Source organism: Novosphingobium sp. TCA1 (genome assembly GCF_009811895.1).
GTDB lineage: Bacteria > Pseudomonadota > Alphaproteobacteria > Sphingomonadales > Sphingomonadaceae > Novosphingobium > Novosphingobium panipatense_A.
In genome coordinates this window covers 230,686-288,356 of the sequence record NZ_BLJH01000004.1, presented here as the reverse complement: position 1 = coordinate 288,356, position 57,671 = coordinate 230,686, and the positions used below count along the sequence as shown (strand labels likewise).

Sequence of the window (57,671 nt, the reverse complement as noted above, 5' to 3'; positions counted from 1 at the left end):
GGAGTGTGCCCGGCATCTTCCAGGGCTTCCCACGAGCACTCCAGGAAATGCCGGTGCTGCGGATCCATGATCGCGGCATCGCGCTGGCTGAGGCCGAACAGCGCCGCGTCGAAACACTCCATGTCCGCCAGCGGCGCACCGCGCCTGACATAGCGAGGATTGCGCAGGAGTGCGGGACTTACACCGGCGGCAAGGAGTTCCTCGTCCGTGTAAGTCTCGAGCCCTTCCCGGCCCTCCCGAAGCAGGTCCCAGAACGCGTCGGGGCCGCGACCACCGGCGAACCGGCAGGCCATGCCGATGATGGCGATGGAAGCAGCGTCCGGCGCATCGCCGCGATCCTCGAAGGATCCGAAATCCTGGTCCATGGCTCAGGTCCTCGCTACTGTTCGCACGGCGCCCCGCCGCAGTAGCGCCGCCCGGCGCGCCATGGCCCGGTCCTGCCCCTCGCGCGCCGCCGATGCTTCGCCTCCCTCGCCGGACAAGTGCGCTGCCAGGGCCGCTATGGTCGGAAACCGGAAGATGTCGGTCAGCGCCACCGGGCGCGAGGCAGCCGTGGCAAGGCGGCGGTGAACCTGAATGGCCAGTAGCGAATGACCGCCGATGTCGAAAAAGTTCTCGTCCCGGCCGACATGACCGATTTTCAGGAGATCGCACCAGATCTCGCCGATCTGGGCTTCCACCGGCGTCGTCGGAATTGCCACCGGATCGGCGGAACCGTTGTCGCGGGCGGCAGCAGGGTTAGGCAGGGCCTTGCGGTCGATCTTGCCGTTGGGGGTACGCGGCAGGGCATCGAGCACGACCAGACTGCCCGGCACCATGAATTCCGGCAGGCTTTGCCGCAGATGCTCCCGCAGGGCCTCGGGCGAAGGGCCCGGGTTCGCTGTCGTCGCCGCGTAACCGACAAGCCTGGTCACAGCCCCCTCGCTGCGGGCGACAACCACGGCTTCTGCAACGTCCTCATGCGCCGTCAGTGCCGCCTCGATTTCGCCGAGTTCGATCCGGTAGCCACGGATCTTCACCTGATGGTCGAGCCGCCCGAGAAACTCCAGCGTGCCGTCGTCTCGCTGTCGCGCCAGGTCTCCCGTGCGATAGGCGCGCTCTCCGTTCAGGAACGGGTGCTGCACGAAGCGTTCGGCGGTAAGTTCGGGGCGCTCGTGATATCCCCTCACCACGCCTGCGCCGCCGATCACCAGCTCGCCCGGCGCACCGGGCCTTACCGGCTCCAACCTGCGATCGAGAATGTAGATCTGCTGACGCGCGAGCGGGCGGCCGAGCGGGGGAACCCTGTCGTCGCCGGAAAGGCAGTGGACGGCAGACCACACGGTGGTTTCGGTCGGACCGTACATGTTCATCACCGTGCCGCGCACCAGCCTCTGCATCTCCTGCGCGAGATGCGGCGGGAAGGCCTCTCCACCCACCATCAGGCGCTTCAGGCCAGCGAGCGCCGCGTGGGCAGCCGGATCACCCGCAAGCGCCTGAAGCAGCGACGGGGTGCATTGCAGGTGGGTCACGCCATGGCGCTCCATCAGCCGGTACAGCGGATACTCCGCATCATCCTCGGCCGCGCGGTCCTGCGCCAGCGCGCGAAGGCGGTCGATCGCGGGCAGATGGGCCAGTACCGTTTCGGGATTGACGCCGAAGTCGATCAGGCAGCCGATCTCGTCGACCCCGAGGTCCCCGAGACGCCGGATCAGCGCGAGATTGTCCTGCGGCGTGCCGAACAGTCCGCTTGTCTCGAAATAGCGCTCAAAAGCATGTTCGAGCAGGGCTTCGGTCTCCGCTTCGCTGAGACTGCCCAGATCGACCTGACCTGTCGCCTCTACCCCGCCGGGACGCCTGAAAGCGGGAAACGACCAGGCATGCTCCTGCAGCAGCGCCGTGGCCGTGCGCAGATACTCTATCAGCGGCCCGCGGACGATCTCGCGAACCCGTGCCTCGTCATCGCCCAGGAAAGTGTGGAGCATGAGGGTTGCATGGCCCTCTCCCGCATGCCCCGCCTCGCGCCAGGCCCGGCGGTAGGCGGCCAGCTTTTCCGCCACCTCCTCGATCGACTGGCCCAAGAGGTGCGTCAGCACGAATGCGCCCGCTCTCCCTGCCTCGATGAAAGTGCCGACATTTCCGGCCGAGGTGATCCAGCAGGGCAGTTCGGGCTGAACCGGCCGCGGATACGTGAGCACTTCCACGTCCTGCCCGAGGGGGCCGGGAAAACGGCGCGGTTCGCCCCGCCACAAGGCGCGGACATCTTCCATGCACGTCCTCAGCGTGCCGGAACGATCCGCGAAGGCGGCGGGATTGAGCACGAAGTCGTTCGGTTGCCAGCCCGAGGCAAAGGCTATGCCGACCCGCCCCCCGGAGATATTGTCCACGAGGGCCCATTCCTCCGCGATCCGCAGCGGGTGATGAAGCGTGCCGACGACGCTACCGGCACGAATGGCTACGCGCGAGGTCACGGCAGCCAGCGCGGCGGAGGCTACGGAAGGGTTGGGATAAGGCCCGCCGAAGGCATGAAAATGCCGCTCGGGGGTCCAAACGGCCTCGAACCCGTGACTGTCGGCAAAGCGCGCACCTTCCACCAGCAGCCGATAGTTTTCGGCGGCGCTCCCGGCGCTCGAACTGGCGAAATAGAACAGGCTGAAACCGGTGTGCCGCGCGGGCACATCCGAAACGTCCCCCCTCACCTGCCGTTCGCTCGCGATGACGACATGGTATCCGTTCATCAGCGGCCAGAGCAGTTCCAGCACCGAGATGTCGAAACTGAGGCTGGTGACGGCCAGCCAGACACCCTCCGGCTCCAGATGGGCATCCATGCCATGGAAGAAGTTCGTCAGGTTACGATGCTCGACGACGACACCCTTGGGCAGGCCAGTCGAACCCGAGGTATAGATCATGTAGGCCAGATTGGCGCCTTGCGCGCCGCCATCGAAAGGATCCGCGCCGAGGTCTGCGCATTCGCGCCTGATATCCTCGATGCAGAGCACTTCCGCCTCACCGTCCGGCAGGCCGCCGCGAAGGTCTTCCTCGCTCAGGATAAGGCGCATCCCGGAATCGCTTGCCATGTGCGCGATGCGGTCCTCGGGATAGGCCGGGTCCAGCGGCACATAGCCGCCGCCCGCCTTATGCACCGCGACCAGGCATGCGAGCATCTCTACGGAGCGGGCCAGATGGAGGCCGACCAGCACTTCCGGCCCGACACCGCGCTTCGCCAGCAGGCGCGCTATCCGGTTGGACAGGGCATCGAGCTGCGCATAAGTCAGCGAGATACCCCGCGCGGTGACGGCGACGAGGTCCGGCGTGCGGATCGCCTGCTCCGCGAACAGGCGGTGCCAGACCTCTGCCTTGGGAGAAGATCCGCCGGTCCTGTTCCAGTCTTCGATCACGCGCCCTCGTTCGCTTTGCGAAAGCAGCGGAAGTCTGGCGATGGGACAGGCAGGGTCGGCGCTTGCTGCCGCCTTGAACACATCGAAGGCGGTCAGGAGATCGGCTGCTTCGTTTTCCGGCAGCCGGGCCGCGTCATAAGTCCATCGGCACGTTCCACGCTCGGGACAGATGGCGATATCGAGCACGGTTTCGCCCGAGGGCACTCGCGCGCTCTCCCCTCCCGAGATACGCCCCGAGAAACGCAAAGTCACGGGATGCTCCACACCCGTTTTTCCGCGCAGTTCCGGGCTGCGGGCGAAGAGATCGGCGCAATAGCCCACGCGGCGATGCAGACCGTCGATCTCCCGTTCGATCTCCGCGATCAGGTGCGACAAGGGCTGATCGAAATCCACCGCCACCTTCAGGGGAAGCTCGCCCGCGAACCACGATGTGACACCTTCGAAGCGCTCGTCCATGGCGGTATCGGCATAGCCGATCTCGATGAGATCCCGGTCGGCGACGCGGGCCAGCCAGGCGATGATCGTCGCGAGCGTCTGAGCAGCATTGCCCGGCTCGATAACGGTGTCCACCCGCATCCATCGCCCCGCCTCGGCAGGCGCCGGGCGGAAAGCAGGGAGTTGCAGGCTGTCGCGCTGGCGCAACCGCCCGCGCCACCATGGCTCATGGCGTCCGGCCAAGGCGTCGAGCTGGTGAAGGCGGGTGCGTTGCACTGCATCGAGTGACGCGAGCCTGCTTTCGGCCAGATCCGTCAGCGGAGTGCCGTCAAGCGCGGCAAGGCGATCGAGCCGCAAGTCCCAGCTGCCCGTGGCCACAACCGGCGCGCCCTTGGTAGCGATCAGGGTGCCCGGCTGCGCACCGGAGCGCGTGCCCAGCACGGTGGCCTGCTGAACCAGCACGAGCCGGTCCGACATGATCGCCTTGGGCAGCCCCATCGGATTGGCATATGGGCCATAGTCCAGCGCCGATACGAGCCGTACGATTTCCTCGGCGGGCTTGCTCCAGTCGATCGTGCCCGCAGCCTCGGGACGGTGCTCCCGGCCGAACATGCGCAGCGGGGCGTGCGGCTGCGGCACCGCTGCCGAGACCACGCCCTCAAGATCATCCACTATCCCCGCGAACTTGCGCAACGCCGCTTCGAAGCAGCGGGTGTTGAGCGAAAAGGCGCTCTCGCCCTCACCCAGTTCGATCGCCTCGGCAGCAAGCACCGCGCCCTGATCGACGGCCCCCGTCATCAGGTGCCAGGTGATGCCGTGCTGCCGCTCGCCTTCCAGAAGCGCCCAGACCGGCGTGTTGAGACCGCCCCGCGCGGGAAGCGGTCCGTCATGAAAATTGATCGCGCCGCGCACGGCGAGAGACAGCACGTCCTCGGGCAGGATGGACAAGTTGGAAATGCTGAAGATCCAGTCGAGCGGTCCGGTCACCGCAGGCAAATCGCGCGCGCTGGCGAGCAGCGGGATGCGGCTCCGTCTCGCCCAGTCCGCAGCCGGTGAAGTGGCCTCGGCAACGACGGCAACGATATCATGCCCCTTGGCGCGCAGCAGGTTGCCGCACTCGGCCAGAAGCGTTTCATTGCCTATCAGGACCGATCGATATCCGGTGCCTGAATGCCCTTCGCCGGTGTCCGACAGATTAGCGGTTCTTCCGGCTACGTTGGGATAGAATGTCCCACCCATGGATATTCTCCTCAGACACGGACGGTAACCAATCGTCCTGATCGAGGCCATTTCGTCAACTCGGTCCAGAAATTCATGGTATGGGTACAGGCATGCGGAATATTTATTCTGGCTTTACTTGTATTCTATAAGACGAGATTCGCACCGGGTGATCCTGCTGCGATATCTCGACCACCAATATTGCATTTGCCCTTGGCAATGCGGCAATTTCCCCAGCGTCAGGAAGCTCGCGGCCAGGGCGCCGCTGCGCATGAAGATGCGGCTCCAGAGCAGCGGCCAGAGCAGCCACATCGGCGGCAAGGCCCAGAGCACATTGCTGGTCACCTCTCGGCGCAGTCGCGCATCCCCCTGCCCGCGCAGGGCGAAGGCTTCCGCCGTGGCATAGCCGCTGCGCCGATTGCGCTGCCACCACTGCGAGAACCGCGTCATCGCCGCGTCGTGGATCGTCATTTCCGCATCGACCCGCAGGATCTGCCAATCCTGCCTGCGGATGCGATGGCACAAGTCGGGCTCCTCGCCCGCGATCAGGTCTTCCCGGAATCCGCCTGCGCTGCGGAAGGGTGCGATACGGAACAGGGCATCGCCGCCGCAGGTGTCCCGGAGACCTGTCGGCGTGTTCCACTCCCGATCGCAGAGCCGGTTATAGGGACTGGCGCCCGGATATCGCTCTCGCCTTCGCCCGCAGACTGCTGCCAGTCGGTCATCCGAACGGATCGCGGCCAGAGCGCGTTCGAGCCACCCCGGCACGAGTTCGCAGTCGCCATCGATAAAGTGAATGAATTCCAGATCGGGATGGTTCGCGGTGAGCCATGCGAAACCGGCATTGCGCGCCCGTGCCGCCGTGAACGGCCGAGCGGGATCGAGTTCCACAACCGCCAGCCCGCGCCCCTCGGCCACCGACACGCTGCCGTCGGCCGATCCCGAATCGACATAGACGGCCCGCGACACCTGCCGCAGCACGCTGTCTATGGCCAGGGTGAGCCGGGCACCCTCGTTGCGGCCGATGATGACGAAGCCGACGGTGTTCATGGATCACGCTCCGTTCGCAGCCACGCCCGCTGGCGCCGCGTCACGAACTGGACGAGCAGCGGCACCTTCCAGAGCACGTAGCCGGGGATCTGCACCAGACTGCCCAGCGGCAGGATCGCGCGCGCATGGCGCTGCCACGTCGCCAGCAGGGCAAAGCCAAGGCCCAGCGAACTCGCCAGCAGGACGCAAAGGGGCAGCCCCGCGCCGTCCACAAGCGCGGCAAGAACGATCGCCGCTGCCAATGCCATCGCGAGCAATACGGTCGGCGGCACCAGCAGGTCGAGCGCCACCATGGCAAGCCCCGCGCACCTTTGCCGCCAGGCGGTCGCAAGCAGTCTGGGAACGTAGCGGGTCATGGTCTGCAACATGCCGTGTTCCCAGCGGCGACGCTGGCCTGCCGTTCCCTGTCGCGAACTTGCCGTGCCGACGAACCGCGCATTCTCGGCAAAGATCACGGATCGGCCCGCCAGCAGCAGGTCCAGCCCCATGTCCAGATCCTCGACGAGCGACGCGGTAGCCCAGTGCATTCCAGCGAACATGGTCGGAGGGAAGGCCATGCCCGATCCCTGAAGCAGCGCGGCACCCGCGAGCCGGTCGAGCGCAACCTGCCGCACGAGGTTCTTCACCAGAAAGGCGAAGCACGACACGCCCACGACGGCATCGGCGTGCCTGGGCGGTTCCAGAAGATAGGCCCCCTGCACGGCCGCCTGTCGCATTTCGGCAAGGGCGGCTATCGTCGGCAAGGCGGCCGGGCCGGGTACGCAGTCCGCATCGAGCACTATCACCACGCGCGCATCCCAACCGGAGCGCCGCAAGGCGAGGAACTCCCGCCCGAATTCCAGGGCGCAGCCTTTGCCGCGCCGCTCCGCGTCCCGCCGTTCTATGACGGTGGCGCCAAGCTCTCGTGCGATTTCCGCCGTCGCGTCGGTGCAATTGTCGGCGACGACGACGAGTTCATCGCAAGGCCGCAATTGCTGCAGCACCGCTGCGATTACCGGCGCGATCCCGCGCGCCTCGTCATGAGCCGGCATGAGTACGACATAGGGCGGCGCAGCCGGCACGGTCGCTGGCCTCACGGTTCTTCGCAGGGCAACCAGACATTCGGCGGCGAGCACGATCGCGGGGATCGAAGTCCCCAAGACCATCGTCCAGACAAGTGCTTGGAGCATCACGGCGCGGGCGTTGCAGGTGTCGCCTGCAACGCTGCTTCCAGGGGCTCGCGCTGGCGGCGCTGGAGGATCGGGGGCAACCAGTCGGCCTTCAGGTTGTGCAGGCGCACCCTCCAGTCCGCCTTATCGCCGGTGCCGGGTCTGGCGCGAAAATCGGTGGTGCGCTCGATCGCAGGCAAGTTCGTACCGACCGCCGTGTAGTAGTAGGTGGCAATCGAACGACGCGACCGCCCGGCGGGGCAGGCCAGCGGATCGGGATGGCCGTGATAGGTGTCGCGGTCGGTGCTGAAGATCACGGCGCGGCCGAATTCCGGCTGAATGGTGCGGCAGGCACGGGTCATGCCGCGATCCCACAGTTCGAGCGCGCCGCCGTAATCGGTGGACCAGTCCTCGTTGAGGTAGATCAGGAGATTGAGCCTCCGTTCCACCTTCATCTTCCCGTGATGCGGGAAATCGGCGTGGATGCCCAGATGCCCGCCGCGCCGCGTTTCGTGCAGCCCCGCACCGGCATGATAGGGGTCCGCGATCAGGCCCCGGATCCCCGTGAGCTGGGACAGGAATGTCAGGAATGCACGCGAGTTCAGCTCGGCAAACAGCATGCGGGTAACGGGGCCGCTGCACTGGTCGGGCCTGAACTGGAATTTCAGCCGTTCCTGATCGCGGTCGAAGTAGTCATGACCGCTGCTCTCGGGAAATTCCTCCAGAACCTTGCGCAGCACGTCGCGGTCCAGGAACGCGTCGAACATGATGTGCGGGAAAGGCTGGTTCTCACGATAGCGCGCGGAATGCTCGGCTCCGGCTGCCTTGCAGGCCTCGTGGTCGAAGCATTTGTAGCCGCCGAGGTCCGTCAGTTCGAGCAACGCCATTGCACCCCTTTCCGCACGCTTGCGCACCGGCAGGTCGAGTCCGTTTCCGCCGCCTCCTGGTGGCCCGACGATAACGCAGCACCACCGCGGCGCGGCAGGCAGGAAACTCCCTTGGAAGTTCTCATGATCGACTCCCCCGGGAGCGGTTCGGTAGATTCCCACGAAACTCGGGAAGACCCCGAGCGGGAGGTAGTGACGGGAGATCTTGGCGTGCATATCGGTCTCTGCTCCCCCCACTGGCCGCCTTCGAGAGGCGCCAACGGCATCGTCAGCTACGTCGCCGCGTTACGCGATCACTTCATCGCGCGCGGACACGAGGTCTCGGTGATCTCGCAGGAACGGCTCTACCTGAGCGACGGCAGCGCGGTCTCGCTGTCCCCTCGCGGCACCGCTAAGGTCATGGCGCTGGCCGGGGACAGGCTGGCACGTCTGCGGGGCGACGCGAGCGGAGGCTTGCCGGAGGTCGGCCGGAACGTGGCACGCCAGATCGCGGCGGCGCACCGTATCCGCGCCTTCGATCTGGTCGAAATGGAAGAGAGCTTCGGCTGGTCCGAACTCGCCGCAAGCGCCATCCCGGCGCCGGTCGTGACCCGCCTTCACGGCCCCCAGGTCCTGAAACCCGCCCGCCATCTGACGGACGCGGAACTAGGCCGCGAACGGGAACGATGCCAGGCGGAAGCCCGCGCCATCCGCAGCGCCGCCATGGTGACCGCCCCGACCCATGCGATCATGACGGCGGTTTGCCAGAGCTACGGCCGCGATCCTGCAAGAGCTTCGGCGGTCATCGCCAACCCCATCCGCAGAGGCCATGACGGCGCCCGCTGGAGCCTTGACGCGGCAGAGCCGGGACATATCCTCATGGTCGGCAGGTTCGATTTCTGGAAGGGCGGCGATACCATGCTGCTGGCTTTCGAACGCCTCCTCGATCTGCGACCCGATGTGCAATTGACGATGGTCGGGCCTGACGAGGGACTGGAAACCGCGCCGGGCGAACGACAGGGTTTCGAAGCATTCGCCGCAAGCCGCCTCTCGCCGCGAACAAGGGCCAGAATATCCTTTCGGGGATTGCTGAAACCTGCGGAAATCCTGCCGCTGCGCATGAAGGCCATGGCCACGGTGGTAAGCTCCCGCTGGGAGAATTTTCCTTACATCCTGCTGGAGGCGATGGCTTGCGGATGTCCGCTCGTGTCGACCGACTGGCCGGGCGCGGACGAGATCGTGATCGACGGCCGCTCCGGCCTTCTCACACCCGTGGCGGAGCCGGAAAGATTGGCTCGGGCTCTCGACCGATTGCTGGAACATCCGCAGCAGGCGGCGGCAATGGGCGCTGCTGCCAGCCAGCGCTGTGCGGCGGAGTTCTCGCTGGATATCGTGGGAGACAAGCTGCTCGCCTGTTATGAGACCGTGATCCGCGACAAGCAGCGGATAGCCGCCTGATGAACGAGCGGACTGCCGGTGGGGCATGGCCGGGATCCTCGGCAAGGCACGGGTTCTGGCTAAGGCTCCGCGATTTCGCCGCACGCGACACCAATGTGGTGATCGTGTCGGTGATCCTGAACAACCTGCTGCGCGCGATCTCGGGGATGGTGCTGACCCGGCTGCTCGTGCCGGAGGTTTTCGGCATTTCCGGGGTGATCGCATCCGTCCAGTTCACGGTCGCCCTCGCCACCGACCTCGGCTTTCAGGCATTCGTGGTGCGGCAGGAGAACGGGGACGAAAGGCGCTTCCTCGATACCGTCTGGACCGTTGCCCTGATCCGCTCGCTCCTGCTGGCGCTGACGCTGGCCATACTGGCCGTGCCGCTGGCCCAGGCTTTCGGCAAGCCCGGGCTGGCGCCGCTGATCGCGGCTTCGGGGCTGACCTTCCTGGTCGAAGGCCTGAGTTCCACCAGCCTGCTCACCGCCTTGCGGCAACGCCTGATCCTGCGGCTTTCCGCGCTGGAACTCATTGCCCTGGTCGTGCAGATCGCCACAAGCGCCGCGCTGGCCTGGGCCTGGGGGAACTACTGGGCGATCCTTGGCGGCATTCTGGCGGGCAGCGCGCTCAAGGCCGCTCTCAGCTATGGCCTGTTCGACAACGCGCGCCGCCGGTTCCGGCTCGACCGCCCGACCCTCAAGGCCTTGTGGGCATTTTCACGCTACGTCACGGGGTCCAGCCTGATTTTCCTGCTGATCTCGCAAGTCGACAAGTTCGTGCTGGCCAAGCTGATGCCGCTCGACCAGTTCGGCTTCTATATTCTGGCAGGAAACCTTGCCTCCGCGCCGCTCAGCTTTGCGGCGAACTATGCAAGCCGGGTGCTCTATCCCGCCTATGCCCAGCTCTGGCGGGACGGCGTGAAGGACCTGCGCGACCAATTCTACGGCAAGCGCAGGCTGCCGGGCCTGCTCTATGGCTGCGCCACCGGCGGCATCATCGGCAGTGCGCCGCTCATTGTCGGCATCCTGTACGATCCTCGCTATGCCGCAGCCTCGGGCTATCTGCAGATCCTTTGCATCTCCTCGCTTCTCGCCCTGCCCTCCAACGCGGCCAACGAGGCGCTGACGGCCACGGGACGGATCAGCGCGACGCTGGAGGCGAGCGTGGTCAAGCTGATCTGGCTGACGGTTGCGGGAATTTCAGGATATCTCGTCTGGGGCCAGTTCGGGCTGGTCCTTGCCGTCGGCCTGATGGAAGCACCCGCGCTCGGCATGAAATGGCTGCGCATGCACCTCGTCGGGCTGCTCGACTTACGCGAGGAGCTGCTCTTCCTGGCGGTCGGACTGGCCGGTGCCCTCTGCGGCCGGATCGTTTCCGGTGTGCTCAGTCCTCTGTTGGGCTAACGCGTCCGCGTTCGTCCTGGCGAGGATCGCGGCGCTGAACCCGAACAATCCCAAGGTAAGGAACGCGGGCCGACCGCCGAAAGAGGTGAAGAACAGCATCTCGCTCAGCATCGCCAGCGTTCCGAACACGAATGCGGCGGGCGCCATTCCGGGTGTTCCCCGCAGGACGCGCCGCCGCTTCCACAGCGCCGTCAGGGGATCGACAATATTGCCGATGAATATCGCAAGGCCAGCCGCCCCGCCGATCAGGCCGATCCACAAGTAGGTATTGACGAAATCGATGATCCCCTCGCCCTGGCGCAGATCCTCCATCAGGATGTTGAGGCTCGGCATGGAATGGCCGAACAGGGGACTCATCCAGAATACCTCCTTGCCCTTCTCGAACAGATCCCGCCGATAAGTCGTGGTCTCGTTGGCGCCGCCGTCCGACAGGCCGAGGGCTTCGGCAAAGCCGGGCGAGAGCCTGGCCGTCACGAAGACCACGCAAAGCATCGTCCCGATCACGGCCGCATTCGACATGAGCGCACGCCAGCGCCCGCGATAGATTGCCATGGCAACCGTCGCCAGGCCAAGCCCTATCCAGGCACCGCGCGATTGCGGCACCGACACGCCGATGAAGCAGATCACCAGCAGCCCGGCATGGCGCAGACCAGAACGGAAATCCTCTCGCAGGACGCTCAGCGCGGCGAAGCAGATGGCCAGCACCAGCGCCATCGAGGTCGGTTCGACGAAAGGTCCGCCCGCGCGCATGAGGCCGCCCCGCGCCTTGACGATCAACAGCATCTCCACATTGTAGTGGCCGTATAGCTCGTAGAAGATCGGCCAGCTGCGCCAGGCCTCCAGCACCAGGATCGCGGTCACCGCGATGCCGCTGCACGCCAGCCATCGCAGGGCCGTGCGCTGGCTCGCCACGTCCACGATCCCACGGCTCAGGATGTAATAAGGCAGTCCGAAATCGAGCAGGAGGTTGACCGTGGTCCGCAGGAAATTGGTGGCACTGGTTTCCCGCGAGAGCGCCATGCCCAGGAACAGGAGCAAAGCGGCTACCCATCCGTCGCTGGCTGGTCTGCGAAGCGAGCCGGCCAGATGCAAACCGGGATGATGGTAGAACAGCGCCAACGCCGCGCCCACCGCCAGCCCGTCCTGAACACCAAAGTCGAACAGCTTCAAGGCGCCCAGGGTCACCGGAACGTCGAGGGGCGGCAGGAGGAGCAGGCTGAACAGGTACAGCGGCGCGATGCGCTCGGGTCGGCCTGCCAGCAGCGGCACCCAGAGGCACATGGCCAGATGAAGCATCCTGATCGTCGGCAGCGACCATGCCAGCATCGGCATCGCGATCACGCAGAGCAGGCTGCGAGCCGCCATCTCGTCCCGATGCGTGCCCTTCAGGCAAAGGAGAAAAAGCACCGTTCCCGCGCTGCTGACGATGGAGACGTAGAGCGCCGAATGAAGACTGTGATAGGCCGCCGCCAGCACGGCGAGAATAAAGGCCGTGCCCGCGACCGACTGTACGGCATGCCGGTTCACGGGGCCTCCCGCTGGAAACGCCTTACCGCCGTCAGCTTGGGCGTTTCCTTACTCGGCTGCCCGGCATATTCTCTCAGACCCCAGGAGCCATATTCGCTGACAGGCGCGGTCGAAGCGTAGAGGACCAGCGTATCGCCGAAACGGCGGCGCCATCCCTCCAGATAGCGCGCATAGACATCGCCCATGCGCGGATCTCGCTGCAAGGCTCCGGCCAGTTCGAAGTTCGCGGTAACGAGGTGCTGCCCGCCTTCATAGGCGATGTAACGCAGGCCGTGCGCCGCCGCGATCGCGCGGTTGTCCTCGGCCATGGCCAGAGTTCGATCGACGGATTCGGGAAGCTGCGCGAAGATGAAATCGAGATCCGATCGCTCACGGCCCTCCATTTCCAGCCAGATGTAGGACGCGGTGGCAAGGGCATCTACCCAGTGGTCGGCCTGGCCATGAGCGAGCACGATGCGGGCAAGATCCGGGTTGGCATGCTGGCTGGCGCAGACCCGGACGAGAGCACCGGGCCGGTCGGCGTAGACTGCCGTCCAGATGCGCATCGCGGCGACCATCCGTTCGGCATAGCGCTCCATCCGCGCGCGCATCGGATCGCCGCCGCCCAGACCCAGCGCAAGCCCTTCCCGTTCGGCTTGTGCCGCTGCATCGAAGATATCGTTCCACACTTCGTTGCCCAGTTCGACATAGACCCGGCGTCGGGGATCGAGCCGCTCATGAACCAGCTCCGCAAAGCCCCGCAGATAGTCCGGGTCCGCATTGTAAGGCATCAGGAACCACGGGTCTGCGCCGAGTTCATTAGCCAGGTCGATCATGTCCTCTAGCGAGGCGCCTGCCGCGCCTGTCTGGGAGGCGCTGTCCGGTTTCGTGCGCGCGCTCCAGGCGATGTGCGCATTGTCGTTGGTGCGCTGCCAGTCGAGGAAACGCAGCACCTTGAAGCCGGACACGAAGGCCAGAAACTCCGGCTCGAACCGCGCCTCTCGCGGCGTATCGGCCTTGCGGCAGTCAAGATCGCGCAAGGGGTTTGCCGGATCGGTGGACAGCAGTTCGAGCCAGGCGCCGTTATCCTGTGCGCCGGTCGGAGCCAGTTCCAGTTCGAGAGAATTCCCGGCGGAGCGCACGATCCTTGCCATCCCCCCGGCGCCCAGTTCGCCAAGTCCCGCAAACGTGCAGCGGACCGCAACGGCCTGTGACGAAGCGGCGGGCAGAACCAGAGGGCGCGGCGCGGTCTGGCCCGGTTCCAGCCGGCTCACCCAGCCCCACTCGTCAAGCTGCGCTTTCGGCATCGGCGTCCACCCGTCTCCGCGCGAGGAGAACCATTCGCTCTGGAGGATCATGTTGGCGAAGACCTGCTGGCGGTTGAAGGTCTGCAGGCCGAAAAGATTCATGCCAAGCGATGTCGGCGGCACGATCTCAGGCCCGGAGACGCGCGCGGCCTCATCCGTGGCTAGCCGCACCGGCACGTAACGGCGAAGAACCTCGGGCATGACGATCGCCAGCGTCCCCATGACGACGGCGCACAGGGTCAGCGCGATCGCGAGAGGCTTCAGGAGGGTGCTCCTCCCGCTGTCCGGTGCAGCGCTCTATCGGGGAACCCCGGCGTCATCCGGCGCCAGACCTGATGGATACGAAAGATTTGCGGTCCTTCGACCAGATAGCGCCGCCAGAGCCTGCGCGGATCGGACCCTAGCCGATAGAGCCATTCCAGCGACATCTGCTGGACCATGCGCGGCGCGCGGTCCTGGTCTCCGGTCAGGAATTCCAGCCCCGCACCCACGCAAAGGCCGATCCCGCACGCGCCGCGCGTCCGGGCCAGTCGCCGCGCGATCACTTCCTGCTGCGGCGAGCCCACGGCCAGAAACACGTAACGGGCGCGCGCTTCGGCGAGGAAACGCACCGCTTTCGCGACTTCGCGTGCGTTACGGATGAAGCCCATCGGCGGATTGTAGTGGCGAACGTCGCGCAGCCCGTAACGTGCCGCAATCCGTTCCACCATGGCCTCGCTCCCGCCGAGGATCGCGATCCTGTCGTTCGGGCCGATGCCGTTCTCGAAAAGCGCGGCGGTGAGGTCGCTGCCGGTCACGACCGTCAGGTCGCGCCCCACGGCCCTGGCCATCTTCGCGAGAATCCTGCTGTCGCACAGCGTCATCCAGGCGCCGCGATAGGCAGGCCAGAGGTCCGAACGGCGGCGCTGCAGGCGCACGACATGATCGACATTGGGCGTGACGATATAGCAAAACGGTGCCGTGGGCGGCCGCGATACGATCGCCTCCAGAGCCGCTTTCATGTCGATCCGCGTGAAGCTGAGATCCAGGAACTCGGTCGCACCGGGTTCCTCCATCTGCCGCTCGGTGACGGTCTCCACCGCTACGACGGGCTCGTGAAACACGACCCTTTCGAACTGCCCCGACGTCTTGTGGAACTGATCCAGGTACATGACGGTTCTCCCCGGAAGCGATCATGCCCCAGTGCCGCCCGGCGATCTCTTGTAGCGACCGGGACCGCCAATCGGCCTGCCGAATTTTCGGACCTTCGATCCGGCATCCTCATTTCCCGCCGGACGGGCAGAGCATGCCTGCTCAATTCTCATACCCGTGAAGACTGCCCTTCGATCGAACGATTTCGAGGCTTTGCCGCGAGGGATAGAGTTCGAAGCGGACCGTCGGAAGGCGGCGGTCGGGGAGGTTTCGTGTTCTTTGTCTGCCGTTCTTCAGCGCATATCGGTCGGCTGGCGCTGGCCGCAAGCACAGTGCTTGCCCCCGTCGCGGCCAGCGCGCAGGACGTGCGCGAGGTCATGCCGGCGGCGGCCCTATCGTCCCCCAGCCGCTACACGGTGAACGCAGGAGACGAACTCGACGTGTTCGTCTGGGGCGAGGAGCGGATGCAGCGGCAGGTCCTTGTCCAGCCCGACGGCACTTTCGCCTTTCCGCTGGCAGGAACGATCAAGGCCAGCGGGCGCAATGTATCCGATATCGCGATGGAGCTTCGCGAACGCATTTCGCTCAATTACCGGGCAGCCCCGCCGGACGTCACCGTATCCCTGCGCGAGGCCACCGGCATGCGCTTCTACGTTCTCGGCAAAGTCCGCACGCCCGGCAGCTTCACCAGCGGGACCGCACCCAATATCCTGCAAGCCCTGAGCATGGCGGGCGGCACTGCCGAATTCGCCGATGTCGCGCACGCCGTCATCCTGCGCCAGACCCCGCAAGGTCAGGTCGTCGAGCCGGTCGAACTCAAGCGCCTGCTCAAGGGCGGCCGCAGCCTCGATCCCGGTGACCTCGCCAAGCCGCTGCCGACCCTGTCGAGCGGCGACGTCCTCGTCATTCCGTGACGGCACGGCTGGATGACGCCTTTCCCGCTCGCGCACTTCATGTCCTGGGTCACGCGCTCATCCTCACATCGGCGGCTTCGGGACCGGCGAGTGCGCAGAGCCGGCCGTATATCGAGATCGACATGAGCGTCTTTGCGGCACACAATCCGTTCCTGCGTCCCGGCGACGATGCCGACATTCCGGGCGGCCAGGTTATCCTCACCGCAGGCGGTGAATGGCCGCTCGATCATCGCACGAAAATCGCGTCGGAAGGCAGCCTGGCCTATCGGCGATATGTCCGCGAATACGGCGATTTCCTCACCGGGAACATCGAGGCGGCGCTGATCCATCGGCGCAGCGAATACCTTTCCTTGCGCACCGAGGCCTCTTTCGAGCGGATCCTGCCGATCGAAGCGGTTGCCTCCAGCCTTGACGGTGCGGTGGACCCGATAAGTCTTCAGGACCGCTACGATATTTCGCAGGCCCTGACCCTGCATCCCGATGCCCGTACGACGCTGGACGGCCGGCTTGGCTGGAACCGCATCATCCCGCGCAATTCGATCCTGCTGGCCACGACCACCGCCCTGTCCTTCGATTTCAGCGCAGTGAGAAGGATCGATGCCGTCACCACGATCGGCATCGCCGGTCAGCTGGCGTCGAGCCGTTCCGACACCAGCGGCGATCCGCGATCCTGGGCCTTGCGGGCGAAAGCCGCGCGTCGCTTTCCCAAGCGCTGGAGTGCCGAGCTGGAAATGGGCGTCACGCAGATTTCACGGCGCGGTCTGGATATGGGCGGCCCTGAGCTGAGCCGCGAGCGCGGCCCGGTGCAGTTCTCCGGCACTGCCAATCTCTGTCACGAACCCGGAAGGTTGCGATTCTGCACTTCCGCCGCCGTGACCTCGATCGTGAGCAGCTTCAGCGGGATCCAGCGCGAGATCTCGGCCGCGACGAGCCTCGACTGGCGCGCGAGCGAGCGGGGAAGGCTGGTGGCGGGCGGAGAATATCGGCGCTCGCCGCAAGGTGCGGGAGCAGGTTCCGGCGGGGGTGGCAGGCAAGGCGCTCTCGAGGCGCTGACCTTCACGTCTCGCTACGAACATCGGCTCGATGGGCGTTTCACGGTCTACGGCGGCCTCGAATATCAGCAAAGGACCGGGCTGGCCGACCAGAAGATGAACTCCCTGACCTTTCGCGCCGGGCTGCTCCTGCGGATGCCGCGGCCATGAACACGGCATCCACCGACCTGCGGCGCGCCGAACCGCCCGGCTTCGATCCCGACAGCATCGGCATCTATCCCCGCGAAATCCTGGCCATGCTGCGCCGCCGCTGGCGATGGATGATCGCCCCTATCGTCCTGGGACTGCTGGCTGCGGGTATCGCCGTCGCCATGCGCAAGTCGGTCTATCAGTCGGCGGCCACGCTACTGATCGATTCCCCCCAGATTCCGACCAGCCTCGTCGCTTCGCCGCTGACCGACATCGCCGACGAGCGCATCGCCAAGATCCGCCAGCAGATCGTCAGCCGCGACAGTCTGGCCGGGCTGATCCGGGCCAATGCGCTCTACCCGGACAAGCGCGAGAAGATGGATTTTCCCGGGCTCCTCGACGTCATGCGCCAGGATATCGGCGTCGATCTCGTCGGCGCGGACCAGGCGCGGGGCGGCGGCAGCACGATCGCCTTCACGCTCTCGTTCAAGTACGCCGATCCGCTGAAGGCGCAGGCGGTCACGCAGCAACTTACCCGCATGTTCCTTGCAGAAGACAAGCGTTTCCGCACCGAACAGGCGAGCGGCACAGCCTCCTTTCTGGAAAACCGGTCCGAGGAACTGCGCCGCCAGCTTCGCGACCTGGAGGACAAGCGGCGCGGCGTGGAGGCGCACTATGCAGGCGCCCTGCCCAGCAGCGTCGCCCTCAGCGCGCAGTCCAGCTCGGCCTTGCGCGCGGAAATCTCGCGAACCGATGCCGAAACCCAGGGTCTCGTCCAGCAGAACAGCCTTCTCGCCGCGCGCCAGCAGGAGATCGGCCAGGCGGCTTCTGGGGGCGGTGACGGGCTGCGACGCTCCGAGGACCGGCTTGCCCAGCTTCTGGCAGTCCATTCCGACACGTTCCCCGACGTGATCGCCGCAAGGGCCGAAGTCGAGCGCCAGAAGGCCCTGCAATCGCGGCTCCCGCCTCCCGGAGCCAACCTGATCTCGACGGAGATCGCCGCAGGTCGGCAGCGCATCGCCGTGCTCGCCCATCGCCGGGCCGAACTGGTGCAGACGATGGCCGATCTGGACCAGCGCGCCTCGCAGGCGCCTCAGGCGGCCTACGAACTCAACATGATCGAACGCGAATACGACAACATCAAGCGGCAGTACGATTCCCTGCGAGAAAAGCAGCTTGACGCGCAAGTCGCCGCCAATCTCCAGTCCGAGGACAAGGGCGAGCGCTTCACCGTCGTCGATCAGCCCAGCCTGCCGCTCCAGCCGCTCGGCGCGAAGCCGGTGATGCTTCTGGCGGCGGGGATGGCGGGTGGCGCCGTGATCGGCCTTTGCATGATATTCGGCTTCGAACTGCTCAGTGGGACCATCCATGGCCCCGACACTCTGGCAAGGACACTGAAAGTGCCCTCTTTCGGTGTAGTCCCGCTGGTCTCCGGGGAAGATCGTTTTTCGGGGAGAATGGCGAGGTTGACGGCGGCCTTGCGGGATTATCTGCCCGGTTTCCGCCATGCACCGGGGAAGGAGCTGGGTAGATGAATGCCGAACCCGGAATTCCCCCTCTGCGCCGCCAGATCGATCTGGACGCAAACCGGCAGGCTCGCCTCGACCCGGCACATCTTGCGGCCAACCGGATCTTCGGTTTCGGGCAGATGGGCGAGGACCTCTATCCGTTCTTCATGATCCGCTCGACCCTGCTCGCGCATGTGCAGAAGAGCGGCAACCGCCTGTTCGCCATCACGTCGGTGGAGGCAGGCAACGGCAAGACGCATGTTGCCGCCAACCTCGCGGCCGTGCTCAGCCGGGTAAGGCCCACCGTGCTTGTCGAACTGGACCTCAGGCGCCCTACCCTGGGCGTACGACTGGGGCTTGAGGAAGGGACGGCCGGGATCGACGATTATCTTCTGGGCGAGGCCGAATGGCGGGAAACCGCCATGCCGGTCGAAGGTTTCGACCTTGCCGTCCACCGGGTTCGGCGCGCTCATCTCGGGGCCGAACAGATGCTGGCATCGCCCAGGCTGGCCCATGCGCTGCATCAGGTCGCGGCCGAGGACAGTTCCGCAATCTGCATTGTCGATACGCCGCCTGCACTGATCGGCGACGATCTGGTCCATATCGCGCGGGTCGTCGACGGTGTTTTACTGGTCGCGCAGGAAGGACGAAGCCGCAAGAGCGGCGTGCTGGAAGTGACCGGCGCGCTGGGCGGGACGCCGATCATCGGGTCCATTCTCAACATGTCGCTGTCCCAGCCGGTGCGGCGAAACGAATATGGCTATTCGGGGCGTTATCGGGACCGCGCCGAGACCTGATTGGCGGGCCTTCTCTTGCGGGTGTGACACAACCGGCGGCCTGTGCGGCCGCCAAAACACGGGAGAGCTACCATGATCGGCCTCGGAGACAGCCGGTGGCTACGCGACCTGCCTGCGCGCACCGCATTGAAACTGTTCAACCAGCGCCCCGTCCGAACCTGGCTGGGCCATCGACATGACGATGCCCTCAGGCGTCATCGTGCCTCCCTCCCGCACCTCTCGGCCGGAGATGCGCAGATCGTCAAGGATCTTCATTCCCGCGGCATCCATGTCACGACGCTGGAGACGCTGGGCGTACCCGGCAGCGAGGCGATCCTCGCGCGGGCAACTGCCTTAGCGGAGAATTTCGCGGAAACGGCGCGTGCCCTGGCGCGGCAGGGCCGGTCTTTCATCGTCGTCCCCCCGGAAAGCATCGTGCGCCGTGCGGCGATCTTTCGCTGGGGGCTTCAGGACCGGCTGCTGGACATCGCGGAATCCTATCTCGGCCTGCCTGCCGCCTACGACGGCGTTGCCATCAACTACACCGTGGCGGACGGCCGTGCCATTTCCACGCGCAAATGGCACCGCGACTGGGAAGACCGCAGGATGCTGAAGATCGCGGTCTATCTCCATGAAGTGGACGCTGCCGGCGGCCCGTTCCAGCAGATATCCCGCGCGGATACGCTTCAGGACGATCTGAAGGGCTTCACGTATGCCCTCTCCGACGATGCCGAACTGGAACAGCGCCTCGGCCCGGGATACGAGAGGGATATCGTCAGCTGCGAAGGACCGCGCGGCACGGTGGTATTCTGCGATACCGCGCGCTGCTTCCACCGGGGCAAGCCAGCGGTCGCGCGGGATCGCGCGGCGCTGTTCTACAGCTATTTCACCAACCCGCCGCGCCATCCTTTCCTGTGCGAGCGCACCGGCCTTTCGCGCAAGGACATCGCGTGGATGGTGCGCCGCCTGCCGGAACGGCAGAACCGCGCCGCGTTGTGGCGCCGCCATCTGACCCCGCTGCTCAGACTGATCCCACCTGCAAGCCTATGAGGACAGCAAGGCGGCAAGCTGCGCCGCATTCCGGTCCGGGTCATGGCGCTCCAACACGCGTGCGCGCCCTTTCCGTCCCATGGCGGCCAGTTCTTCCGGCGGTGCATCCAGTGCGGACATCATCGCTTCGGCAAGGGCATCCGCCGAGCCTGAAGGCACGAGCCAGCCCACCTCCCCGTCGACGAGTTCCGGTACCCCGGCAATCGCAGTGGCAATGACTGGACGTTCGCAGGCCATGGCCTCCATCAGCACGACCGGCAACCCTTCGGCAAAGCTGGGCAGGATCAGCGCACGCACTTCACCCAGAGCCTCGCGGATCGCCTCGCCCGTTTGCCAACCGAGCAGACGGACGTTTTCCTGCAGACCGGCACGCGCGATCTGCCGCTCGATCGCGGCGCGATCCTCGCCGTCGCCGATCAGATCGAGCGTGACGGCGCGCTGAGCTGCCACTGTGGCCATGGCCTCGATCAATAGCGGCAATCCCTTTTGAGCGCTCAGCCGGGCGACGCAAAGAAGTCTCGGAGCCTGCACGACGGCGCAAGGGCGAGCCGCCGCTCGAACGAATTGGGGCGCCACTGCGCAGCGGACGACCCGGATGCGATGCCAATCGTCGGGCGATGCCCAGCGCATGAGTTGACCGCGCCCGAAGCTGGAAACGGCAGCGACGAAACGCGCCTCCGCAATCTTTCCGGCAAGATCCAGGCCGCGCGGATCGTCGAACTCATCCGGGCCGTGGACCGTAAAGCTGTAGGACACCGGAGCAAGGCGAGCGACAAGACGGGCCACCGCGGAAGGATTGGTGCCAAAGTGAACATGGATATGCCGGACGTCCTCTCGCTCCAGCAGCCGCACTAACAGGGCCGCCTCCGCAAAGTAGGCGAAGGCCCTGAGACCTTGCTTCCATCCCGCCATGCGCAGGGACAGCCTCAAGGTGGCGAGCGCAGCACGCGGGCGTGTGATAAGACTGGCCAGAACCGCACCGGCAAGAGCGCGGCGGCTCTCCAGAAGCGCCGTGGTGCGATCGTCCTCGCCTCGATCCTCGGCGTCCTCGAAACGCTCGCCGGAGCGGCGGATGGTGAAGCGATGAACAGCAAATCCCCGGCGCTCCAGCGCGGCGATCTCGGTCCTTATGAAGCTGTGGCTGATCTTGGGATAGACGTTGGTGAAATAGGCGATCCTGCAAGTCGCCCTTGCTTCACCCGCTGTTGCGAAATCGATCGGCAAGGCATCGGAGGCTTCGCACTGCCATCCCTGCAGAGCGAGGCTTCCACGTCCTCCCGGGTCCGCGATCTCCATCATGGCTCACACTATGCAGAACCGCCGGTCGGCGCGGCATTGCGACTTTTCCCAATGGCATTTTTGACCTGTGGACCATGGGTCCCCCATCGCCCGGATGCGCCGCCGCGCTCCATCGTGCGAACTTGAACCTGGTTTGCGGAAAGACACGATTGCGGAGATATCGCTTGCCCGAATCCAGGCCTTTACCGATGCCCGCGACGGGCAAGAGGACAATGTCCGGGATGGCGGCGCGATGACCTTCAGCCTTTCCCGTCCGGCTCCGCTTCCTTTCGCACGGACCACTGCGGCGCGCGCCTTTTCACTCCGGCCTGCGGCGGCGCTTGCTTCCCGTCTTCTGGGGCAGGCGCGGCCGGACATCGCCAAGGCAGCGGCCGAACGCTGGCAGATTGCGCCGGGAACCTCTTCGCATATCCGCCCGGCAAAAGCCTTGCCGGGCCAGCTCGAACGGATCACCGGGGCCGAGTTCGGCTCGATCGGCGAAGTCGTGCGGCACTTCAAGGGGGATTTCGAAGCCAGGCAAGGCCCCACCTTGGGCTACCGCCTCAGGAACGCCCTTCTGCACGACGGCGTACTCTACGCGGGCGGCGCCCTGCGGCACCTGCGGCGGCGAACGACCTTTTCGCCCGCCGCCCTGGTCCCGCGCGAGGAAGCGCGGATGGCGCTGTTCGAATCCTGGCTAGGCAACCGCTGGTTCGGCAACTGGCTGAGCGACGATTGCCTGACGTACAGGCTCGCGGAAAGCGCAGGCATCCCCTACGCGACCCGGCGACAGGACGGGCACATGCCGGAATACGAACGCGCGCTGGACATGCTGCCCGCGCGCGGCACCTCCGGTTTCTTTCGTGAACTGATCCTGTTCGACGACGGCGCCCATAACGAACACAAGCGCCAGCGCGCCGAAGCCATGCGACGCAGGCTCATCCGGGGGCCGATCGAGCGCCATCCCGGCGTCTTTCTCCTTCGTGGGCGCAGCGGCGATGCGCGGGTCCTGCTGAACGAACGCCGGATCGCCGAGCATCTCGCCGCGCGCCGGGGCTTCCAGGTGCTCGACCCCAGCCACGCTCCCCTGGACGAGATCGCCCGCGCCTGCGGCGGCGCCAAGGTCGTGGCGGGGGTGGAAGGCAGTCACCTCGTTCACGGGCTGGTGACGATGCCGCCGGACGGCTGCGCCCTCGTCATTCAACCGCCGCTGCGCGCGGTATCCGCACTCAAGCTGCTCACCGACCGGCAGGGACAGGGCTATGCGCTGGTCGTCGGGGAAGGAACCAACCATGCTTTCACAGCGAACATCGACGAGATCGAGCGCACGCTCGACCTTGTCTGACCGGCGAGACCGCAAGCCTGGGCAAGGTGGCTGGGCGGCCATGCGCGGCGATTATCGGCGGCATGGCGGGACGCTGCTGAGCGGGTCCTTCATTTCGCTCTGCCTCTATCGCTACGGACGATGGGGCCGCGATCTGCGTCATCCGCTGGCGCGCATGCTGGTGTCCCGGACTTACGGCTTCGCCAATGTCTTCGTGGCGAACCTGACCAAGATCTGGATCCCCCCCGGCGCGACGCTCGGCGCCGATTTCCACATCGTCAACAACGAGGGGTCGCTCTCGATCCATCCGGGATCGGTGATCGGAGACCGCCTCGGCGTCATGCACAACGTGACGATAGGCTCGAACATGCGCGAAGGGGCGCCGGTGATCGGAGATGACGTCTTCATCGGCGTGAACTCCACCGTGCTCGGCGCGATCCGCATCGGAGACAGGGTGCGTATCGCCGCCAATACGGCAGTCACTACGGACGTTCCCTCCGATTCCATCGTGGTCGGCTCACCGGCGCGAATTTACCCTCGCCTGGGGCCGCTGCGATGAGCGCCGCCACCCTGCACGAACTTTTCGCGGACAACCTGCCCGCGCGATCCGGCAAGGTCTTCCTGATCGATCCCGACCGTGAGGCAACTTACGAGCAGATGGACGCCTACAGCGCCGCGATCGCCGCGCATCTGGTATCGCGCGACGTCTCCGCGGGCGACCGGGTACTGGTGCAGGTGCGCAAGGGCATAGCCGAAGTGGCCGCCCTGCTGGGCGTCACCCGCGCCGGGGCCGTGCTCGTCGATATCAGCACGGCCTGGACTTCCGAGCAGGTGCGTTTCGTGGCCGAAGACTGCGGCGCAAGCTTGCTGATCGTCGAACCGGCGATGGCCCGCATGCTCGTTGCCGAAGGCATCGCTGCCGAGCGGATCCTGCCTGTCTCCAGCGCGAGGGGGCTGGACGATGTCCCCACTCTTTCCGACCTTCCCGCCCGGCATTTCGAGGCCGTTCCGCGTAAGACCGATGACCTCGCCGCGATCATCTATACTTCAGGTTCGACCGGCAAGCCCAAGGGCGTGATGCTGAGCCACGCCAACATCCTGCAAGGCGCGCGCTCGGTGGCCGAATACCTGCGTCTCACCGCGGACGACAGGCTGCTCAGCGTGCTGCCCTACAGCTTCGACTACGGCTTCAACCAGCTCACGACGATGCTGTTGGTGGGTGGCAGCGTGGTTCACCAGAACGTACCGATGGCCAGCGAGATCGTCCGTTCGCTCGAACGCCACGCGGTGACCGGACTTGCCGCTGTGCCGCCGCTCTGGATCCAGATCGTGCGCCTGCTGGCCTCTGCACCGACATCGCTTCCCGCCCTTCGCTACATCACCAATTCCGGCGGCAAGATACCCATGGCGACGCTGGAACAGATGGCTGGGGTCTTTCCCGGCACCGACATCTACCTGATGTACGGCCTTACCGAAGCTTTCCGGTCCACCTATCTTGCCCCAGAACGGTTCGAACGGAAGATGGGCTCGATCGGCCGCGCCATTCCCGGCGCGGAAGTCTTCGTGATCCGGCATGGCATCGGCCGCGCGGGGCCGGGAGAGCAGGGCGAACTGGTTCATCGCGGGCCGCTCGTCAGCCAGGGCTACTGGAACCGACCCGAGGCGACGGCGGAGAAGATCCGCCCCTGCCCGGAACTCTTCGACCTGATCGGCGCCGAACCCGTCGTCTACAGCGGAGACATCGTGCGCATCGACGAGGACGGCGACTTGTGGTTCGTCAGCCGCAATGATGCGCTGATCAAGACCAGCGGCTACCGCGTCAGTCCCGAGGAAGTGGAAGACCTCGTCTATCGCAGCGGCCTTGCCGCCGACGTGGTTGCCTTTGGCGTGCAGGACGAAATGCTGGGCCAGGCGGTGCAGATTGCCGTGACCCTGCTGGGAGACGCAACCTGCGAGGCCCTGCGCGCGCACTGCCGCTCGGTCATGCCGGCCTACATGGTGCCGCACTGCATCCACGTCTGGCCGCAGGCGATGCCCCGCACTGCCAGCGGGAAGCTGGCGCGGCCCGAAGTGATCCGTGAGTGCCAACCTCCCGCCGAACCTCCCGCTCCTCAGCCCTCCGCTCCCGCCTGAGAAAGTCCAGCCATGCCCCTAACGGAAGACAGCCTGATCCGCGCCATCGCCGAATTTGCTGCACTTGACGGCGAAGTGGATGCCGAAACCCCACTGTTTTCCAGCGGCGCTCTCGATTCCGTGGCGATGCTCAACCTCATCATGTACGTCGAGCGCGAAACCGGCACCGAGATCCGCGCCGAGGATGTGACGCTGGAGAACTTCGATACGGCCTCGCGCATTCTGGACTTCGCGAGAAAGCTGGCGGCGTGACGGCGGGCGACAGGGACGCCTTGCTGGAAAAAGCCGCCGAACGCTTCGGAACCCCCTGCTTCGTCTACCTCACTGCACCGATCGAGCAGCGCATCGATCTACTACGCGACAGCTTCAGCGGCGCAGTAGAGTTCAGCTACGCGGTCAAGAGCAATCCCAACCCGGCCCTGCTGGAATGGCTGTCGGGCCGGATCGAGCAACTCGATATTTCCTCGGCCGGAGAACTGCGCCTGGCTCAGGAAGCTGGGTGGGACACCGCGCTGCTGAGTTTCACCGGCCCGGGCAAGCGCGAGGTGGAGATAGATGAGGCGATCCGGGCCGGAGTGGGCCATCTCGTGATTGAATCCCTGCGCGAGGCAAGACTGGCCGACAGCATCGCGCGCAGCCTGGGCAAAGTTCAGCCCGTGCTGGTCAGGATCTCGCCTGCCAGCCTGCCCAAGGGGTTCGGCGACCAGATGTCGGGCCGTCCGACGCCTTTCGGCATCGACGTTGAAGAGGCCGACGCCGCCCTGGCCGCGATCGTCGCTCTTCCCGGCCTCCTACTTGCAGGCCTGCACAGCTATGCCGGGACCCAGTGCCTCAAGGCCGAAGCGATCACGGAAACCTATGGCCATCTGCTCGGTCTGTTCGACCGGCTCTGTTCCACGCATGACATCGTACCCGAAATGCTGGTCCTGGGTTCCGGGCTCGGCGTTGCCTACCATGAGAACGACACGCCGCTGGACCTCTCCGCCGTCTCCGCGGCCTTCCTGCCCGCACTTGCAGACCTGAAGAACCTGTCCCGCTATGCCGAGACCCGGATAGTGCTGGAACTGGGGCGATACCTGGTTTCAGAGGCAGGCTACTTCGTGACGCGCGTGATTTCCACCAAGCTATCGCGCGGACGGCATATCGCCATCTGCGACGGCGGCATGAACAACCATCTTCCCGCCTCCGGTCATTTCGGCATGGTGGTGCGCCGGAATTATCGGATGCATCGGCTCGGCCAGAGGGAAGACGACGAACTGGAGGCTGTCGATGTGGTCGGGCCGCTTTGCACGTCGATAGACCGGCTCGCGAGCGGCGTGGAACTGCCTCGCCTTGCGGAGGGCGATCTCCTCGCCGTTCACAACAGCGGCGCCTACGGCCTGACCGCCAGTCCGGTTCACTTCATCAGCCATCCTCTGCCGGAGGAAGTCATGATCGTGGCCGATACCCTGCTGCGCATTACCCGGCCGCTCGGGAAAGTCGTGAGCCGCTACGGGCATCTTGCGGGGATCGAGGAAGCGGCTCTGGTCGATGCCGGGCATCCCGCTGCGGCCAACCAGAACCTGTGATCCGGCAGGGCGCCCTTCTCCTGGGCGCCGCGATCCTGACGGCGCCCGCCGAGAAGGTTCCGCTGAACTCGGTGCCCATATCCGCTCCAGGACTGCCGGTTTCACGAGGGGGCACATCGCGCGCAGGTCTGCTTACCACGAGCAAGGCCGCCATCCCTGTGGCACTATCCCCCGCTCGCCCCTTCTACCTCGGCTCCGGCGCGGAAGACCGGGCGCGGGCGATCGATTGTCTCGCCGCTGCGGATTACTACGAGGCGGGCAGCGAAGCGGCAGGGCAGCGGGCGGTGGCGCAGGTCGTGCTCAACCGGGTCCGCCATGCCGCATTCCCCGCCACGATCTGCGGCGTCGTCTTTGCCGGAGCCGAACGCGTGACGGGATGCCAGTTCACTTTCACGTGCGACGGTTCGCTCGATCGGCGGCGGCCTTCTCTCCGGGACTGGCGGCAGGCCAGAGAGACGGCTGCGGAAATGCTGCTCGGCCGGGTCGAAGGCACGGTAGGCGAAGCGACCCACTACCACACCGACTGGGTCAGCCCGCCGTGGGACCGCGAGATGGACAAGCTCGCCGTGGTCGATACCCACCTGTTCTTTCGCTGGCGGGGAAGTATCGGTGCCTCTGCCGCCTTCAACCGGCGCTATCTCGGCGGCGAGCCCCGGATTGCCCGTCTCGCGAACCTCTCCATAGCCCATGCCGGCACAGATCCAGACGGGGATGCCTCACCAGCATTGGCGGAAAACAGCGACGCACCGAATGCGTTGGCAGCGTCGGCACCCGGTCTGTTCCTCGTCACGCTTCCGGCCCATGCTCCGACGACCTTCTTGGACATCGCCGAGCAGCGCTGTGCCGGGTTGGAAGAGTGCCGCTTCATTGGCTGGACCGACCCTTCGCGCCGCGCACAAAGCCTCCCGCTTTCGGGAAACTCGGTCGACGCCATGTCCTTCTCGTTCGTGCGCCGCCCCGGCACGCCTGACAAAGCGCTATGGAACTGCGGCGAATTTGCGATTAAACCACCGCAGCAGTGCATGATGCGAGGATCGTGATGCGGAGAGACCCACATTTCCACATCCTTGCTGGTTGATTGCAAAATATCTCCACACAGAAACACTTCGTAACATTCCCGCACAAGGAAAGACACGAAGCATGGCCAGATTCGGATCCGAAGAAATTGGAGATCCGTATACGATAAAATGGCTACGGCCCGTGATGGTGACTGCGGTCGCTTCCGAGCCGCTTGGCACTGTTCCCGCCCTCACCGAGTCCCGTCCCGGACTCAGTGTCGGGAACGCCGCCTCCCGCAGCTGGTAACGATCAACCACCGAACGCATGCCAGCCACCTGGCGGCCGTTCGGTGCAGCGATTTTACCGGCAAACCACAGGCGCCGTTTGCCAAGCCGCGCCGGAAAACCTACATCTGTGCATGAAGAGACGATGAACAACACGACAGCCCCCATCTATCGCCATCTCGACGACGGCCCGATGCCCACCCCGACGATCCTGTTGGTGGAAGACGACGGCCCCCTGCGCACGCTGACCGCCCGCGCCTTGCGCCAGAGCGGCTTCAATGTGCTCACCGCCGCCACCGGCGCGGAAATGTGGGTGACCTTGCGCGAAGGCCCGGTCAGCCTGGTCGTGCTGGACATCATGCTTCCCGGCACCAGCGGCTTCGACCTGTTCCGCCGCTTGCGCCGCGAATGCGACATTCCGGTGATCTTCATCAGCGCCCGAGGCAGCGAGGAAGACCGCGTGCTCGGCCTCGAACTGGGCGCGGACGACTATCTCGCCAAGCCTTTCAGCACCCGTGAACTCGCCGCCCGCGTCAGTGCGGTACTGCGCCGTGGCGGCAACAATCCCGCCACCGCCGAATTCAACGGAAGCGATACCGTCGCCGATGGCCGCACCCCCGAATCGATCCATTTCGAGGGCTGGAATCTCTCCATGGCGCGACGTGAACTGCGCTCTCCCACCGGCGCCATGGTCGATCTGACCGGTGCCGAATTCGACCTGCTGGCCACATTCCTGGCCTATCCCCAGCGCGTGCTGGGCCGTGAACGCCTGATCGAGCTTTCGCGCTCGCGCCTGGGCGACAGTTCCGATCGCAGCGTGGACGTGCTCGTCAGCCGCCTGCGCCGCAAGCTCCAGGCGGAAGGCGCGGAATCGCCGATCGTCACCGTTCGCGGTGTCGGCTACATGTTCAAGGCCGAGGTCACGCGCGCCTGATGAACTTGCGCCGGTTCCGTCTGTTCCGGCGCTTCGGCCTGCCCGAACGGCTGATTGCAGTCCTCCTGCTGGTCTTCGTCATCGACGTGATCTGCAACACGGTGCTGTTCGAACGTGCCAACACGTTCGAACTGCGCCGGGACGATGCCCAGCGCATTGCCGAAAACCTGGTACTGGCCAGCCGCGCCATCGAGCATGCCGATACGGATGACCGCCAGACCGTCACATCCGCGCTCAGCACTGCGCAGTTCTCGCTTCGCCTGAACGAACAGGGCAGGCGCTATCGCGGTTCTCTGGGCCTTGCCAACTTGCGCGCGCAAGTGATCGAGATGGCCCCGGAACTGGCACATAGCGATCTCGAACTGCACCTCGAATCCATTCCGCGCGAGGGCAATATCGGCGGCTCCCTGCGGCTGACCAACGGTGCGGTGCTCGATTTCAGGACCCATGCCCGGTCGGCCTGGAACCTCAGTATCGGCCGCTTCGCCAGCCTGGTCCTGCCCACCCTGCTGCTCATTTCACTGGCCTGGCTGCTTCTGCGCGCCGCGCTCAACCCGCTGCGTTCGCTGATCCGCGCCACCCGACATTTCGGCGTAGGCCCGCCCCGCCTCGTGCCTGAACGCGGCCCCGACGAAATGCGCGAACTGATCCGCGCCATGAACGAGATGCAGGAGCGCATCCACCAGTCGCTGCTCGATCGCACCCACACCATGCTGGCCATCGGCCACGACCTGAAAACGCCGCTCTCGCGGATGCGGCTGCGGCTTGACGACGGGGATATCGATCCCGTGGTCCGCGACGGCATCAATCACGACATCGACGAGATGCGGATGCTGCTCGATTCGATCCAGGCCTATGTCGATACCGGCGGCACCCAGATCCCCGCCGAGCGCATCGATCTTGCCATCATGGCGGAAACCCTTGTCGATACCGCCGCCGACCGCGGCGCCAACGCCAGTTATTCGGGGCTTTCGAGCCTGGAAATCATGGCGCGCCCGGTTTCGATCCGGCGCGCCCTCTCGAACCTGATCGAAAATGCGCTGCACTATGGCGGCAATGTCCGCGTCGGCTTGCGCCGGGACGGCGGCGCTGCGGAAATCACCGTGGATGACGACGGCCCCGGCATTCCCGAAGACCGCATCACCGATGCGCTGCAACCTTTCGTCCGGCTCGATACCGCCCGCGCCCGCGACACCGCGGGCATGGGGCTGGGCCTGCCAATCGTGCGCAAGGCGGTGCGGCTCGAAGGCGGCACGCTGGATCTGAGGAACCGGCCCGAGGGCGGCCTTCGCGCAACGATTCGCCTCCCTCTCGCAAAGAACTGAAGCACGCTGCTTCCATCGCTCTCACGGGGCGATTCATCCAAGCGCTTGTTATAGTTCGGCAATGCCCGGAAACATTTCTCGCGTGCTCGGGAAATCACCAGAAACTGCGGCCTTTTCCTGAATTGCCGTTCATCTACGCTGCATCGCAGCAACATTTCCTGACAATGGGGCACGACGGGCGACAACAGCGATCCGTAACTTTCATCGCCAAGCTCCGCGCCCGTCCCCCATCCCCTCCGGCGCGCGGAGCACCTGAAACAAGGAAAGGTGACGAGAGTGAACGAACTGATCGGACGCGTCTTCCACTTCGAGAAGACCATTTTCCCCGCCAGCAGCGAACTGTTCGGCAAATTGGCCAACGAAGGCCAGGAGCCCAAGGCCCTGATGATCTCCTGCGCGGACTCGCGTATCGTGCCGGAACAGATCATGCAGGCCCAGCCGGGCGACCTCTTCGTCTGCCGCAACGCCGGCAACATGGTGCCGCCTTACGCTACCCAGAACGGCGGCGTGACCTCCACCGTGGAATATGCCGTTGCCGCCCTCGGCGTGCGCGACATCATCATCAGCGGCCACTCGGGCTGCGGCGCCATGAAGGCGCTGAGCGACCCGACCGGCCTTGAGACCATGCCCAACGTGGCCGCCTGGCTCAAGCACGGCGCCGCCGCCGAGCACATCGTCAGCACCTGCCACGGCGATCTCGAAGGCAACGACCGCGTCCGCGCGATCACCCTCGAAAACATCATCGCGCAGATCAGCCACTTGCGCACGCACCCCTCGGTCGCCGCGGCCATCGCGCGCGGCGAAATGACGCTGCACGGCTGGTTCGTGGACATTCACGCCGGTCAGGTCCTCGGCCTCGACGGCGACACCGGCCAGTTCGTGCCGCTGCGTGAAGACAGCCCACTGCCCGTGGCACTCGCCGCCAAGGCGCGTTTCGCCACTGAACTGGCTGAGGCAGCGGAGTGACCTCCCCCGCCGCCACCTCTCAGGAGGCAAGCCGGAGTGGGCCTTTCGCCCACTTCGGCCGGGACTTCACGGCATCGATCGTGGTGTTCCTGGTGGCCATGCCCCTCTGCATGGGGATTGCCATCGCTTCGGGCGTGCCCCCTGAAAAGGGGCTCGTGACCGGCATTATCGGCGGCCTCGTGGTCGGCCTTCTGGCAGGTTCGCCTCTCCAGGTGAGCGGGCCGGCGGCCGGCCTTGCCGTTATCGTCTTCGAATTCGTGCGCGAGCACGGCCTGGAAGCACTCGGCCCGGTGCTGCTGCTTGCAGGCGTGTTCCAGCTTGTCGCCGGCGCCCTGCGTCTCGGCGGCCTGTTCCGTGCCATCAGCCCCGCCGTCGTTCACGGCATGCTCGCCGGTATCGGCGCGCTGATCGTCATCGGCCAGTTTCACATCCTCTTCGACCAGAAGCCGATGTCGAGCGGGCTGGAGAACATGGCGATGATGCCCGCCCGCGTTCTCGGTCTCGATCCCGGCAATATCGCATCCACCGAACTCGCGCTTATGCTCGGTGTGCTGACGATGGCCGTCATGCTCGGATGGGAAAAGGTTCGCCCCAAGAGCATGGGGCTGGTCCCCGGCGCCCTGCTCGGTGTCGTCGCGGCAACCGCTGTCGCCTGGACCATGGGCCTCGACGTCGCCCGTATCGCCGTACCGGAATCGATCGGTGCGGCGTTCACGCTGCCGACCGACCGCGGCTGGTTTGCCCCTCTCGGCAATCCGGCACTGATTATCGCCGCCCTGGCGATCGCCTTCATCGCCAGCGCCGAGACGCTGCTTTCGGCCGCCGCGGTCGATCGCATGCATGACGGCGTGCGCACCAAGTACGACAAGGAACTGCGCGCCCAGGGCATCGGCAACCTGCTCTGCGGCGTGTTCGGCGCGCTGCCGATGACGGGCGTGATCGTGCGCAGCTCTGCCAACGTGCAAGCCGGCGCCCGGACCCGTCTCTCGACGATCCTGCACGGCACCTGGATCCTCGGCTTCATTGCACTGCTGCCCTGGCTTCTGCGCGAAGTGCCGATGGCAGCCCTGGGCGGCGTCCTCGTGGTGACCGGCTGGCGCCTGGTAAGCCTCAGCCATGTCCGCCACCTGTTCCAAAACTACGGCGCGTTTCCGGCCGCGATCTGGGCAGTGACGTTCGTTCTCGTGGTCACTACCGACCTCCTGACCGGCGTTCTCGCAGGTCTGGCCCTTACCGTGCTTGAACTCGCCCCGCACTTCCGCAACCTGAAGCTCAATGTCGAAGAGCATGAGGCCGGAGAAGCGACGCGTCTCGCCCTTGGCGGCGGCGCAACCTTCCTGGGGCTTACCCGCCTTAACAAGGTGCTGGAAAAGCTGCCGCACGGCCGCCCGGTCCATCTCGACCTCGGGCAGCTGAAGGTCATGGACCATACGACGGCCGAAACCATCAGCGAATGGCTGAACCGTCGCCGTCAGAGCGGCCATGCAGACCGCGTGACCGGCCCCGCGCCGATCCTGCGGCCGCTACCCGTGGCGGCATGACCGGGCTTCACATCTCGTAAGGCGCGGACACCCTCACGTCCGCGTCCCTCTCCTTGCCGGGCGGTCCTTCAGAAGGTCCGCCCGGTTTCTTTTTGGGCCTCTGGACTTTCATCAAAACATTTTTGTTACAAAACGGACTGTACAGGCAAAATTTCTGCATGTAGAAATGTCCAGGTCTGCACGAAACAGGCCCGCCATGAATGCAGGGTCCGGCTGCAGGCCGCAGGATGGAACGCGACAACAGTCAACATGAGGGCGTTCCATTATGAAAATCCGTCTTGCCGCAGGCCTTCTGGGCCTTGCCGCGTCCGGTCTGGCATTCTCCGCTCCCGCAATGGCCCAGGAAGAGGCCCCGAGCGAGATTACCGTATCCGGCACCGTCGGCCTCGTATCCGACTATCGTTTCCGCGGCGTCTCGCAGACCGACAAGGAAATGGCCGTTCAGGGCGGCATTACCGTTTCGCATGAAAGCGGCGTCTACGTCGGCACCTGGGCCTCGAACCTTTCGGGCTGGGGAACCTTCGGCGGCTCCAATATGGAACTCGACCTCGTGGGCGGCTTCGCCACCGAAATCACCAGCGGCGTGAAGCTGGACGTCGGCCTGACCTGGTACATGTATCCGGGCGGCGCTTCCGACACCGATTTCGCCGAACCCTATGTGAAGCTTTCCGGCGCCGTCGGCCCGGCCAACCTCCTTGTCGGCGTCGCCTATGCACCCAAGCAGCAGGCACTGGGCAAGGTCTACGCCAGCGGCGCGGACTATGCCGACGGTATCGGCAACTTCGGCGCCAAGACCGACAACGTCTATCTCTGGGTCGACGGCAACACCGCCATCCCGGATACCCCGCTGACCCTCAAGGCGCACTTCGGCTACTCGAACGGCAACTCCGGCCTCGGTCCCAACGGCACCAGCGTCGCGCCTACCGGCGAATATCTCGACTGGATGCTGGGTGCCGACCTCGCGCTTGGCCCCGTCACCCTGGGCGTCGCCTATGTCGATACCGACATCTCGAAGTCGCAGAGCGCCTACCTGCAGCCGAACTTCTCTTCGACGAAGAACGGATCGCAGATTGCCGGTTCCACCGTTCTCTTCTCGGTCGGCGCCAGCTTCTGATAGCGCACTGAGTTGAACCTCTGAATGACGCCCGGTCAGGCCAGCCCGACCGGGCGTCATTCACGCGCTGCGAAGTGTCCCGATCAAAGCCTCCGTCTGGTCCAGGCTCGCCTGAATTTCCGCCGCGGGCCGTTCGATCAAGGCCCGGCGCTGACCGGATACCATGGTGGAGTAGAGCGCCGCGTCCAGCGGTGAAATCGGGGCATTCACCCCCAACAGCGTCGCAAGTTGCACGCGGCTGCTGCGCCCTCGCAAGTAACGCAGTTGCGGCCCGAAGTCCCGCAAGTCCGAGTCGCGCGCCACCGCAAGCATCAGCTCCTCCATTGCAGCGAGGCGGCGTGGCTGCGACGGGAAATCGAGCCACGCCACCAGCGGCTCCGCCCAGCCTGCGGTATCCCCGGCTCTATCAGTGTCCGCTTCGGCTTTCGGCTGCGTCACCCTGCGATAGATCGCGTCGAACGCCGCACGGACGAGATCCGCGCTCGTACGGAAGTTGTACGAAACCACGCCCAGCGTGACGCCCGCACGGGCAGCAACCGCCCGATGCGTCAGCGCGGCAATGCCGGCCTCTTCCACCACATCGGCCGCCCCCTCGGCAATGGCTTCGGCCAAGCCGTTCTGAGCAGGCAACTCGGGCGCCGAAGTCAGCGCGATTTCGCGGGCATGGCGCCGCCATGGCCCTTCCGCGGCCAGGCTACCGGACAGCCAGAGCCCCCATCCGCTACAGAATTCGTCGAGTGCGGCGCGGTCTATCATGCGATTCCAGCGGATCAGGTGGAACTGCGCCGTTGCTTCGAAAACATAGGATGTCGGCGCCGCATAGTGCGCCAGTCCGGCCCGTGCGCCGATCTCGGCCCAGAACCCAGCCCAGAGATCGCGCCATGCATCGATCGCAGCGAGATAGGAAGGATCGCGCTGGGCGAGCAGATGGCATTGGGTCGATGCGAAAGCCAGTTCCCGGCATTCGACCGTCCAGTCATCCACGAGAACTGCGAGCGCCCGAGCCATCGAATCGGGGCCTCCGTCGCGAGGCCACCCGGCCAGTTCATGCAGTTTGCGCTCCACCCAGACCTGCGCGGCGTCCCGCGCATAGGCCTGAGCGGACTGCAACAACTGTTCCATTGAACCGAAGTGATGATAGATACTGGAGGTCGGGAGCCCCGTCACACGGGACAATGCCCTTGCGGACATCGCCGAATGCCCCTGATTCGCCCATAGGCCCAGCGCAGCGCGGATAAGCTTATCCTGCGATGAAAATTCTGTAATTTCAGGAATTATCACGTTTTACAGACAGCCTTTTTCCGATGCTGAAGCCGAGGCCAACCACAGATGCGTTGACACCGCCATAAGGCTGAACGTCGTAACAAGCGAGGCGTTCCACACTGGCCCAACAATTGAAACAAGCGTAACACAGTTGACATACAGACGTTCTAGCCGACGCCCCGTCATCACCATGAGGGTCGTCCCAATGCTCGTCCGTCAATCCATACCGTTCCGTTCCATCGTCCTGGCCGGCAGCGCATTAGGTGCGCTCCTGACGGCAGGTGCAGCACAGGCAGCCGACACGGCAGAAGCAGCCGTCGACAGCGCCGCAGTGGAGGCCGGGTCGGGCCTTAACGACATCGTCGTCAGTGCGCAGAAGCGGGAGACCAACCTGCAGACGACGCCGATCTCGATTGCGGTCGTCAGCAGTCAGGACCTTCAGAACCGCCATGTCGTTTCCCTGGAATCGCTGGCGGACGGTTCGATCCCCTCGCTCCGCATTGCGCCGATGTTCTCGCGCAGTTCGGCGCTGACGGTCGGCATGCGCGGCGTGGGCACTCTGGGCGATGCGAACCAGCCCGCGCGAGACCAGGGCGTGGGCGTCTATATCGACGGCGTGTTCATGGGCCGCGCCCAGGGCCTAGGTTCGGCGCTCTACGACGTCGAGCGCATCGAAGTGCTCAAGGGTCCGCAGGGCACGCTGTTCGGCCGCAACACCGAAGGCGGCGCGATCAGCATTGTCACCAAGAAGCCCAGCGGCGAGCTCGGGGCCCGCGCCTCGGTAGGCGTCGGCAACTACGATTCCCGCGAGGCCAGCCTGCACCTCGACCTGCCCAGCTTCGCCAACTTCTCCGTCAAGCTGGACGGTTTGATCACCACGCGCGGCGGCACGGTGGACAATCCGCTGGCCGGTGAGCACGATTTCAACGCCTACAACAAGAAGGGCCTGCATGCGGCCGTACTCTGGGAGCCGAGCAGCAATTTCAACGCGCTCTACTCGTTCGACATCTCGCGTGACGAAACGACGCCCTACTACCTTCAGCTTCTGACCAAGACTACCGGCCCCCTGCTCCAGATGCAGCCCGATCGCGCCAAGACCGCGAATATCGGCGTGCCCCAGCCCTGGGCGCTCGGCAAGACGCACGGCCACTTGCTGACGCTGGACTGGACTGTCTCGCCCGAACTCGAAGTGAAATCGATCACGTCCTATCGTGAGCTGACCCAGACCCAGAACGACAACGGCGCCGCCAACCTGGGCGTCTTCATCAAGGGCTACAGCGACAACACCAATTTCGCCCGCTTCAGCCTCGCTGACGTGTGGCAGAAGCAGTACAGCCAGGAAGTGCAGCTGATCGGCACGATGAAGCACCTCAATTTCGTGGCCGGGGGCTTCTATTACAACGAGAAGGTACACGACAACGCCTGGACGCCCTACACGAACAAGTGGAACGCGGACGGCACCGGCTACACCATTCTCGACACGCCCACCTCGTCGATCCCGTTCCCGGATCGCGCCAGCCACGCCAGGACCGAGAGCATCGGCGTGTTCGGCCAGGCGACCTGGACGCCGGAAATGCTGAACGAGATCATCCACCTCACCGCAGGCGGCCGTTTCACCCATGATGCCAAGACCGGCAGGCTCGACAAGGTGAACGGCGTCGATACCGACTACACTCTCGACGATTCCTGGAACCGTTTCGATCCGATGGTGAACCTTGCCGTGGACGTGTCGGAAGACGTCCATGTCTACGGAAAGTGGAGCACCGGCTACAAGGCAGGCGGCGCCAACAGCCGTTCGCAGAGCTACCACGCTTTCAACCCGGAATCGGTTTCCACCTTCGAAATCGGCGCCAAGACCGAATTCTTCGACCGCCATGCCCGCTTCAACATCGCGGCCTATACTTCGGCCTACAAGGACATGCAGATCGACTTCAACGCCCCGGTGCTGAATTCGACGCGGACCACCACCGAAACCCGCAATGCCGAGGGGCAAGGCCGCATCAAGGGTATCGAGGCAGATCTGACGCTCAACCCGTTCCAGGGCCTGACGATCACGGGTTCCTATGCCTATACCGACGTTCACCTGCCGCCCGCTCCGAACCCGTTCGACGGGGACAAGCTGGTTCAGGTCTACACCGTCTACACGCCCGAGCATGCCGCCAGCGGCGCCATCGACTACGAACTGCCGATCGGCACGTCCACGCTGCGCTTCCACCTCGACGGCAACTACGCCTCGGGCCAGTATTCGATGGCAAACGATCCCACGAAGACCGGATCGTCGTTCATCGTCAACGGCCGCGTCGCCCTGGCAGATATCCGCATGGCGAGCGGGCCGGACCTGGAACTCTCGGTCTGGGCGCGCAACCTGTTCAACGAATCCTACACTTTCGTGAGAGCGAATGGCGGATCTTCACTGGGCTATTACGGGATCTTCAACGATCCGCGCACCTTCGGCATCTCCGCGACCGTCAAGTACTGAACCCCTGAAACGGAAGAGACATCATGAACTGGCGCATTTCCGCCGGCGCAATCCTCGCGCTCGGCCTGCTCGCACAGCCCGCGATCCAGTCGCTGGCGCAATCTCCTGCTCCGGCATCGGCTGAGGCAAGCCCTCACCAGCGGCTGCTGCCGCTGGAAGGCGGCCGGAACTTCCGCGACCTCGGCGGCTATCGCACGGCCGATGGCCATACCGTGAAATGGGGCATGCTGTTCCGCTCGGGCTCGATGGTGGACCTGACCGCGCACGATCTCGGCTATCTCGACAAGCTGGGCGTAAGGACGATCTGCGACTACCGCGACAAGGGCGAGCGCAAGGCCGAACCGATGCCCTGGGCTGCCGGGACCGGCCCCACCGTGTTCGCCGAAGACTACGACGGCATGGCGATCGGCCTCATGCCGAAAGACCTGAGCAAGATCACGCCCGAAGCAGCCTCCGCCATCATGGCGAAAAGCTATCCGACGATGCTGGAGACCTTCGCGCCGCAGTTCAAGCGCATGTTCGCCCAGCTGCTTGCGGGCAATGCGCCGCTGGCGTTCAACTGCTCGGCCGGAAAGGACCGTACCGGCGTGTCCGCCGCGCTTCTGCTCACGGCACTCGGCGTGCCGCGCGAGACGGTCATTCAGGATTACCTGCTGACCAACCAGTACCTACCCGCCGCGATGGCAAAGGCGAAGACGGGGCCGAGCGCGGCGACCGGCCAGGCATTTATGTCGCTGCGGCCTGCCGTGCAGGCTGCCTTCATGAAGGCCGACCGCAGCTACATCGAAGCGGCCTTCAAGGCGCTCGATGCACATCGCGGCGGCGCCATGGGCTACTTCAAGGACGAGATGGGCCTGGATGCGCCGCAGATCGCCAAACTGCGCGCGCTCTATCTCGACTGACCTGGAGGATCGGTGCGGTCATGAGGCCGCACCGATCTCACAGTCTGAAAAGGCCGGCGCCGCGATGACCTGCCGGGCCTCCACCGCCTCGCCGATGAGCAGCAGGGTCGGATCGTCGTCGCTGATCGCGGCAACGAGGAAGGCCAGCGCGGAAAGCTTGCCCCGAATCAGCCGCTCGCTGGGCAGCGAGACGTTGACCGCGATCATTACGGGCGTGTCGGGATCGCGGCCCGCCGAGATCAGCGAGCGGGCGATTTCGCCCGCTGCGGCGCGGCCCATGTAGACGCCCAGCGTACCGCCGGGCCGGGCCAGCGTCTGCCAATCCAATTGCAGCGGCTCGCCTGCCTTCAGATGCGCGGTCACCAGGGTCAGGCCCCGCGCCACGCCGCGCAAGGTCAGCGAAGCCAGACCGCTGGCGGCAGCGGCACTGGCGATGGTGATGCCCGGGCAGATGCGAACCGTTACCCCTGCGGCGGCAAGATGGTTCATCTCTTCCGCCGACCGGCCGAAGATAGACGGATCGCCGCCCTTGAGCCGCACCACCCGCTTGCCCGCCCGTGCCGCTTCCAGAAGCAGGTCATTGATCGAACCCTGTTCCTTGCTGTGACGGCCGGAGCGCTTGCCGACGCTGACCCGCCGTGTTGCCTGGGGGATGAGATCGAGAACGCCGGGACCGACCAGGGCATCATGGAACACGACGTCCGCCGCCTCGATAAGCCGCTCGGCCTTGCGGGTGAGCAAGTCGGGATCGCCCGGCCCCGCGCCCACCAGCCATACTTCGCCCGGTGCGATCAGTGGGCGCGCCATGAGGCCCCCCACCATCAGGCGGCAACCTCCAGCACTTGCGGGCGGGCGATCAGGATACGCTCGCCCTCCTGCTTCACGGCGATCGTCGGGGTGCAGCCCTTGTCCTCGCCCTGCGCCTCGCCGCTGGCGAGCGCGATGTTCCAGTTATGCAGGGGACAGGCGACCGAATGGCCATGGACGATGCCCTGGCTGAGAGGCCCTTTCTTGTGCGGGCATTCGTTCACCAGGGCGAATATCCGGTCATCCCCGGTGCGGAACACGGCGATCTCCTTCTCGCCCTCCAGCTTTACGGTGCGCGCACCGCGCAAGGGAATGTCGGAGAGGGTGCCGATATCGATCCAGTCGTTCATGCGCGTCACTCCGCTGCGGCCAGTTCCTGGGAGGCCAAGGGTTCGAGGTGTTGATGCAGTTCGGTGTTCCGCCCGGCCGCACGTTCGGCCCAGGGGTCCTCCTGGCTGAAGCTCTGCGAATAGAGGAAGCGCGATCGCAGGGCCTCTCGGCCGGTATCGTCCTCGACGATCCGCTGCTTCACATAGTCCACCCCGACCCGCTCGATCCACGGCGCGGTACGCTCAAGATAGCGCGCCTCCTCGCGGTAGAGCTGGACGAAGGCGGCGCAGTAATCGAGTGCCTCCTGCTCGGTCGCGACCTTGCAGAGGAAGTCGGTGGCGCGGACGTGAATGCCCCCGTTGCCGCCGACGTGGAGTTCATAGCCCGAGTCCACGCAGACGATACCGAAGTCCTTGATCGTCGCCTCGGCGCAATTGCGCGGGCAGCCGGAGACCGCGATCTTGAACTTGTGCGGCATCCACGAGCCCCAGGTCATCCGCTCGGTCTTCACGCCGAGGCCGGTGGAATCCTGAGTGCCGAAGCGGCACCACTCGCTGCCCACGCAGGTCTTCACCGTGCGCAGCGACTTGCCGTAGGCGTGGCCCGAAACCATTCCCGCCGCATTGAGATCGGCCCAGACGGCAGGCAGGTCTTCCTTTTTGATCCCGAAGATATCGAGGCGCTGGCCGCCGGTCACCTTGACCATCGGCGCATCGTACTTCTCCACCACATCGGCAATCGCGCGCAGCTCGCGCGGATTGGTGAGGCCGCCCCACATGCGCGGAACCACCGAATAAGTGCCGTCCTTCTGGATGTTGGCATGCATGCGCTCGTTGACGAAGCGGCTCTGCTGGTCATCCTCGTATTCGCCGGGCAGCGCGCAGAGCAGGTAGTAGTTGAGCGCCGGCCGGCACGAAGAGCAGCCGTCCGGGGTGGACCAGTGCAGCTTCTGCATGACTTCCGGGATCGATTTCATGCCCTGTGCCACGATCTCGCGGCGCACGTCGTCATGGGTAAAGCTGGTGCATTTGCACATGGTCCTGGGACCGGTCTTCACTTCCTCGCCCAAGGTCAGTGCCAGCAGGCTTTCGACCAGGCCGGTGCAGGAGCCGCAGCTTGCCGAAGCCTTGCAAGTGGCGCGCACGGCATCGAGGCTGCATGCGCCGCCTGCGATGGAACTCGTGACCTGCCCCTTGGAAACCCCGTTGCAGCCGCAGACTTCGGCGTCGTCCGAAAGCGCCGCCACCGCCGCCAACGGGTCCGCGCTCCCGCCCGATGCGAAAGCCTGACCGAGGATCAGATAGTCCCGGATTTCCGAGACATCCTCGCCTTTCTTCAGAAGATCGAAATACCAGTTGCCGTCCGCCGTATCGCCGTAGAGCACGGCGCCGACGATCTTGCCGTCCTTCACGATCACCCGCTTGTAGATCCCGCGTGCGGCATCGCGCAGGACGATATCCTCGCAGCCCTCCCCGCCCGAGAAATCCCCCGCCGAGAACACGTCCAGCCCGGCGACTTTCAGCTTGGTGGAGGTCACCGAACCGCGATAGCCGCTGTGGCGATCGGTCAGACCGTCGGCAAGGCTGCGGCACATGTCCCAGAGCGGCGCGACAAGGCCATAGACATTGCCATCGTGCTCGACACATTCACCCACGGCCAGCACGGCGGGATCGCTGGTGACCATGTGATCGTCCACCTTGATGCCGCGTCCGACGGCGATCCCGGCTTCTCGTGCCAGAGCCGTGGCGGGCCGGATGCCCACCGCCATGACGACGAGGCTGGCCGGGATCTCGCGCCCGTCCTTCAGCCGCACGCCTTCGACTTTGCCCTCGCCGTAGATCTCGGCCGTGTCGGCACCGGTCAGGATCGTCTGGCCCCGCGCCTCCAGCGCCGTCTTGAGCAGCCAGCCCGCCGCCTCGTCCAGCTGCCGTTCCATGAGCGTCGGCATGAGGTGGATGACGGTCACCTTCATCCCGCGCAGGCTGAGGCCATGCGCTGCTTCAAGGCCCAGCAGTCCGCCGCCGATCACCACCGCGTCGCCGCCTTTTCCTGCGGCATCCAGCATCATGTCCACGTCCTTCATGTCGCGGAACGAGACGACGCCGGGCAGGTCCTTGCCGGGAACGGGGATGATGAACGGATCGGAGCCGGTCGCGATCAGCAGGCGGTCGTAGCGGACTGTCCTGCCCGACTGCGCGGTAACCGTCCTGCCCGCCCGGTCGATGGCGACCACGGGATCGGAAGTGACGAGTTTGATGCCGTTTTCTTCGTACCATTCCCGGGTATTGATGACGATCTGGTCGAACGTCTTCTCACCCGCCAGCACCGGCGAGAGCATGATCCGGTTGTAGTTCACATGCGGTTCGGCGCCGAAGATGGTGACGCGGTAGCGAGCCGCATCCCGCGCGAGCAGTTCCTCCACCGCACGGCATCCCGCCATGCCATTGCCGATGACCACAAGATGTTCGCGCGCATCCTGCACCGGCGCCTTCAGCGCTTCGTCGCAGTCTGCGTAAGGTTCGATCCCGTCCTGAAATTCCATCCCCGTGACTCCAGAAAAACAAGGGAGAAAAAGAAAAAGGCCGCCATCCAGACCCCCGGCTTGAACACCGGGAGTATGGATGGCGGCCTTGCCATCATTCGCGCTTCCCCGATCCGTCAGTGGACCGCGTCGGCTATGGTTTGAAAGGACAACGTCGTCCTTTGCACCGCACCATAAGTGGAATCGCCCGAGGGCTCAAGCGATTCCGTTATGGCGCTCGATCAATAGGTCCAGTCGAGCTGGATCCAGTACTTGTCGGTATCGGTTGCGAATTCCCGCGCGTCGTAATGGGCGTAACGCAGGGAAACGAGCGTCTTGCGAACTTTCGCGGATGCGAGAAGGTCGATCTCGTTGCCGTAATGCTGGTCGAGCCGGTCGCTGTCGAGACGGTGCCAAACCGCCTGGAGCGAAACGCCCGAAAGCGGCCCCACCTGCTTCAGTCCGTAACCGCCGCCGAAATAGAGGTCGCGAATACCGTTCGCGGGGGTCGTCAGGAACTTGTCGGTCCAGCCCTGGAACTTGAAGTTGCTGCCCAGCGGCGTCTGAAAGCTGGTGAAAGGCGTCCCGTCGCCTGCGCCCATGACTTCGTAGCCCGCATTGAGCTTCCAGCCCCTGACGTCGAGCGTGGCATCGCCCAGCCAGTAATCGGCGTTATAGTCGTTCGGGTTGCGGTGATGATCCCACTGCCGGGCATAGCTGGCCACATAGTCCAGCTTCACGGCAGGCGAAAATACATGGCTGCCGCTGAAGCGCGCACCGTAAGTCCTGCTGGACAACCGGTATCCCTGTACTGCCGCCTCGTCCTGATCGACCAGATAGGCGAAACCGGTGAGCGTTCCAACCGGGGTGGCGTAAGAAAGGTTGGCGAAGAGATTGTCGCCGCCGATCGCCTGCTGACGTGCGCCGCGCCCGTCGATGCCCCAGATGGTGCGTACGCTCCAGGCATAGGATAAGTCGAGCTTCACGCCGCGCACGGGTGAAAGCTGGGCGCGGACGGCGTCATATGTCTGGGCATTGTCGCGAATGGGCGCATTGCCGACGAAACGCTCGTCATCCAGCGCGATCTTCTGGCGCCCCGCCGTCAGCACGGCGCCCTTCGTCCGATACTGGAGCTGTGCCACATAAAGGCCGATGTTCTGCGGATCGGAAATCTGCGGTCGATCGGCAGGACCGTGAAGGCCGTCGTCGTAGTGGTCCACCAGGGCCAGCGTACCCTGACCCTGAACCGTCGCGCTCCACGGCCCCGAACCGATCTCCACCCCGGTACGCACCCGCGCGGTCACCGCATCGGCTTCGCGCGGCAGCCCATCCTGATCGACATGCTCATTGCGCAGGCGTACTTCCGCCAGCGGCCTGACCTCGAAATCCTGGGCGCAGGCAGGTCCCGCGGCGGCCAACGCGGCCGTCGTAGCAAGCAGGTATCGCATTCGGTGAAGTCTCCTGGGGGGGCAAATCGAAGGCGGCGGCCGGACCATGAAGTCCAACCGCCGCGCTCTCCCATTATATGCGAGCCGCCGTCTTCCAGGTCGCGCGCCAGCGGTTCTTCACTACTGCCACCGAAACCAGCGCCGCCAGAGCAAGCCCTGCGAAGATCAGGAAACCGGGCGCGAAGCTGCCCGTCATCTGCTTGGCCAGCCCCAGAGAACTGGCGAGGTAGAAGCCGCCCACCCCGCCCGCCATACCGACAAGGCCGGTCATGACGCCGATCTCGGCCTGAAAGCGCTGCGGCACGAGCTGGAACACCGAACCGTTGCCCGTCCCCAGCGCCAGCATGGCCACCACGAACATGCCGAGCGCGCCCGGCAGGCTGGTGGCGTTGGCGACACCGGCCAGGGCCAGCGCCGCAACGAAATAGACCGCCATCAGCGCTTTCACGCCGCCGATCCGGTCGGCCAGCGCGCCGCCCATCGGCCTGACCAGCGACCCCGCGAAGACGCATCCCGCCGTGCAGTATCCCGCCACGATCGGCGTCAGGGCGAACTGGTCGGTGAAGTAGATCGGCAGCGATGCCGCAAGCCCCACGAAGCCGCCGAAAGTCACGGCATAGAAGGCCATCAGCCACCAGGCGTCGCCTTGCCGGAGCGGCTCGAAATAGTCGATCAGCTTGCGCGGTGCAGGCTGGTTCGGCGAGTCCTTGGCCATCAACATGTACACGACGAAGACCAGCGAGAGCGGAATGCAGGCCAGTCCCAGCACCGCGTTCCACCCGAACATCTTGGCGAGCAGCGGCGCGAAGAGCGAGGCCAAGACCGTGCCCGAATTGCCCATGCCGGCAAGCCCCATGGCCTTGCCCTGATGCTCGGCCGGATACCAGCGGCTCGCCAGTGGCAAGGCGATGGCGAAGCTGGCGCCCGCGAAGCCCAGTACCACGCCCAGTGCCAGCGTGCCGGCGAAACTGGTCACGCCCATGAACCATGCGAGAAAGAGCCCGGCGATGACGATCAACTGGCTGATGGCGCCCGAACGCTTGGGGCCGATGCGGTCCACCAGCAATCCGTTGACGACCCGCAGTAGCGCGCCCGCCAGCGTGGGCGTCGCCACCATCAGCCCTTTTTCCGCCGAAGTCAGCCCCAGGCTTTTGGAGATCTCCGGGGCCAGCGGCCCGAGCAGGACCCAGACCATGAAAGCCAGATCGAAGTAGAGAAAAGCCGCGATCAGCGTAGGCGTATGCCCGGATTTCCAGAAGCTGGTTGCCGGCACGGCATGCGGCTGCGCCGTCGGCGCGTCGTTGGCGGCTTCGGCCTCTCCGTCACGTTCCCAATAAGCGGTTGCCATCGTAGGTCCCCCATAAAACGGACACGAAAAAAGCCGCAGGCCGGACGTCACCATGGGGTGAGCCCGGTCAGCGGCTTTGCTGCGAATTTCGGTGAGGATGGCGCTCCGCCCTTGGAACAGCGCATCCCGAATAGTCACGCGGCGTCGCGTGAGGCCTTCATCATCGGGCGATTCGGCTCATGTTGCAAGGCACAATTTTCAAAGGCCCGGAATTCGGCCGCAAATCAGGGCCCTTGCGTAAATCCGGCAAGATAGTCCTCGATACGTTCGGGATCGAAGACCCTGCCGTCGAAGAAACGATCCGGCCCCAGCGTCAGGTCGCCCTTTCTCGATCCTACCGCGAGCGGCAGTTCCACGGCGCCTTCCAGTTTCATGCTGGCGCCGGGCATGGGGACATCGCTTAAGGCCAGGGCCCGGCGGAACACGTCCGGCCGGAAGACATCGCCTGCCTTTGCCGCATTCTCCGCCGAATGCTCGACCATGCCCCAGCGGGCGAGCTGCGAATAGATCCAGAGCGCCTGGCTGCGCCACGGAAACGGCGTCGCCTCGCGCGAGAACAGCATGAAATCGGGGTTGGCGATCGGAGCCTCCCCCGCCTGCGTGACGATCCGGCCGGTCAAACCGCGCAGGATCAGGTCGGCAGGCTGGTCCACATAGCGCGGATCGGAGAGCAGGTGCGCCAGCGCATCGTGGTTTTCCGGCTGATCGCACCACGCCGCCGCCCGCGCCAGCGCACGCAGCAGCCGGTCGACGACCTCCGGGTTCTCCTCCATCCAATTCTGGCGAAAGGCGAGCACTTTCTCCACGCCGCGCCGCCAGATCCGTTCTCCCACGGCGACGGCTTCGGCAAGCCCCGCATCGATCGCCGCGCTGCCCCAGGGCTCACCGGCGATGAAACCGTCGATCTCGCCGGCATGGAGCGCCTCCACCGTCAGGGAAGGCGGCAGCACCCGAAGCACCACGTCGCGGTCAGGATCCACCCCGGCGCTGGCAAGCCAGTAACGCAGCATCAGTGCGTGGCTGGAGAAGCGGTGAACCACGCCGATCACCGGCTTGCGCCGCCAAAGCCCGATGGCGGCGGCAAAATCGTGCGCGGTGGCCAGCGGATCGGTGATGCGGCTGGCGGGGTCCGGGTCCAGAGCGGCGGCGAAATCGCGGCTCGTCACCAGCATATTGCCGTTGACGCCCAGCTTGTAGGGCGCGGCGAGCGCGGCGGGCTGCTGGCTGAGGCCCAGCGTAACGGCCACGGCCAGCGGCGCCAGCATGTGGGCGGCCTGAACCTGGCCATAGACGAGCCGGTCCCGCAGTGTCGCCCAGCTGGTCGTGCGCAGCAGTTCGAGGGCAAGCCCCTCCTCTTCCGCAAAGCCGCGCTCGCGGGCTGCGGCCAGTACGGCCACGTCGTTGAGCGGAAGGAAGGCAATACGCAAGTTCGTCGTCATAGTCCCCCTCCCAGCAGGTCGCTGGCGGTGATCAGCGCCTGCGCCACATCGACGATCTTCTTGCCCTGGTTCATCGCGCTGGAACGCAGCAGCGCATAAGCCTCCTGCTCGGTCAGGGCACGCTGCGCCATCAGGATCGACTTCGCACGGTCGATCACCTTGCGATCCGACAGGGCGGTGCGGGCTTCCTCCAGTTCCGCCTGGATCCGGGCGAAAGCGTTGAAACGCCGCACGGCCAGTTCGAGTACCGGCTTCACCCGCTCCTTGCGCAGTCCATCGACGACATAGGCCGAGATACCGGCGTCGATGGCGGCACCGATCATCGCCTCGTCCGACTGGTCGACAAACATCGCGATCGGCCGGGCCAGCGCGCGGCTGACGGTGAGCATTTCCTCCAGCGTGTCGCGACTAGGACTGCCGAGGTCCATCAGCACGACGTCTGGCGCCATGCGTTCGAGCCGCGCCACGAAAGCGCCGCGCGGGGGAACGATATGGATGTCGTCATATCCGGCCTCGCGCAGGCCCTCTTCCAGAACCGTCGCGCGCAGCCCGCTATCGTCGATGATGACAATTCTCATCGATATTCCGATTCCAGTGAACCTGTGCCCTTGTTTTCGGGCACATCGCCGACCTGACGCCCGGCGTCAACGCGGCCCCGCAAAGAAAGCTGCGCGATAATATGTAAAAACATTTGTCTTTTTAGCGGAAGCCGTGTTTTCTTGCACGATCAATGCCCGCGAGGCACCGGAGGGATGGGGATGACGAAACGGACGAATATTTCCGCGCGCGCGGTTTTCGGAGCGGCCTGCGCCTTATCCTCGCTGGCCATCTCCGCCTTGGCCTCTGCGCAAGTTGCCGGACCTTTCAATCTTCAGGTCATCCCGGCCGCCCCCACATGGTCCAGTGACGCCGCATTTCCTGCGGGCGACTGGACACTGTCCTTCTGGGCCGATCTCGCCCAAGACAGCGCTCAAGGCAGTGGTGGTTCGCTCGTGGCGGTTGCCGATAGCGGCGGCGCGCCCTTGCTTTCCCTGGCGATGGTAGATGGCAAGCCTGCGCTCGTTTCCGGCGGACGCACTGCCGCCGCGCCTTCCTCCCGGCCGGGCGGTTGGCATCATTACGCCATCGTCGGCGGACAAACCGGCCAGAGACTGTTCATCGACGGCAAGCCTGCCGCCAGCCTCTCGCAACCGCTGGCCGGCGCGCCTGCCAAGTTGCTTGTTGCGTCATCGCAGTCTTCTACCCGGCTCATCGCGCTTCGCGTGGATAGCGGCGCCGTGTCTCAGAACGATCTCCGCAAGGCTGCGGCGAAGGCGCCCGATCCAGACCTCGTCCAGTTCACCGAGACCAGCGCGCGCTGGCCGCTCCAAGTGCGGCAGATGCAGGGCCAGTTGACGCCGCAGCCGCCCGCCACCCTGCCCCGCAGCGCCACCGCGCCCGACAAGCCCGTTGCCAGCCCGGTTCCGCAAGTCGCACCGCTCGCGGCGCAAGGCGATGGGCGCTGGACATTGCAGAAGTGGACCCTTGCCGAAGCGCCGGGAATCACAGGCGACGGCAGCACGATTTCGCGGAGCGGCTTCGCGAGCGGCAAATGGTACGCGGCAACCGTGCCCGGCACCGTGCTGACCACGCTGGTCGATCGCGGCGTCTACCCCGATCCGGCCCATGGCCTCAACAATCTGGTGATCCCCGAAAAGCTCGCGCGGCAGGACTACTGGTATCGCACCGAGTTCGATCTTCCTTCAGAAGCGTCCGGCAAGCGCCTGGAACTGCTGCTCAACGGCGTGAACTTCAGCTCCCAAGTCTGGGTCAACGGCACCCGGGTCGGCGTGACCAAAGGCGCCTTCGTGCGCGGCCGTTTCGACGTTTCGCCTTATCTCAAGCCCGGGCGCAATGCCGTGGCCATCCGCGTCTCGCCGCCGCCGCATCCGGGCCATGCCCATGAGGAATCGCTCACCGCCGGCGTCGGAGAGAACGGCGGCGCGATGATGCTTGACGGTCCCACCTTCGGCGCCTCGGAAGGCTGGGACTGGATCCCCACCATTCGCGACCGCCAGACTGGCCTCTGGCAGGACGTGCAGCTTCTCGCTTCCGGCGACGTGCAGATCGGCGATCCCCAGGTCGTCACGACCCTGCCCAACCCCGACAATTCGCTGGCCCATGTCGAGATCACGGTTCCCGTCACCAACCTGTCCGACCAGCCCCGCACCGCAACCGTTCGCGCCGCGTTCGACGATGTCACCGTAGAACGTTCGGTCACCGTCCCTGCCCGCCAGTCCGCATCGGTGCGGTTTTCGCCCCAGACCGATCCGGCCCTTGCCGTGCGCAATCCGAAGCTCTGGTGGCCCAACGGTTACGGCGATCCGGCCCTGCACTTGCTCCACCTGACGGCCTCGGTCGACGGTGCAAAATCTGACTCGAAAGACCTGCGCTTCGGCATGCGGCAGGTGACCTATGAAATGTCGCTGGTGGACGAGGCAGGCAATCTCGACCGCGTCGCCATCGATTTCGAGAAAGCGCGCGCGCTCGGCCAGCAGATCGTCGACGAGCGCCACCAGGCGATCCGGCAGGTGCGCGGCGGGTGGTCCTACTCTTTCGCGCCCGGCGCCGAAAAGTCGCCCGCCGTCACGCCGATCGAGGGCGACGAAGGCCTGGCGCCCTTCCTCGTCCTGCGGGTAAACGGCGTGCGTATTGCCGCGCGCGGCGGTTCGATCGGCATGGACGATTTCATGAAGCGCGTCGATCGCAAGCGACTGGAGCCGTTCTTCAAGCTGCACAAGGATGCCCACGTCAATGTGATCCGCAACTGGGTCGGCCAGAATACGCAGGCCAGCTTCTTCGACCTGGCCGACGAATATGGCCTGATGGTCATGAGCGACTTCTGGGAATCGACGCAGGACTACAATATCGAGGCGGAGGATGCGGGCCTGTTCCTCGGCAATGCGCGGGACGTCGTCCAGCGCTTCCGCAATCACCCCTCGATCATCCTGTGGTTCGGCCGCAACGAAGGCGTGCCGCAGCCGGTCCTCAACGAGGGGCTGGACAGCATGCTTCGCGAGGAAGACGGCACGCGGCTTTACATGGCCTCTTCGAACCGCATCAACCTGCACGATTCCGGCCCCTACAACTGGCGCCCGCCGGAGAAGTACTTCACCGAATATTCGAAGGGTTTCGCGGTGGAAGTCGGCACGCCTTCCTTCCCCACGCTGGAATCGTGGGAACGCGCAATCCCCGCCAGCGAACGATGGCCGATCAGCGACACATGGGCCTATCATGACTGGCATCAGACCGGGAACGGCGCGGTCAAGAGCTTCACCGACGCCATGGACCGCGAATTCGGCAAGCCCGGCAGCCTGCCCGACTTCGAGCGCAAGGCGCAGATGCTGGAATACGAAAGCTACCGCGCGATCTTCGAGGGCATGAACGCAGGGCTCTGGACGGAGAACTCCGGCCGCATGCTCTGGATGACGCAGCCCGCATGGCCCAGTTCGGCATGGCAGATCCTCTCTTCGGACTACGATACCCACGGCGCCTTCTACGGCATGAAGAAGGCCTCCGAGCCGGTTCACGTCCAGATGAACCTGCCCGACCACAAGGTCATCCTCGTCAACAACCGCATGGCCGCCCTTTCGGGCGTGACCGTGCGTGCTTCCGTACAGGCGCTCGATGGCCGTCAGCTTGCTGCGCAAGAGGCGAAGCTGGACCTCGTAGGCGGAAAGGTGGGCGATGCCTTCACGCTGGGCCTTGCGCCGCTGATGGCCGCCGGGCCGGTGCTGGTGCGCCTGGAGGCGCTCGACACTTCGGGAACCCGGCTTTCGGACAACTTCTACTGGCAGGCCGCCAGCGACGAGGCGCTCCAGGCGCTCAGCGCCATGGCGCAGGTCCCGCTCACCGCGTCTGCGAAGGCCTCTTCGGATGGGGACGAAACGAAAATCGAAGTCAGCCTGTCGAACCCCGGAAAGACCGCAGCGATCCAGACCAAGCTGACCTTGTTCGACGCCAGGGGCAAGCAGGTGCTTCCGGCCTACTTTTCCGACAACTACGTATCGCTTCTCCCCGGAGAGACACGCAGCGTGACGATCACCGCGCCCAAGGAAGCCGCGGGCAGTTCACCTTCCGTCAAGCTGCGCGGCTGGAACGTCGTGCCCCGCACCATCGCCACAGGGAAATGACCTTGCGCCTGAATTTTCTGTCCCTGCTTGCCCTTCCCGCCGCCGTGCTCGCCGGTTCAGCAGCGGCGCAGTCCTTGCCGGTAGCGGCCGTGCCGGTAGCGCCCGTTCCAGCACCGGCGGCACCGACCGGCCCCAGCGCGGCAGACCTGCGCCTGCACACGGACTGGGCATGGACCGCCCGCTACCGCGATGCCAATCTTGCCGATGCGGCGGGCACCGCACGTCCGCGCATCGTGCTCATGGGCGATTCCATCACGCAGGGCTGGTACGATCTCGACCGCGCCTTCTTCACGCCGGGCCGGATTGGTCGCGGGATCGGTGGACAGACGACATCGCAGATGCTGCTGCGCTTCCGGCAGGACGTGATCGACCTCAAGCCGCAAGTCGTGCAGATCATGGCGGGTACCAACGACATTGCCGGCAATACCGGGCCGATGACCGACGAGCAGGTCCAGGGCAATTTCCGCTCCATGGTCGAGATGGCACAGGCCCACGGCATCCGCGTGATCCTGGCCTCGATACCGCCTGCGGACCAGTTCCCGTGGCGGCCGGGCTTGGACACCGGCCCCCGCATCCAGCGCCTCAATGCCTGGCTCAAGAGCTATGCCGCCAGCACCGGTTCCGTCTATGCCGATTACTGGACGGCGATGAAGGGCACCGGCCTCGGCGCGCGGGAGGGCCTGACGTCGGACCATGTCCATCCAACGCTTGCCGGATACGAAGTGATGAACAAGGTGGCCGAAGCCGCGTTCAAGCAGGCGCTTGCCCTGCCCGCGCCGAACCGGCTCGCTTCCGCGCGCGTGCCGTGAATACGGCGCTGCTCGGCCTCCTGCTCGCCAGCACGAGCGCGCACGCCGCCGCCCCGGTAGTGGAGACCGAAAGCGGCGCGGTTCGGGGCGAGATCGGCGGCGATGGGCCGAGCCTGTTCCGCGGCATTCCCTTCGCCGCCCCGCCGCTCGGCGATCTCCGCTGGAAAGCACCGCAGCCGGTATCGCCCTGGGACGGCGAGCGCGATGCGACGCATTCGGCCCCGGCCTGCATGCAGGTCGATTACGGCTAGAACCACGGCGCGGCCTCGCGGCAATCGGAGGATTGCCTCTATCTGGAAGTGGCCACACCGTCCCTGCACCCGCCGAAGCCGCTGCCGGTCATGGTCTGGATCCACGGCGGCGGCAATCGCGGCGGCAGCGGCGCGGGCACGATCGCGTCCCCGATCGTGCGGCGCGGCGTCGTGCTGGTGTCCATCCAGTACCGGCTATCCGCGCTCGGCTTCCTTTCGCATCCGGCATTGGGTGAACGGTCCGGCAACTACGGGTTGATGGACCAGCAGGCCGCCTTGCGATGGGTGCGCGCCAACATCGCTCGCTTCGGCGGCGATCCTACAAACGTCACGATCTTCGGAGAGTCGGCCGGAGCCCAGGACGTCGGCCTGCAACTGATTTCGCCCGGTGGCAAAGGACTGTTCGCCAAGGCCATCGCCGAAAGCGGCACCCCCGGCTTCGGACTTCCGCCGCGCACGCTGGCGCAAAACGAAGCCCTCGGTGAAGAGATCGCGGTTGCAGCCGGAGCGCCCGCCAACGCAGATGCGGAACAATTGCGCGCGCTTCCCGCCGATGCGCTCATCAGGGCAAGCGAAGCCGCCGACGTTCCGGGTCTCGACGATGACAGTTTCATCTGGCTCCAGGCCGTGGTCGATGGTGCCGTGCTGACCGAGACGCCCGCCGCCTCGCTGGCCCGCGGGGTGGGCCGCGACATTCCGCTGCTGATTGGCAACAACCTTTACGAACTCGGCCTTTACGGAAGCCCCGATCGCGCCATTTCCGAAGGTTTCGGTGCCAAGGCGGCGGAAGCGCGCGCCGCTTACGGGCTGGCTCCGGGCAAGACACCGCCTGCCGACTTGCCGCTTAGGCTTGCCAACGACCTCACCTTCCGTTGCCCCTCGCTCCATGTCGCCGCCGAACGCACACGAAGCGGCGGTCGGACCTGGCACTATCAGTTCGATCTCTCAGGGGCGGAAGGCAAGCCGGTCACGCATGGCTCCGAGATCGCCTATGTTCTTGGGCAGGAGGGCGAAGACGACACGTCTCCCGCGCCCCTTGCCGCCTATTGGGTCAATTTCGCCGCCACCGGTGATCCCAACGGCCCCGGCCTGCCGCAGTGGCCCCTGTTCGGCCGGGAAGCCCGATCGCTGGAGTTCACGCCTGCAGGGCCGAGACAGGTCACCGGTCTTGCGGCGGATCGCTGCAGCTTGCGCGCGGCGCCCTGATCAGGCGCGCGCGAGCGTCTCCTCAAGGCCCCAGAGCAGCGCCGCCCCGCGAACCCCGGAACTGTCGCCCCAGCGCGCCTGGACGACATCGCCCTTCCAGATGCCGGAAAATGTGCGCAGCCTGATCGCTTCGGCTAGCCCTTCGTAGATCGGTTCGACATTCGACATCCCGCCGCCGAGCACGATCACATCGGGATCGATAAGATTGGCGACGACAGACAGCCCGCGCGCCAGCCTGTCGCGATAACGGTGCAGGGCTTCCACGGCCTCCGGTTCGCCACCCTGCGCTGCAGCAACAATGGTCTTGGAATCGAGGTCGCGTCCAGTCGCGGAATGGAAAGCGCGTTGGAATCCGGTGCCGGAAACCCAGGATTCCAGGCATCCCTTCAGTCCACACCAGCAGAGCGGTGCCGGAAGTTCGTCCGGCTGCGGGTCCGGCAGGGGCATATGGCCCACTTCGCCCGCAAGCGCATGCGCACCGCCGACCAGCTTGCCATCCAGCACATATCCAGCACCGCATCCGGTGCCGATGATCAGGCCGAACACCGATGCGCGTCCCGCCCCCGCTCCGTCGATCGCCTCGGAAAGCGCAAAACAGTTGGCATCGTTGGCGAGCCGCACTTCCCGGGCCAGTGCCGTTTCGAGATCCCGCTTGAACGGACGGCCATTCAGGCACGCGGCGTTGGCATTGCGGATCATGCCGGAGGCGGGATCCATCGACCCCGGCGTACCGATCCCGACACTGGCGTCGGCACCGATTTCACGCTCCACGTCCGATACAAGATCGCGAAGCGTGGTCAGGACGAGATCATAGCTGTCCGGCGTCGCCGTCCTGCGCCGATAAAGGACCGAGCCTTCCGGCGACAGCGCGGCGGCCTCTATCTTGGTGCCGCCGTAATCGATTCCAATCCGAAGGGTCATGCAGGCCTGCGCCGCATGGGGGGATTTTTCGACATAGTCCTCTCCGGCATTTGCATCGTGTTGTGTGTCGTCAGGAGCGACGTTGCCGGGGGATCGCCGCCCTCACGCCGCTTTGGAATGTCACGGCATGATGGCAGGTCGAAAGAATAAGACAAATTCTTTTTTTTAGACGCTCTCCGATCGTCCTGCCTGCATGAGGATAGCGTCGGAGGGTAGAAGTTGATCGAGGAAGGGAAGGATGGCGGCACCGATCGCCGGGGCCTCCGCCGGCATCTGTCCGGGATGTACCGGCACACGATTGGGCATGGCGACCTCGCCCAGCGCAGCATTGATCCGGGCACTCAGCCGTTCGATCAGGGGGACGGGAAGACGCCCGCCGATGACGATCGCATCCGGGTCGAGCAGGCAGGAGACCGCCACCAGCGGCCCGGTCAGGGCGCGCGTGGCATCCGCTATCCATTGGTCGACGGTCGTGGCCATGACCGGATCGAGCGCAAGGAGATCCTCCAGAGCGCCGAGCGGGCGCCCTTCCCGCAGCAGGCGCTCCTCCAAGGCGGAAAGAGAAACCGTGTCCTGCACCACGGCGCTCGCTACCGACGCGCCCGGATCGGGCATGAGGCCGATCTCACCGCTGCGCGAGCGAGCACCGCGATAGTAACTGCCGTCGATCACTGGGCCGCCGCCGAGACCGGCACTGATCAGGAGATAGAAAAAGCTGGGCTTTTCCTGACCGCCGACGCCCTGCGCCTCACCCAGCGCAGCGGCGGCGGCGTCGTTGTCGATATGGACGGGCCAGGGCAGAACCTCCTGGAAAAGAGTGGCGAAATCGACCTGCGACCAGCTTTCATAGCCCTTCGGCTTGTGCGGCAAGGCTATGCCGCCAAGATCGTCCGGGCGGGCCACGCCGACGCCGAGTATGCGGGCGCGATCGATATTTCCCGCACTCAGCAAGCCATCGAGTTCAGACGCGACGATTTCCACCACGTCCGCAGGCATGGCGAAACGCACTTCGCGCGTGACCCGGCTGCGAACCTCCCCGGCCAGATCGAGTGCCACCAGCGTGATGTGATCGCGGTCTATGTTGAGGCCGATTGCGAAAGCGCCGTCGGGATTGATTGCCAGGCGCAGCGCCGGTTGCCCTCTTCCCCCATGCTTGCGGCCGACGTGGGCGATCAGTTCCATCTCGCCCAGGCGGGTGGTGATATTGGCGATCGTGGGGGCCGTGAGGCCGGTTTGCCTGGCCAGTGCAATGCGCGTGGTTTCCCCGCTCAGGCGAATGGCCTGGAGCACGATGCGCTGATTGTAATCGCTCGCCCGTGCCAGATTGGTGCCTGACAGTGAAATGGCGAGCCGTTTCCCGCGTGCTTCCGCCGAATCAGGGCCCGTTACGGTGCGATCCTCTCTTTTCATGAAGATGGACGATATCACCTGCACTCTCGGCTGAACTAACAAAAAAGAAAAAATTTAAGTTGACGCTCCGAACCTTTGAGCGGATGCATATGCCAACACGAGTCACGTCAGAATGCTCGTACCAGGAGAGGAAAGCGGCACTAATGACCGCTGGGTAGAAACCCCTCTCCGAAAAAACGAGGCACGCATCATGCGTGAGAGGAGAGGAGTTGAGGGGAATGATTCAGCACAATTGCGTGCGCCGCAGTGTTCTTTTGGCGGCAACTTCGATCGTGGCGCTGGGTTCGGCGCATAGTGCCCTGGCCCAAGAAACCGCAGCACAGCAAACCGCGCCGGTAGTCACGGGAACGGCCACGCGGCTCGCTGCCGCCGATCAGGCCGCTTCCGCAGGCCAACCGGGCGGTGAGGCGACCGGCTCCGATATCGTCGTCACCGGCATTCGCGCCTCTCAGGAGCGCGCGGTCAACATCAAGCGCAACGCCACCTCGGTGGTCGATTCCATCTCAGCCGAAGACATCGGCAAGCTGCCCGACGTCACCATCTCGGACTCGCTCCAGCGTATTCCCGGCGTGCAGATCCTGCGCAGCGCCGGTGAAGGCTCCACTATCAACATTCGCGGCCTGCCGCAGGTCACCACACTGCTGAACGGCGAAGCCTATCTCGGCGCGCAGTCGATCACCACGATCCAGCCGAACTTCAACGACATCCCCTCGCAGCTTTTCGCCGGAGCGGACGTCATCAAGTCCGCCACGGCCGATGCGCTCAACGCGGGCATCACCGGCACCGTCAACTTGCGCACGCGCCGCCCCTTCGACCTGAAGGAAGGCCTGACCGTCGCCGCGGCTGCGGAAGCCGCCTATGGCGACAAGACCAAGCACAAGTTCGACCCGAATTTCAACGGGTTGCTTTCCTGGCACAACGACCGTTTCGGTTTCATGGTCTCGGCCGCCTATTCGGACGTGCGCCTGTCGAACTCGCACAACGGCATTCAGGAAGGCTACGGCGCGGCCCTGCATAACGAAGGCACGCTCGATGCCACTTCGTCGGGCGGCTTCTCTCCGGCCAACCGCCCGCGCGGAACGGCCGTTGCCGGCGGCGTGGACGTCAACGGCGATGGCGACGCCAAGGACGCCTTCATCGTTCCCCAGGGCTTCACCGGCTGGAACAAGGTCAACCAGCGCCAGCGCCTGGGCATCAACGGTTCGGCGCAGTGGATGATCAACGACGCGCTGACGCTGACGGGCGACGCCTTCTTCACCCGGCAGAACGAGCATGCCCGCACGGCAGGCTTCCAGATGCAGGACGTCAACTGGCAAGCCGCCGAATTCGTGCCCGGCCAGTCCCGCGATACCGGGGCTACTTACTTCGATGCCCGCGATGGCGGCACCTACAACATCAACACCACCCAGATCTACAACTACGATCTCGGCAACTTCGACTCTTACGCCCAGACCGACCGCTACAAGTCGCAGTCGCAGAACTACAACCTTGAGCTGAAGTTCGACAACGGCGGACCGTTCAAGGGAAGCCTGCGCGGCATCTACGGCAAGGCGCACCAGTATTACGACCAGAGCTACCTGCAGTTCAGCATGACCGACGGCCAGCAGTGGCAGCCGGGCGGGATCGGCCACTACCCGGACGGCGACCGAGTGTTCAATGCCAACGGTTACACTGTCAATACGATTGCTGGCCTGAACTCGCTTCCCGCGGTGGTCGACTTCACCGGCAACAAGCCGGCCTTCACCCTGCCGGGGCAGCTTCTGGATTCCCTGGGCGATATCGGCAACTACGCGCTCAAGACGATGTCCTCGGAAGGCAATTATCGCCGCAAGGGCGACCTCAAGGTCCTGCGCGCGGACGGCTCCTACGAAGCCTCGCCCGAATTGACGGTCAGCTTCGGCGGCCGGTACTCGGAACGCTCGATCGACGATTACGAGTTCGACCGCGCCGCGCCGCTCTATGCGGGCATGGCCAGCAACCCGAACGGCTGCCTCGTCAAGTGGAAGGCCTTCGACGTGCCGATGAGCGACAGCACGTGCAGCGCGGGCGATGCCTCCGGCTTCTACACGGCGGGCCTGACGCGCCTGGCCAACGACCCGACCCTGGGCGGCCGCGTGAAGCTGTTCAACCCCGGCGTCGCCGGTGTGCCCAACATCTACGTGCTCGATCCCAAGGCCATGGACAACGCCGTGGCCTTCCAGAACGAGTTCTATCCCGGCAATGTCGAGGTCATGAACCCCGGCGCCTCGTTCAACGTGGGCGTCAAGCAGATATCCGGCTACGTCCAGACCGATTTCCGCGGCGATTTCTTCGGCGTGCCGTTCTCGGGTAACGCGGGCGTGAAGGTGATCAACACCAAGCTCGACATTACGCAGTACGTGACCGGCAGTCCGCAGCCTTACGGCCTTGCCAATGCCCTGGCCGGTTCGGTGAACACCAAGCGTGACTTCACCGACATCCTGCCCGCCTTCAACGTGGCCTTCGACTTCGCGCAGAACCTGAAGTTCCGCTTCGCCTTCTCTAAGACGATGACGCTGCTCGATCTCAACCAGTGGGGCGGGGGCCTGAACCCCACTTACGCGATCGACACCA

The 57,671-nt window shown here is 65.2% G+C and carries 43 protein-coding genes and 2 pseudogenes (2 of these 45 only partly in view); 25 read left to right on the top strand and 20 right to left on the bottom strand.

Annotated elements, in window-relative coordinates:
* The 5 genes from NTCA1_RS07775 to NTCA1_RS07755 all read right to left on the bottom strand — a co-directional run.
* Nucleotides 1-365 carry the 5' portion of a type I polyketide synthase gene (locus NTCA1_RS07775; protein WP_159829832.1) on the bottom strand. It extends 6,031 nt beyond the left edge of the window, so 365 of the gene's 6,396 nt are visible here — the first part of the coding sequence; the start codon lies at nt 363-365; the stop codon falls past the left edge of the window.
* Between the two features lie 3 nt (nt 366-368).
* Nucleotides 369-5,051 carry a MupA/Atu3671 family FMN-dependent luciferase-like monooxygenase gene (locus NTCA1_RS07770; protein WP_159829831.1) on the bottom strand — a complete coding sequence of 1,561 codons (4,683 nt, stop codon included), beginning with the start codon at nt 5,049-5,051 and terminating at the stop codon, nt 369-371.
* Between the two features lie 114 nt (nt 5,052-5,165).
* On the bottom strand, nt 5,166-6,080 hold the full coding sequence (locus tag NTCA1_RS07765) for a glycosyltransferase (RefSeq protein ID WP_159829830.1): 915 nt from the start codon (nt 6,078-6,080) through the stop codon (nt 5,166-5,168).
* Entirely contained in the window at nt 6,077-7,249 is a 1,173-nt protein-coding gene (locus NTCA1_RS07760; RefSeq protein WP_159829829.1) for a glycosyltransferase family 2 protein, read from the bottom strand. The genes NTCA1_RS07765 and NTCA1_RS07760 overlap by 4 nt, the downstream gene beginning before the upstream one ends.
* Nucleotides 7,249-8,115, bottom strand: a complete 867-nt coding sequence (locus NTCA1_RS07755; protein ID WP_159829827.1) for a 2OG-Fe(II) oxygenase — start codon at nt 8,113-8,115, stop codon at nt 7,249-7,251. The genes NTCA1_RS07760 and NTCA1_RS07755 overlap by 1 nt, the downstream gene beginning before the upstream one ends.
* 123 nt (nt 8,116-8,238) lie before the next feature.
* Between NTCA1_RS07755 and NTCA1_RS07750 the strand changes: the two genes are divergently transcribed.
* Both NTCA1_RS07750 and NTCA1_RS07745 read left to right on the top strand, forming a co-directional pair.
* Nucleotides 8,239-9,552, top strand: coding sequence for a glycosyltransferase family 4 protein (locus NTCA1_RS07750; RefSeq protein ID WP_159829824.1), 1,314 nt, complete (start codon nt 8,239-8,241; stop codon nt 9,550-9,552).
* The gene (locus NTCA1_RS07745) at nt 9,552-10,934 is read left to right on the top strand and encodes an oligosaccharide flippase family protein (protein WP_159829822.1); all 1,383 of its coding nucleotides are present in this window, start codon (nt 9,552-9,554) and stop codon (nt 10,932-10,934) included. The genes NTCA1_RS07750 and NTCA1_RS07745 overlap by 1 nt, the downstream gene beginning before the upstream one ends.
* Here the strand turns inward: NTCA1_RS07745 and NTCA1_RS07740 are convergent.
* The 3 genes from NTCA1_RS07740 to NTCA1_RS07730 are packed head-to-tail and all read right to left on the bottom strand — an operon-like array spanning nt 10,842 to nt 14,898.
* Nucleotides 10,842-12,461 (bottom strand): O-antigen ligase, encoded by a 1,620-nt coding sequence (locus NTCA1_RS07740; protein WP_159829820.1) that lies wholly within the window; start codon nt 12,459-12,461, stop codon nt 10,842-10,844. The two genes, NTCA1_RS07745 and NTCA1_RS07740, sit on opposite strands and share 93 nt — an antisense overlap.
* On the bottom strand, nt 12,458-13,948 hold the full coding sequence (locus NTCA1_RS07735; protein WP_159829818.1) for a hypothetical protein: 1,491 nt from the start codon (nt 13,946-13,948) through the stop codon (nt 12,458-12,460). Before NTCA1_RS07735 ends, NTCA1_RS07740 begins: the two co-directional genes overlap by 4 nt.
* Before the next feature lie 59 nt (nt 13,949-14,007).
* Nucleotides 14,008-14,898, bottom strand: coding sequence for a WecB/TagA/CpsF family glycosyltransferase (locus tag NTCA1_RS07730; RefSeq protein WP_159829816.1), 891 nt, complete (start codon nt 14,896-14,898; stop codon nt 14,008-14,010).
* A 252-nt stretch (nt 14,899-15,150) separates the two neighbouring features.
* Here NTCA1_RS07730 and NTCA1_RS07725 point away from each other — a divergent pair, with 252 nt between their 5' ends.
* From NTCA1_RS07725 to NTCA1_RS07705, 5 genes are all read left to right on the top strand, one after another.
* Nucleotides 15,151-15,792, top strand: coding sequence for a polysaccharide biosynthesis/export family protein (locus tag NTCA1_RS07725; protein ID WP_236549165.1), 642 nt, complete (start codon nt 15,151-15,153; stop codon nt 15,790-15,792).
* Nucleotides 15,793-15,914: 122 nt separating this feature from the next.
* The gene (locus NTCA1_RS07720; protein WP_159829814.1) at nt 15,915-16,994 is read left to right on the top strand and encodes a hypothetical protein; all 1,080 of its coding nucleotides are present in this window, start codon (nt 15,915-15,917) and stop codon (nt 16,992-16,994) included.
* On the top strand, nt 16,991-18,508 hold the full coding sequence (locus NTCA1_RS07715; protein ID WP_159829812.1) for a lipopolysaccharide biosynthesis protein: 1,518 nt from the start codon (nt 16,991-16,993) through the stop codon (nt 18,506-18,508). Before NTCA1_RS07720 ends, NTCA1_RS07715 begins: the two co-directional genes overlap by 4 nt.
* Nucleotides 18,505-19,278 (top strand): CpsD/CapB family tyrosine-protein kinase, encoded by a 774-nt coding sequence (locus tag NTCA1_RS07710; protein WP_133084013.1) that lies wholly within the window; start codon nt 18,505-18,507, stop codon nt 19,276-19,278. The genes NTCA1_RS07715 and NTCA1_RS07710 overlap by 4 nt, the downstream gene beginning before the upstream one ends.
* 72 nt (nt 19,279-19,350) lie before the next feature.
* Complete coding sequence (locus NTCA1_RS07705; protein ID WP_159829810.1) at nt 19,351-20,307, top strand: hypothetical protein; 957 nt, start codon at nt 19,351-19,353, stop codon at nt 20,305-20,307.
* Here NTCA1_RS07705 and NTCA1_RS07700 read toward each other — a convergent pair.
* The gene (locus NTCA1_RS07700; RefSeq protein WP_159829808.1) at nt 20,302-21,603 is read right to left on the bottom strand and encodes a glycosyltransferase; all 1,302 of its coding nucleotides are present in this window, start codon (nt 21,601-21,603) and stop codon (nt 20,302-20,304) included. The two genes, NTCA1_RS07705 and NTCA1_RS07700, sit on opposite strands and share 6 nt — an antisense overlap.
* A 136-nt stretch (nt 21,604-21,739) precedes the next feature.
* Here NTCA1_RS07700 and NTCA1_RS07695 point away from each other — a divergent pair, with 136 nt between their 5' ends.
* The 11 genes from NTCA1_RS07695 (at nt 21,740) to NTCA1_RS07645 (ending at nt 33,773) form a co-directional block, all read left to right on the top strand.
* On the top strand, nt 21,740-22,930 hold the full coding sequence (locus tag NTCA1_RS07695; protein ID WP_236549164.1) for a glycosyltransferase family 61 protein: 1,191 nt from the start codon (nt 21,740-21,742) through the stop codon (nt 22,928-22,930).
* 40 nt (nt 22,931-22,970) lie between these two features.
* Nucleotides 22,971-23,468: a serine acetyltransferase gene (locus tag NTCA1_RS07690; RefSeq protein WP_133084015.1), complete on the top strand. Its 498-nt coding sequence runs from the start codon at nt 22,971-22,973 to the stop codon at nt 23,466-23,468.
* Nucleotides 23,465-25,042, top strand: coding sequence for an AMP-binding protein (locus NTCA1_RS07685; RefSeq protein WP_159829806.1), 1,578 nt, complete (start codon nt 23,465-23,467; stop codon nt 25,040-25,042). The genes NTCA1_RS07690 and NTCA1_RS07685 overlap by 4 nt, the downstream gene beginning before the upstream one ends.
* Before the next feature lie 12 nt (nt 25,043-25,054).
* Entirely contained in the window at nt 25,055-25,294 is a 240-nt protein-coding gene (locus tag NTCA1_RS07680) for an acyl carrier protein (protein ID WP_159829804.1), read from the top strand.
* Nucleotides 25,291-26,610 (top strand): type III PLP-dependent enzyme, encoded by a 1,320-nt coding sequence (locus NTCA1_RS07675; protein WP_159829802.1) that lies wholly within the window; start codon nt 25,291-25,293, stop codon nt 26,608-26,610. The genes NTCA1_RS07680 and NTCA1_RS07675 overlap by 4 nt, the downstream gene beginning before the upstream one ends.
* A 158-nt stretch (nt 26,611-26,768) precedes the next feature.
* Nucleotides 26,769-27,650, top strand: coding sequence for a cell wall hydrolase (locus NTCA1_RS07670; RefSeq protein ID WP_236549163.1), 882 nt, complete (start codon nt 26,769-26,771; stop codon nt 27,648-27,650).
* 436 nt (nt 27,651-28,086) lie between these two features.
* Complete coding sequence (locus tag NTCA1_RS07665; protein ID WP_086491155.1) at nt 28,087-28,827, top strand: response regulator transcription factor; 741 nt, start codon at nt 28,087-28,089, stop codon at nt 28,825-28,827.
* On the top strand, nt 28,827-30,152 hold the full coding sequence (locus NTCA1_RS07660; protein ID WP_086491073.1) for an ATP-binding protein: 1,326 nt from the start codon (nt 28,827-28,829) through the stop codon (nt 30,150-30,152). Before NTCA1_RS07665 ends, NTCA1_RS07660 begins: the two co-directional genes overlap by 1 nt.
* Nucleotides 30,153-30,428: 276 nt before the next feature.
* On the top strand, nt 30,429-31,118 hold the full coding sequence (locus tag NTCA1_RS07655) for a carbonic anhydrase (RefSeq protein WP_133084020.1): 690 nt from the start codon (nt 30,429-30,431) through the stop codon (nt 31,116-31,118).
* Complete coding sequence (locus NTCA1_RS07650; protein WP_159829798.1) at nt 31,115-32,659, top strand: SulP family inorganic anion transporter; 1,545 nt, start codon at nt 31,115-31,117, stop codon at nt 32,657-32,659. The genes NTCA1_RS07655 and NTCA1_RS07650 overlap by 4 nt, the downstream gene beginning before the upstream one ends.
* A gap of 265 nt (nt 32,660-32,924) precedes the next feature.
* A complete protein-coding gene (locus NTCA1_RS07645) occupies nt 32,925-33,773 on the top strand; it encodes a TorF family putative porin (protein WP_086491074.1) in 849 nt (282 codons plus the stop codon).
* Between the two features lie 60 nt (nt 33,774-33,833).
* Here the strand turns inward: NTCA1_RS07645 and NTCA1_RS07640 are convergent, their stop codons facing one another.
* Nucleotides 33,834-34,883, bottom strand: a complete 1,050-nt coding sequence (locus tag NTCA1_RS07640; RefSeq protein ID WP_236549162.1) for a TetR/AcrR family transcriptional regulator — start codon at nt 34,881-34,883, stop codon at nt 33,834-33,836.
* Nucleotides 34,884-34,886: 3 nt separating this feature from the next.
* Nucleotides 34,887-35,054 (bottom strand): annotated as a pseudogene (locus NTCA1_RS29110) (helix-turn-helix domain-containing protein); the annotation flags it as partial.
* A 187-nt stretch (nt 35,055-35,241) separates the two neighbouring features.
* Here NTCA1_RS29110 and NTCA1_RS07635 point away from each other — a divergent pair.
* Together NTCA1_RS07635 and NTCA1_RS07630 are read left to right on the top strand one after the other, a co-directional pair.
* Entirely contained in the window at nt 35,242-37,515 is a 2,274-nt protein-coding gene (locus NTCA1_RS07635) for a TonB-dependent receptor (RefSeq protein WP_159829794.1), read from the top strand.
* Nucleotides 37,516-37,538: 23 nt separating this feature from the next.
* Nucleotides 37,539-38,417 carry a tyrosine-protein phosphatase gene (locus tag NTCA1_RS07630; protein ID WP_159829792.1) on the top strand — a complete coding sequence of 293 codons (879 nt, stop codon included), beginning with the start codon at nt 37,539-37,541 and terminating at the stop codon, nt 38,415-38,417.
* An 18-nt stretch (nt 38,418-38,435) separates the two neighbouring features.
* Here NTCA1_RS07630 and cobA read toward each other — a convergent pair whose 3' ends face one another.
* The 7 genes from cobA to NTCA1_RS07595 form a co-directional block, all read right to left on the bottom strand.
* Nucleotides 38,436-39,224, bottom strand: coding sequence for a uroporphyrinogen-III C-methyltransferase (gene cobA / locus NTCA1_RS07625; RefSeq protein ID WP_159829790.1), 789 nt, complete (start codon nt 39,222-39,224; stop codon nt 38,436-38,438).
* A gap of 14 nt (nt 39,225-39,238) precedes the next feature.
* Nucleotides 39,239-39,574 carry a nitrite reductase small subunit NirD gene (nirD, locus tag NTCA1_RS07620; RefSeq protein WP_159829788.1) on the bottom strand — a complete coding sequence of 112 codons (336 nt, stop codon included), beginning with the start codon at nt 39,572-39,574 and terminating at the stop codon, nt 39,239-39,241.
* A gap of 5 nt (nt 39,575-39,579) precedes the next feature.
* The gene (gene nirB / locus NTCA1_RS07615; protein ID WP_159829786.1) at nt 39,580-42,096 is read right to left on the bottom strand and encodes a nitrite reductase large subunit NirB; all 2,517 of its coding nucleotides are present in this window, start codon (nt 42,094-42,096) and stop codon (nt 39,580-39,582) included.
* A 221-nt stretch (nt 42,097-42,317) separates the two neighbouring features.
* A complete protein-coding gene (locus tag NTCA1_RS07610; RefSeq protein WP_159829784.1) occupies nt 42,318-43,523 on the bottom strand; it encodes a hypothetical protein in 1,206 nt (401 codons plus the stop codon).
* A 73-nt stretch (nt 43,524-43,596) separates the two neighbouring features.
* Nucleotides 43,597-44,871 carry a NarK/NasA family nitrate transporter gene (locus NTCA1_RS07605; RefSeq protein ID WP_086491082.1) on the bottom strand — a complete coding sequence of 425 codons (1,275 nt, stop codon included), beginning with the start codon at nt 44,869-44,871 and terminating at the stop codon, nt 43,597-43,599.
* Nucleotides 44,872-45,095: 224 nt separating this feature from the next.
* Entirely contained in the window at nt 45,096-46,310 is a 1,215-nt protein-coding gene (locus NTCA1_RS07600) for a CmpA/NrtA family ABC transporter substrate-binding protein (RefSeq protein ID WP_159829782.1), read from the bottom strand.
* The gene (locus NTCA1_RS07595; protein ID WP_133084031.1) at nt 46,307-46,888 is read right to left on the bottom strand and encodes an ANTAR domain-containing response regulator; all 582 of its coding nucleotides are present in this window, start codon (nt 46,886-46,888) and stop codon (nt 46,307-46,309) included. The genes NTCA1_RS07600 and NTCA1_RS07595 overlap by 4 nt, the downstream gene beginning before the upstream one ends.
* A 180-nt stretch (nt 46,889-47,068) precedes the next feature.
* On the opposite strand from NTCA1_RS07595, the gene NTCA1_RS07590 reads away from it, so the two are divergent.
* The 4 genes and pseudogenes from NTCA1_RS07590 (at nt 47,069) to NTCA1_RS28650 (ending at nt 52,748) form a co-directional block, all read left to right on the top strand.
* Entirely contained in the window at nt 47,069-50,482 is a 3,414-nt protein-coding gene (locus NTCA1_RS07590) for a sugar-binding domain-containing protein (protein WP_159829780.1), read from the top strand.
* Between the two features lie 2 nt (nt 50,483-50,484).
* Nucleotides 50,485-51,291 carry a GDSL-type esterase/lipase family protein gene (locus NTCA1_RS07585; RefSeq protein ID WP_236549161.1) on the top strand — a complete coding sequence of 269 codons (807 nt, stop codon included), beginning with the start codon at nt 50,485-50,487 and terminating at the stop codon, nt 51,289-51,291.
* A pseudogene (locus NTCA1_RS28655) lies at nt 51,288-52,265 on the top strand (carboxylesterase/lipase family protein); the annotation flags it as partial. The gene NTCA1_RS07585 and the pseudogene NTCA1_RS28655, both read left to right, overlap by 4 nt.
* A 114-nt stretch (nt 52,266-52,379) precedes the next feature.
* Nucleotides 52,380-52,748 carry a carboxylesterase family protein gene (locus tag NTCA1_RS28650; protein ID WP_255490438.1) on the top strand — a complete coding sequence of 123 codons (369 nt, stop codon included), beginning with the start codon at nt 52,380-52,382 and terminating at the stop codon, nt 52,746-52,748.
* Here the strand turns inward: NTCA1_RS28650 and NTCA1_RS07575 are convergent, their stop codons facing one another.
* Together NTCA1_RS07575 and NTCA1_RS07570 are read right to left on the bottom strand one after the other, a co-directional pair.
* A complete protein-coding gene (locus NTCA1_RS07575; protein WP_159829776.1) occupies nt 52,749-53,669 on the bottom strand; it encodes an ROK family protein in 921 nt (306 codons plus the stop codon).
* A gap of 165 nt (nt 53,670-53,834) precedes the next feature.
* On the bottom strand, nt 53,835-55,079 hold the full coding sequence (locus NTCA1_RS07570) for an ROK family protein (protein ID WP_159829774.1): 1,245 nt from the start codon (nt 55,077-55,079) through the stop codon (nt 53,835-53,837).
* A 218-nt stretch (nt 55,080-55,297) separates the two neighbouring features.
* Here NTCA1_RS07570 and NTCA1_RS07565 point away from each other — a divergent pair, with 218 nt between their 5' ends.
* Nucleotides 55,298-57,671, top strand: partial view of a TonB-dependent receptor gene (locus tag NTCA1_RS07565; RefSeq protein ID WP_159829772.1) — the 5' portion only. 743 nt of this gene lie beyond the right edge of the window; 2,374 of the gene's 3,117 nt are visible here — the first part of the coding sequence; it begins with the start codon at nt 55,298-55,300; its stop codon lies beyond the right edge, outside the window.

Coding starts and splice junctions, on each gene's coding strand:
- NTCA1_RS07595 (WP_133084031.1), bottom strand. CDS start 46,888: ATGAGAATTGTCATCATCGACGATAGCGGGCTGCGCGCGACGGTTCTG.
- NTCA1_RS07705 (WP_159829810.1), top strand. CDS start 19,351: ATGATCGGCCTCGGAGACAGCCGGTGGCTACGCGACCTGCCTGCGCGC.
- NTCA1_RS07630 (WP_159829792.1), top strand. CDS start 37,539: ATGAACTGGCGCATTTCCGCCGGCGCAATCCTCGCGCTCGGCCTGCTC.
- NTCA1_RS07700 (WP_159829808.1), bottom strand. CDS start 21,603: ATGGAGATCGCGGACCCGGGAGGACGTGGAAGCCTCGCTCTGCAGGGA.
- NTCA1_RS07680 (WP_159829804.1), top strand. CDS start 25,055: ATGCCCCTAACGGAAGACAGCCTGATCCGCGCCATCGCCGAATTTGCT.
- NTCA1_RS07770 (WP_159829831.1), bottom strand. CDS start 5,051: ATGGGTGGGACATTCTATCCCAACGTAGCCGGAAGAACCGCTAATCTG.
- NTCA1_RS07750 (WP_159829824.1), top strand. CDS start 8,239: ATGATCGACTCCCCCGGGAGCGGTTCGGTAGATTCCCACGAAACTCGG.
- NTCA1_RS07760 (WP_159829829.1), bottom strand. CDS start 7,249: ATGCTCCAAGCACTTGTCTGGACGATGGTCTTGGGGACTTCGATCCCC.
- NTCA1_RS07665 (WP_086491155.1), top strand. CDS start 28,087: ATGCCCACCCCGACGATCCTGTTGGTGGAAGACGACGGCCCCCTGCGC.
- NTCA1_RS07735 (WP_159829818.1), bottom strand. CDS start 13,948: ATGCCCGAGGTTCTTCGCCGTTACGTGCCGGTGCGGCTAGCCACGGAT.
- NTCA1_RS07765 (WP_159829830.1), bottom strand. CDS start 6,080: ATGAACACCGTCGGCTTCGTCATCATCGGCCGCAACGAGGGTGCCCGG.
- cobA (WP_159829790.1), bottom strand. CDS start 39,224: ATGGCGCGCCCACTGATCGCACCGGGCGAAGTATGGCTGGTGGGCGCG.
- NTCA1_RS07755 (WP_159829827.1), bottom strand. CDS start 8,115: ATGGCGTTGCTCGAACTGACGGACCTCGGCGGCTACAAATGCTTCGAC.
- NTCA1_RS07690 (WP_133084015.1), top strand. CDS start 22,971: ATGCGCGGCGATTATCGGCGGCATGGCGGGACGCTGCTGAGCGGGTCC.
- NTCA1_RS07715 (WP_159829812.1), top strand. CDS start 16,991: ATGAACACGGCATCCACCGACCTGCGGCGCGCCGAACCGCCCGGCTTC.
- NTCA1_RS07575 (WP_159829776.1), bottom strand. CDS start 53,669: ATGACCCTTCGGATTGGAATCGATTACGGCGGCACCAAGATAGAGGCC.
- nirD (WP_159829788.1), bottom strand. CDS start 39,574: ATGAACGACTGGATCGATATCGGCACCCTCTCCGACATTCCCTTGCGC.
- NTCA1_RS07720 (WP_159829814.1), top strand. CDS start 15,915: ATGAGCGTCTTTGCGGCACACAATCCGTTCCTGCGTCCCGGCGACGAT.
- NTCA1_RS07635 (WP_159829794.1), top strand. CDS start 35,242: ATGCTCGTCCGTCAATCCATACCGTTCCGTTCCATCGTCCTGGCCGGC.
- NTCA1_RS07745 (WP_159829822.1), top strand. CDS start 9,552: ATGAACGAGCGGACTGCCGGTGGGGCATGGCCGGGATCCTCGGCAAGG.
- NTCA1_RS07710 (WP_133084013.1), top strand. CDS start 18,505: ATGAATGCCGAACCCGGAATTCCCCCTCTGCGCCGCCAGATCGATCTG.
- NTCA1_RS07645 (WP_086491074.1), top strand. CDS start 32,925: ATGAAAATCCGTCTTGCCGCAGGCCTTCTGGGCCTTGCCGCGTCCGGT.
- NTCA1_RS07730 (WP_159829816.1), bottom strand. CDS start 14,898: ATGTACCTGGATCAGTTCCACAAGACGTCGGGGCAGTTCGAAAGGGTC.
- NTCA1_RS07570 (WP_159829774.1), bottom strand. CDS start 55,079: ATGAAAAGAGAGGATCGCACCGTAACGGGCCCTGATTCGGCGGAAGCA.
- nirB (WP_159829786.1), bottom strand. CDS start 42,096: ATGGAATTTCAGGACGGGATCGAACCTTACGCAGACTGCGACGAAGCG.
- NTCA1_RS07590 (WP_159829780.1), top strand. CDS start 47,069: ATGACGAAACGGACGAATATTTCCGCGCGCGCGGTTTTCGGAGCGGCC.
- NTCA1_RS07605 (WP_086491082.1), bottom strand. CDS start 44,871: ATGGCAACCGCTTATTGGGAACGTGACGGAGAGGCCGAAGCCGCCAAC.
- NTCA1_RS07610 (WP_159829784.1), bottom strand. CDS start 43,523: ATGCGATACCTGCTTGCTACGACGGCCGCGTTGGCCGCCGCGGGACCT.
- NTCA1_RS07660 (WP_086491073.1), top strand. CDS start 28,827: ATGAACTTGCGCCGGTTCCGTCTGTTCCGGCGCTTCGGCCTGCCCGAA.
- NTCA1_RS07600 (WP_159829782.1), bottom strand. CDS start 46,310: ATGACGACGAACTTGCGTATTGCCTTCCTTCCGCTCAACGACGTGGCC.
- NTCA1_RS07685 (WP_159829806.1), top strand. CDS start 23,465: ATGAGCGCCGCCACCCTGCACGAACTTTTCGCGGACAACCTGCCCGCG.